This is a genomic window from Clostridiales bacterium, assembly GCA_015243575.1.
GTDB classification, from domain to species: domain Bacteria; phylum Bacillota; class Clostridia; order Peptostreptococcales; family Anaerovoracaceae; genus Anoxybacterium; species Anoxybacterium hadale.
Window position 1 is genome coordinate 1 of sequence record CP042469.1, and the last position, 57,671, is coordinate 57,671.

At 42.7% G+C, this 57,671-nt stretch carries 48 protein-coding genes and 5 pseudogenes; 41 read left to right on the forward strand and 12 right to left on the reverse strand.

Annotated elements, in window-relative coordinates:
* Nucleotides 1–6 precede the first annotated feature (6 nt).
* From FRZ06_00005 to FRZ06_00035, 7 genes are all read left to right on the forward strand, one after another.
* Nucleotides 7–534 (forward strand): SMI1/KNR4 family protein, encoded by a 528-nt coding sequence (locus FRZ06_00005; GenBank protein ID QOX66043.1) that lies wholly within the window; start codon nucleotides 7–9, stop codon nucleotides 532–534.
* Between the two features lie 141 nt (nucleotides 535–675).
* A complete protein-coding gene (locus tag FRZ06_00010) occupies nucleotides 676–1,014 on the forward strand; it encodes a hypothetical protein (GenBank protein QOX61854.1) in 339 nt (112 codons plus the stop codon).
* Nucleotides 1,015–1,501: 487 nt separating this feature from the next.
* On the forward strand, nucleotides 1,502–1,822 hold the full coding sequence (locus FRZ06_00015; GenBank protein QOX65769.1) for a MazG-like protein: 321 nt from the start codon (nucleotides 1,502–1,504) through the stop codon (nucleotides 1,820–1,822).
* 128 nt (nucleotides 1,823–1,950) lie between these two features.
* Nucleotides 1,951–2,586, forward strand: coding sequence for an N-acetyltransferase (locus FRZ06_00020; GenBank protein ID QOX61855.1), 636 nt, complete (start codon nucleotides 1,951–1,953; stop codon nucleotides 2,584–2,586).
* 11 nt (nucleotides 2,587–2,597) lie between these two features.
* Complete coding sequence (locus tag FRZ06_00025) at nucleotides 2,598–3,347, forward strand: GNAT family N-acetyltransferase (GenBank protein QOX61856.1); 750 nt, start codon at nucleotides 2,598–2,600, stop codon at nucleotides 3,345–3,347.
* 177 nt (nucleotides 3,348–3,524) lie between these two features.
* Nucleotides 3,525–3,872, forward strand: a complete 348-nt coding sequence (locus FRZ06_00030) for a DUF2200 domain-containing protein (GenBank protein ID QOX61857.1) — start codon at nucleotides 3,525–3,527, stop codon at nucleotides 3,870–3,872.
* 116 nt (nucleotides 3,873–3,988) lie between these two features.
* Complete coding sequence (locus FRZ06_00035; protein ID QOX61858.1) at nucleotides 3,989–4,855, forward strand: PRD domain-containing protein; 867 nt, start codon at nucleotides 3,989–3,991, stop codon at nucleotides 4,853–4,855.
* A 28-nt stretch (nucleotides 4,856–4,883) separates the two neighbouring features.
* Here the strand turns inward: FRZ06_00035 and FRZ06_00040 are convergent, their stop codons facing one another.
* Nucleotides 4,884–5,360 (reverse strand): PTS glucose transporter subunit IIA, encoded by a 477-nt coding sequence (locus FRZ06_00040; GenBank protein ID QOX61859.1) that lies wholly within the window; start codon nucleotides 5,358–5,360, stop codon nucleotides 4,884–4,886.
* Nucleotides 5,361–5,719: 359 nt separating this feature from the next.
* Between FRZ06_00040 and FRZ06_00045 the strand changes: the two genes are divergently transcribed.
* The 4 genes from FRZ06_00045 to FRZ06_00060 all read left to right on the forward strand — a co-directional run bounded on the left by FRZ06_00045 (nucleotide 5,720) and on the right by FRZ06_00060 (nucleotide 9,319).
* The gene (locus FRZ06_00045) at nucleotides 5,720–7,174 is read left to right on the forward strand and encodes a PTS glucose transporter subunit IIBC (protein ID QOX61860.1); all 1,455 of its coding nucleotides are present in this window, start codon (nucleotides 5,720–5,722) and stop codon (nucleotides 7,172–7,174) included.
* A 183-nt stretch (nucleotides 7,175–7,357) separates the two neighbouring features.
* Nucleotides 7,358–7,624, forward strand: a complete 267-nt coding sequence (locus tag FRZ06_00050) for an HPr family phosphocarrier protein (GenBank protein QOX61861.1) — start codon at nucleotides 7,358–7,360, stop codon at nucleotides 7,622–7,624.
* 10 nt (nucleotides 7,625–7,634) lie between these two features.
* The gene (locus tag FRZ06_00055) at nucleotides 7,635–8,408 is read left to right on the forward strand and encodes a Cof-type HAD-IIB family hydrolase (GenBank protein ID QOX61862.1); all 774 of its coding nucleotides are present in this window, start codon (nucleotides 7,635–7,637) and stop codon (nucleotides 8,406–8,408) included.
* A gap of 35 nt (nucleotides 8,409–8,443) precedes the next feature.
* Nucleotides 8,444–9,319, forward strand: a complete 876-nt coding sequence (locus tag FRZ06_00060) for a PIG-L family deacetylase (GenBank protein ID QOX61863.1) — start codon at nucleotides 8,444–8,446, stop codon at nucleotides 9,317–9,319.
* Nucleotides 9,320–9,417: 98 nt separating this feature from the next.
* Here the strand turns inward: FRZ06_00060 and FRZ06_00065 are convergent, their stop codons facing one another.
* Nucleotides 9,418–10,596 (reverse strand): peptidase S41, encoded by a 1,179-nt coding sequence (locus tag FRZ06_00065; protein ID QOX61864.1) that lies wholly within the window; start codon nucleotides 10,594–10,596, stop codon nucleotides 9,418–9,420.
* A gap of 31 nt (nucleotides 10,597–10,627) precedes the next feature.
* Nucleotides 10,628–11,674, reverse strand: a complete 1,047-nt coding sequence (rsmH, locus tag FRZ06_00070; GenBank protein QOX61865.1) for a 16S rRNA (cytosine(1402)-N(4))-methyltransferase RsmH — start codon at nucleotides 11,672–11,674, stop codon at nucleotides 10,628–10,630.
* Between the two features lie 444 nt (nucleotides 11,675–12,118).
* Between rsmH and FRZ06_00075 the strand changes: the two genes are divergently transcribed.
* The 11 genes and pseudogenes from FRZ06_00075 to FRZ06_00125 all read left to right on the forward strand — a co-directional run bounded on the left by FRZ06_00075 (nucleotide 12,119) and on the right by FRZ06_00125 (nucleotide 24,757).
* A complete protein-coding gene (locus tag FRZ06_00075) occupies nucleotides 12,119–12,667 on the forward strand; it encodes a hypothetical protein (GenBank protein QOX61866.1) in 549 nt (182 codons plus the stop codon).
* 136 nt (nucleotides 12,668–12,803) lie between these two features.
* Nucleotides 12,804–13,262, forward strand: a complete 459-nt coding sequence (locus FRZ06_00080) for a hypothetical protein (protein QOX61867.1) — start codon at nucleotides 12,804–12,806, stop codon at nucleotides 13,260–13,262.
* A gap of 148 nt (nucleotides 13,263–13,410) precedes the next feature.
* Nucleotides 13,411–17,781: a carbohydrate-binding domain-containing protein gene (locus FRZ06_00085; GenBank protein ID QOX61868.1), complete on the forward strand. Its 4,371-nt coding sequence runs from the start codon at nucleotides 13,411–13,413 to the stop codon at nucleotides 17,779–17,781.
* 189 nt (nucleotides 17,782–17,970) lie between these two features.
* A complete protein-coding gene (locus tag FRZ06_00090) occupies nucleotides 17,971–18,804 on the forward strand; it encodes an AraC family transcriptional regulator (GenBank protein QOX61869.1) in 834 nt (277 codons plus the stop codon).
* Nucleotides 18,805–18,930: 126 nt separating this feature from the next.
* Nucleotides 18,931–19,587 carry an epoxyqueuosine reductase gene (locus FRZ06_00095; GenBank protein ID QOX61870.1) on the forward strand — a complete coding sequence of 219 codons (657 nt, stop codon included), beginning with the start codon at nucleotides 18,931–18,933 and terminating at the stop codon, nucleotides 19,585–19,587.
* A gap of 129 nt (nucleotides 19,588–19,716) precedes the next feature.
* A complete protein-coding gene (locus FRZ06_00100) occupies nucleotides 19,717–20,541 on the forward strand; it encodes an alpha/beta hydrolase (protein ID QOX65770.1) in 825 nt (274 codons plus the stop codon).
* Between the two features lie 211 nt (nucleotides 20,542–20,752).
* The gene (locus FRZ06_00105; protein QOX61871.1) at nucleotides 20,753–21,859 is read left to right on the forward strand and encodes a DUF1624 domain-containing protein; all 1,107 of its coding nucleotides are present in this window, start codon (nucleotides 20,753–20,755) and stop codon (nucleotides 21,857–21,859) included.
* 17 nt (nucleotides 21,860–21,876) lie between these two features.
* A complete protein-coding gene (locus FRZ06_00110; GenBank protein QOX61872.1) occupies nucleotides 21,877–22,218 on the forward strand; it encodes an ArsC family transcriptional regulator in 342 nt (113 codons plus the stop codon).
* Nucleotides 22,219–22,220: 2 nt separating this feature from the next.
* Nucleotides 22,221–23,183, forward strand: a pseudogene (locus FRZ06_00115) (WYL domain-containing protein).
* 159 nt (nucleotides 23,184–23,342) lie between these two features.
* Nucleotides 23,343–23,974, forward strand: a pseudogene (locus tag FRZ06_00120) (glutamine amidotransferase).
* Between the two features lie 282 nt (nucleotides 23,975–24,256).
* Nucleotides 24,257–24,757, forward strand: coding sequence for a pyridoxamine 5'-phosphate oxidase family protein (locus tag FRZ06_00125; protein ID QOX61873.1), 501 nt, complete (start codon nucleotides 24,257–24,259; stop codon nucleotides 24,755–24,757).
* Between the two features lie 57 nt (nucleotides 24,758–24,814).
* On the opposite strand, the gene FRZ06_00130 is transcribed toward FRZ06_00125, so the two are convergent.
* Complete coding sequence (locus tag FRZ06_00130) at nucleotides 24,815–26,128, reverse strand: MATE family efflux transporter (GenBank protein QOX61874.1); 1,314 nt, start codon at nucleotides 26,126–26,128, stop codon at nucleotides 24,815–24,817.
* An 81-nt stretch (nucleotides 26,129–26,209) separates the two neighbouring features.
* Nucleotides 26,210–27,043 (reverse strand): AraC family transcriptional regulator, encoded by an 834-nt coding sequence (locus FRZ06_00135; protein QOX61875.1) that lies wholly within the window; start codon nucleotides 27,041–27,043, stop codon nucleotides 26,210–26,212.
* 257 nt (nucleotides 27,044–27,300) lie between these two features.
* Here FRZ06_00135 and FRZ06_00140 point away from each other — a divergent pair.
* The 5 genes and pseudogenes from FRZ06_00140 to FRZ06_00160 all read left to right on the forward strand — a co-directional run bounded on the left by FRZ06_00140 (nucleotide 27,301) and on the right by FRZ06_00160 (nucleotide 31,118).
* Nucleotides 27,301–27,956 (forward strand): annotated as a pseudogene (locus FRZ06_00140) (response regulator transcription factor).
* 3 nt (nucleotides 27,957–27,959) lie between these two features.
* Entirely contained in the window at nucleotides 27,960–29,402 is a 1,443-nt protein-coding gene (locus FRZ06_00145) for a HAMP domain-containing histidine kinase (protein QOX61876.1), read from the forward strand.
* Complete coding sequence (locus FRZ06_00150; protein ID QOX61877.1) at nucleotides 29,399–29,773, forward strand: hypothetical protein; 375 nt, start codon at nucleotides 29,399–29,401, stop codon at nucleotides 29,771–29,773. The genes FRZ06_00145 and FRZ06_00150 overlap by 4 nt, the downstream gene beginning before the upstream one ends.
* An 84-nt stretch (nucleotides 29,774–29,857) precedes the next feature.
* Nucleotides 29,858–30,106: a hypothetical protein gene (locus FRZ06_00155; protein QOX61878.1), complete on the forward strand. Its 249-nt coding sequence runs from the start codon at nucleotides 29,858–29,860 to the stop codon at nucleotides 30,104–30,106.
* Nucleotides 30,107–30,284: 178 nt separating this feature from the next.
* Nucleotides 30,285–31,118, forward strand: a complete 834-nt coding sequence (locus tag FRZ06_00160) for a M15 family metallopeptidase (GenBank protein QOX61879.1) — start codon at nucleotides 30,285–30,287, stop codon at nucleotides 31,116–31,118.
* Nucleotides 31,119–31,250: 132 nt separating this feature from the next.
* Here FRZ06_00160 and FRZ06_00165 read toward each other — a convergent pair.
* A pseudogene (locus FRZ06_00165) lies at nucleotides 31,251–31,886 on the reverse strand (hypothetical protein).
* 225 nt (nucleotides 31,887–32,111) lie between these two features.
* Between FRZ06_00165 and FRZ06_00170 the strand changes: the two are divergent.
* Nucleotides 32,112–33,491, forward strand: coding sequence for a PLP-dependent aminotransferase family protein (locus FRZ06_00170; protein QOX61880.1), 1,380 nt, complete (start codon nucleotides 32,112–32,114; stop codon nucleotides 33,489–33,491).
* 33 nt (nucleotides 33,492–33,524) lie between these two features.
* The gene (locus tag FRZ06_00175; protein QOX61881.1) at nucleotides 33,525–34,295 is read left to right on the forward strand and encodes a DUF1275 domain-containing protein; all 771 of its coding nucleotides are present in this window, start codon (nucleotides 33,525–33,527) and stop codon (nucleotides 34,293–34,295) included.
* A 20-nt stretch (nucleotides 34,296–34,315) separates the two neighbouring features.
* On the opposite strand, the gene FRZ06_00180 is transcribed toward FRZ06_00175, so the two are convergent.
* Together FRZ06_00180 and FRZ06_00185 are read right to left on the reverse strand one after the other, a co-directional pair.
* A complete protein-coding gene (locus FRZ06_00180; GenBank protein ID QOX61882.1) occupies nucleotides 34,316–36,934 on the reverse strand; it encodes a glycosyl hydrolase in 2,619 nt (872 codons plus the stop codon).
* A 98-nt stretch (nucleotides 36,935–37,032) separates the two neighbouring features.
* Nucleotides 37,033–38,505 carry an MFS transporter gene (locus FRZ06_00185; protein ID QOX61883.1) on the reverse strand — a complete coding sequence of 491 codons (1,473 nt, stop codon included), beginning with the start codon at nucleotides 38,503–38,505 and terminating at the stop codon, nucleotides 37,033–37,035.
* A 215-nt stretch (nucleotides 38,506–38,720) separates the two neighbouring features.
* Here FRZ06_00185 and FRZ06_00190 point away from each other — a divergent pair, with 215 nt between their 5' ends.
* Nucleotides 38,721–39,935, forward strand: a complete 1,215-nt coding sequence (locus FRZ06_00190; GenBank protein ID QOX61884.1) for a helix-turn-helix domain-containing protein — start codon at nucleotides 38,721–38,723, stop codon at nucleotides 39,933–39,935.
* A gap of 218 nt (nucleotides 39,936–40,153) precedes the next feature.
* On the opposite strand, the pseudogene FRZ06_00195 reads toward FRZ06_00190, so the two are convergent.
* The 4 genes and pseudogenes from FRZ06_00195 to FRZ06_00210 all read right to left on the reverse strand — a co-directional run bounded on the left by FRZ06_00195 (nucleotide 40,154) and on the right by FRZ06_00210 (nucleotide 47,536).
* Nucleotides 40,154–40,333, reverse strand: a pseudogene (locus FRZ06_00195) (class I fructose-bisphosphate aldolase).
* A 64-nt stretch (nucleotides 40,334–40,397) separates the two neighbouring features.
* Nucleotides 40,398–43,928 (reverse strand): pyruvate:ferredoxin (flavodoxin) oxidoreductase, encoded by a 3,531-nt coding sequence (gene nifJ, locus FRZ06_00200; protein QOX61885.1) that lies wholly within the window; start codon nucleotides 43,926–43,928, stop codon nucleotides 40,398–40,400.
* A 250-nt stretch (nucleotides 43,929–44,178) separates the two neighbouring features.
* Nucleotides 44,179–46,002, reverse strand: a complete 1,824-nt coding sequence (locus FRZ06_00205; protein ID QOX61886.1) for a PAS domain-containing protein — start codon at nucleotides 46,000–46,002, stop codon at nucleotides 44,179–44,181.
* A gap of 196 nt (nucleotides 46,003–46,198) precedes the next feature.
* Nucleotides 46,199–47,536: an MFS transporter gene (locus FRZ06_00210; GenBank protein QOX61887.1), complete on the reverse strand. Its 1,338-nt coding sequence runs from the start codon at nucleotides 47,534–47,536 to the stop codon at nucleotides 46,199–46,201.
* A gap of 609 nt (nucleotides 47,537–48,145) precedes the next feature.
* Between FRZ06_00210 and FRZ06_00215 the strand changes: the two genes are divergently transcribed.
* The 11 genes from FRZ06_00215 to FRZ06_00265 all read left to right on the forward strand — a co-directional run bounded on the left by FRZ06_00215 (nucleotide 48,146) and on the right by FRZ06_00265 (nucleotide 57,652).
* A complete protein-coding gene (locus FRZ06_00215; protein ID QOX61888.1) occupies nucleotides 48,146–49,873 on the forward strand; it encodes a Fis family transcriptional regulator in 1,728 nt (575 codons plus the stop codon).
* Nucleotides 49,874–50,237: 364 nt separating this feature from the next.
* On the forward strand, nucleotides 50,238–51,488 hold the full coding sequence (locus FRZ06_00220; protein ID QOX61889.1) for an NAD/NADP octopine/nopaline dehydrogenase: 1,251 nt from the start codon (nucleotides 50,238–50,240) through the stop codon (nucleotides 51,486–51,488).
* 113 nt (nucleotides 51,489–51,601) lie between these two features.
* A complete protein-coding gene (locus FRZ06_00225; protein ID QOX61890.1) occupies nucleotides 51,602–52,774 on the forward strand; it encodes an iron-containing alcohol dehydrogenase in 1,173 nt (390 codons plus the stop codon).
* 20 nt (nucleotides 52,775–52,794) lie between these two features.
* Nucleotides 52,795–53,109, forward strand: coding sequence for a (2Fe-2S)-binding protein (locus FRZ06_00230; protein ID QOX61891.1), 315 nt, complete (start codon nucleotides 52,795–52,797; stop codon nucleotides 53,107–53,109).
* Nucleotides 53,106–54,176 carry an FAD-dependent oxidoreductase gene (locus tag FRZ06_00235; protein ID QOX61892.1) on the forward strand — a complete coding sequence of 357 codons (1,071 nt, stop codon included), beginning with the start codon at nucleotides 53,106–53,108 and terminating at the stop codon, nucleotides 54,174–54,176. Before FRZ06_00230 ends, FRZ06_00235 begins: the two co-directional genes overlap by 4 nt.
* Before the next feature lie 14 nt (nucleotides 54,177–54,190).
* Nucleotides 54,191–54,673 (forward strand): 4Fe-4S ferredoxin, encoded by a 483-nt coding sequence (locus FRZ06_00240; GenBank protein QOX61893.1) that lies wholly within the window; start codon nucleotides 54,191–54,193, stop codon nucleotides 54,671–54,673.
* 11 nt (nucleotides 54,674–54,684) lie between these two features.
* Nucleotides 54,685–54,960 carry a (2Fe-2S)-binding protein gene (locus FRZ06_00245; protein QOX61894.1) on the forward strand — a complete coding sequence of 92 codons (276 nt, stop codon included), beginning with the start codon at nucleotides 54,685–54,687 and terminating at the stop codon, nucleotides 54,958–54,960.
* Nucleotides 54,957–56,117 carry an FAD-binding oxidoreductase gene (locus FRZ06_00250; GenBank protein QOX61895.1) on the forward strand — a complete coding sequence of 387 codons (1,161 nt, stop codon included), beginning with the start codon at nucleotides 54,957–54,959 and terminating at the stop codon, nucleotides 56,115–56,117. The genes FRZ06_00245 and FRZ06_00250 overlap by 4 nt, the downstream gene beginning before the upstream one ends.
* Nucleotides 56,118–56,157: 40 nt before the next feature.
* Complete coding sequence (locus FRZ06_00255) at nucleotides 56,158–56,934, forward strand: aspartate/glutamate racemase family protein (protein QOX61896.1); 777 nt, start codon at nucleotides 56,158–56,160, stop codon at nucleotides 56,932–56,934.
* Between the two features lie 183 nt (nucleotides 56,935–57,117).
* Nucleotides 57,118–57,429 carry a hypothetical protein gene (locus FRZ06_00260; protein QOX61897.1) on the forward strand — a complete coding sequence of 104 codons (312 nt, stop codon included), beginning with the start codon at nucleotides 57,118–57,120 and terminating at the stop codon, nucleotides 57,427–57,429.
* Nucleotides 57,404–57,652, forward strand: coding sequence for a hypothetical protein (locus FRZ06_00265; protein QOX61898.1), 249 nt, complete (start codon nucleotides 57,404–57,406; stop codon nucleotides 57,650–57,652). Before FRZ06_00260 ends, FRZ06_00265 begins: the two co-directional genes overlap by 26 nt.
* Nucleotides 57,653–57,671 lie beyond the last annotated feature (19 nt).

Consider the following 57,671-nt stretch of genomic DNA (forward strand, 5'->3'; position numbering starts at 1 on the left):
ATGTCACTGGACAGATTGCAAAGTGTATTGAAACCTCCGGTGAATCCATCAAATACCGGTAACGGATGGTCGGAATTGGAGGATGCTCTTGGAGTATCCTTGCCGCAGGACTATAAAGATTTCATCAACATTTATGGCACCGGGGGGATCGATCAGTTTATTTGGATTCTAACGCCTTTTGATCTTGATGAAAACGTCAATTTTCTAGCCCGAGCAGAAGTGATTCGAGAGGCTTATCTGGAATCGAAACAGCAGTTTCCGGAATATTATAAACATTGCATCTTTCCCGAAGCCGGAGGAATTCTTCCGTGGGGATATACAGATAATGGGGATGAGCTTTATTGGAAAACAAATGAAGATGCGAGAATGTGGTCCATTATCGTCTATGAAAGCAGGTCATGGGAATATCATGAATATCCGATGTCTATGACGGAGTTCTTATTCGGAATCGTTTCGAGAAATCTGGTGTGCGATGCCTTTCCTGAAGATTTTCCAAGTGAAGATTTTGAATTTATATCAGGGGATGCAGAATAGATTCGCCTGTCCATAGTCACGAAATTCCTGAATTGTTTGGGATTCCAGAGGATGAAGAGGATGTTCAGTTTTTACAAGAATACTTATTGAATTGAGGCAAAGAATCAATAGCAAAGCAGAAAACACAGAAAGGATATTCGTATGGAAATAGCGGATTTGACGCAGATGCTGGTTCGAAGCCGGTTGCTCCAAAATGAAAAACAAGTGCAAGAATTTGAACAGTCCATTGAGAGAATGAAATCGATGAATTCCGATGATTGCATGAAAAATTTATGTTTGGGATTTGATGATGAAACTGAAAATGATGAAGTGATGTTCGGCTTGGTACATTCCATCGAATCTATGCGGATCAAATGGATTTCTTCAAAAGTGATAAAGAGAAATTTCGGGCGATATGGGATCTTGCAAAGGCTGATGTTTACGCCAATCAGTGGGAATTTCCCGGGTATTGGGTCTATACCGTTGAGTTTGCTAAAATAAGTCTTGCTTATGGTTATTTTGATATCTGTGATGACCTGCTTGAAAACATAAAGAAGCATAAGTTGCCGATTCCCCAAACGATAAAAGAACATTATGGATTGTAGACGATAGCTCTTGTTATACAGAAGGTTTACTGAATTAATCAGCGTATGAGGGAGTTACCGTAGCATTTAAAACGGGTGCCACCGTTTTATGGTTTGGGTAGCATTGATATTAAAAAGTAGCATTGATAAATATGACGGGATGTTGTCATATTATAAATGCTACTATTGTTTTGTAGCAAACCTAGCTGTGGTGTACAACGAAATTGGACCGTTGACTGTTTGGTCAAGTCCTTGCTTTACAGCAAGTAGTGAAGGCCGAAGGAAGACGCGCTATTGGATGTAACGCTAGGACGAGAAGCCGCCGGCACTCCAATTTCAGCGCTTCAGACGTGTTGTACCTTGTCAAAGGAGGGTAGCCAAAAATGAAAGGAACAGTGGAAAATATGGATGATATGAAATTTAATAAGATTATTGAACGTTCAATTGCCATAAGGCAGAGTTATCATAAGCTTGAAAAGCAGTTTCACAAAAGTGAGTGGACTGTAGAAGAAGATGCGCTCGCTTTTCTGACAGATGCCGGTTTGGTTGGACGGTTGGCGATGTCACAACAGGGGCGTTGGCCGAAAGGCGACAATACCGTACCAGAATTGGAGCATAAGCTCAGTGAGTGCATCTGGTGGATTATTGTATTGGCAGAGCGTATGGATATCGATATCGAAAAGTCATTAGCAGAATTTTTGACGAAGCTTGAGAGGCAGCTGTAATGCTGATGTGAAAAAATTAAATTTCCAGATTCCGGTATTCTGATGCTATAATAAATGCAGATATATGAAGCAAAATCTTGAATTTTGCAAGAGAGGCATTGTAATAATAGATATCGGGAGGGATAAAAATGATCAGGATTAGAAACGAAGAAGAAAAAGATTATGAAAGAGTCGAGGAAATCACCAGGAAAGCCTTTTGGAATTTATATATTCCGGGGTGTAATGAACACTATTTAGTTCATATCATGCGATCTCATGAAGACTTTCTGACGGAACTCGATCTGGTGATTGAAGAAGATGATCAGGTCATCGGAACTATCATGTATACGAAGGCAACGCTAATTGATGAATCTGGCGATACAAAAGACATTCTTACCTTTGGTCCTGTTTGTATGCTGCCGGAATATCAGCGAAAGGGATATGGAAAAAAACTCATGGAGTATTCCTTTGAACGTGCAATTGCCCTTGGTTATGATACCATCGTAATCTTCGGTAATCCGAATAATTATGTCAGCCGTGGTTTTAAAAGCTGTAAAAAGTACAATGTCTGTCTTGAGAATGGAACCTATCCATCAGCAATGATGGTGAAAGAACTCAAACCGCATGTTTTGGACGGAAGAAAATGGGTTTATCAACAAAGCTCAGTCTATGAGTTTGATATAAAGGATGCAGAACAATATGATGAGACTTTACCGAGCATGGAGAAACAATATCAGCCAAGCCAGGAAGAGTTTTATATTCACGTTCATTCTGTCATCCAGTGAGTGGGGTACGAATGGATACTGGTTTTATAAACTTAACAACGGAAAATGTATTTGATGAGCACTTATGCTGCATTATCCGCAGCAAAAAGGCGCATCCGGGGATTGATGCGAAGCGTCAGTGGCTTTCAGACCGGCTAAAGGAAGGACATGTCTTTCGAAAGTTAAATGAAAAGGGTACGGTTTTTATTGAATATGCTCCGCTTGAAACCGCTTGGGTTCCTGTAACAGGCGACAACTATTTTTATCTGTATTGTCTATGGGTCACCGGAAGTCATAAAGGAAAAGGGTATGGGAATTCGCTGATGGAATATTGTATCAATGATGCTAAAGAAAAGGGAAAGTCCGGTATTTGCATGCTGGGAGCAAAAAAACAAAAAGCTTGGCTTTCTGACCAGGCGTTTGTGAAGAAGTATGGATTTGAGGTCGTCGATACCACTGATAACGGATATGAATTGCTTGCGCTGTCTTTTGACGGAACAACGCCAAAGTTCGGACAGAATGTTAAAAAGCAAGAAATAGGGAGGGAAGAATTGACGATTTATTATGACATGCAATGTCCCTTTATCCTTCAAAATATCGAGGTGATAAAACAGTATTGTGAAATGCATGACGTTTCTGCTTCTCTCATTCAAGTGGATACGTTACAAAAAGCAAAGGAATTGCCTTGCGTTTTCAATAACTATGGTGTATTTTATCAAGGAAATTTCGAGACGGTGAATTTGTTGGATGTAAATTATTTAAAGAGAATCCTTAAAAAGTAGAGGCGGCGGCGACTATAAAACTCCAAAGGCATGAATAAATTGATACAGCAATTTACTCGTGCTTTTTTGTTAATACTAGATTATATCTAGGAGAGACACTTACATTGACAAGTATTTTCCATTGTGGTTTAATTTACTTGCTTTCATCTTGGAGAACCTTGGGAGGTTGAATGAATTATGGACAAACATAAAATCTATACGATGAGTTTCGCAAGAGTATATCCCCTGCTGGTTGCAAAGGCAGAAAAAAAAGGCCGCACTCAATCGGAAGTTGATGAAATCATACGCTGGTTGACTGGATATACACAGGAGGAACTGGAGGAACAACTAGAAAAACAATGCGACAATGAAACATTTTATAAAGAAGCTCCCCGTCTAAACCCATCAAGAGCGCTTATAACAGGAGTTGTTTGCGGTATCAGGGTAGAAGATATTGAGGAGCCCATCATGCAGGAAATCAGATATCTGGATAAGCTCATTGATGAATTGGCAAAAGGAAAATCTATGGATAAAATCCTTCGATAAAAAAAAGTGTAAAATTTGAAATATATCCATAAAATTAAAACTCTGTAACTTATTACTTGTCAAGAATTTTAATACGTAGTATTCTTAGCTTAAACAAAGTCGGCGGAGGTATGGTGATGATATTTTCAAATGAAAAATACAAAGTGGTTAAGGTTTTTAACAATAATGTACTTCTAGCAACCTTGAACGGGAAAGAAAAAATCCTGTACGGCAAGGGGCTCGGCTTTGGAAAGACTGCGAATGAATTCATTCCAGCAAACATGCTAATCGAAAAAGTCTATACGATCGAGAACGAAGCGAGTTCGAATCAGTTCTCACAGTTAATTAACTATGTCGACAGTAAGATTGTAGGTCTCTGTGAGGAGGTCATTTACATGATCGGACAGGAATTAAATGAGGAATTAAATGAAAATATACATATATCCTTAACCGATCATATTGCGTTTACTTTGAAAAGACTGAAAGAGAATGATGAAATCATGAATCCGTTTTTAGTAGAAACGGAGACTTTATATAAGCACGAGTTTGGGATTGCAAGAAAAGCGACTCGTCTTTTGGAAAGCAGATTAAACATCGTGATTCCAGATGGGGAAATTGGATTTATTACGCTTCACATCCATTCGGCGAGAAACAATGGAAAGCTATCAAACACTATTAAATATACTCGTTTGGTAAGCAGTATGGCGGATTGCATGGAAGCTTCCCTTGGTCTTTCAATTGATCGAAAGTCCATTGATTATGCAAGGTTTGTCATACATATGCGCTTTGCAATTGAACGATTACAAAAAGGCAATCCCATCAAAAACGAGTTGCTTAGCATCATTAAAAAACAATTTGCCAATTCCTATAAGGTTTCCGAGAAGCTGGCTAAGCTGATTGAGGAGAGCCTGAACGTTAATGTGGTTGAAGATGAGATTGCATATCTTACGGTGCATGTCGAAAAGCTGAAAAACCAATCGCTAGTGGTAGATTTATTTTCATAGTGCAGAGGGCCCAAAACTATTTGGAGCGTCATTTCTTGTAGCGAATAACCGCATCTTTCCCAGCTGTTACAGTACAATCAATGAGCAAATTCATGGAGCTTGTCTCGTCAGGGTTTGTTATGAGAACGGGTGTCATAAGGGAAAAGCCACTTTCTGTTATAAACTTGCGGTCGATTTTCATTATCGGTTCTCCTGCTTTAACTGAGCTTCCCTCTTCGGCTATCCGCTCAAAACCTTGCCCGTTTAATTTGACCGTATCAATTCCAATATGCACAAGAACCTCAGTTCCATTCTCAAGTTTCATACCAAATGCGTGATTTGTTTTGAATATAACAGACAAAATTCCGTCGGCGGGAGCTACGACCATACCATCTGAGGGGTTAATTAAAACACCATCGCCAGCCAGTCTTTGTGAAAATACAGGATCTGGCGCATGGGACAGGTCCAAGACATCTCCAGAGATTGGAGCAATGATTTTGGATTCTTTTTTAAATAAGCTAAACATGAGGAATTACTCCTTTACAAAAAATAAAGACATAAGCTTAAACTTATGCCTGATTAAACAGTTGCACGTTCATTTGTGTATATACTAAACTTTTTAAATTTCTAAGTCAATAGATAGATTTGAAAAGTATTTTACAAATTTTGAAAATATATGTTGCTTTTGAATTGGAAATTAGATATGATTACCTTAATTAAAGAATGGTGTAAAGCGTGTCACCAATTTATTTGGGCATTAGCTGAAAAGAAAAACCGATGGTTTTTCTTTTCAGCTTTTTTATTTTAATAATCAAATGAAGATCCCAGATTTTAAAGGGTTATAACCCTTTAAATAGATTTTATTAAAAAAAGGAGGGACTTATCATGATGAAAATTCTACAAAAATTAGGAAAATCATTAATGCTGCCAGTAGCCGTACTTCCAGTAGCTAGTATTATGATGGGCATTGGTTATTGGATCGATCCTACTGGTTGGGGCGCCAACAGCATTGTTTCAGCTTTCTTATTGAAAGCAGGCGGTTCATTAATTGACAACATGGGGATTCTGTTTGCAATTGGTGTTGCCATTGGTATGTCAGATGACAATGATGGGGCGGCGGGACTTGCTGGGCTAGTTTCCTGGCTTACTCTTACAACGTTATTAGCCCCTGGTTCTGTATCGATGTTTCTACATATGGATGTTGCAGAAGTGCCGGCAGCATTTAGTCATGTTCAGACACAGTTCATGGGCTTGCTGGCAGGCTTGATTGCAGCAAATTGCTACAATAGATTCAAGAATACGAAGCTGCCGGATTTTCTGGGATTTTTCGGCGGCAGAAGAAGTGTTGCCATCGTTACAGCAGGAATATCCAGTTTAGCCGCACTTATCTTATTATTTGCTTGGCCTGCTGTCTATGGTGCACTGGTACTGTTTGGTGAATCAATGATCTCTACCGGTCCTGTTGGTGCTGGTATCTACGCGTTCTTTAACCGATTACTAATACCGACCGGACTTCACCATGCACTTAACTCTGTTTTTTGGTTTGACGTAGCAGGAGTCAACGATCTGGGCAATTTCTGGAGCGGTAAGGGTGTTTTGGGTCAAACTGGTATGTATATGACGGGATTCTTCCCAGTGATGATGTTTGGTTTACCGGCAGGAGCGTTAGCTATGTACCATACGGCAAAAGACAAAAACAAAAAAGTTGTGTATGGCTTATTGATGGCCGCAGCCTTATCATCATTTTTCACAGGCGTTACAGAACCAATCGAATTTGCATTCATGTTCCTTGCTCCTCCTTTATTTTTGATCCATGCAGGATTGACGGGATTGTCAGCATTTATCTGTGCAACGCTTCCTGTTAGAGCCGGATTCAATTTCAGCGCGGGATTTGTAGACTGGTTCCTGAGCTTTAAGGCTCCAATGGCACAGAACCCATTGCTTCTCATTCCGATCGGATTAGTCTTTGCCGTAGTTTATTATATTGTATTCCGCTTTGCAATTACAAAGTGGAACCTGATGACTCCAGGCAGAGAAGAGGATTCTGAGGCAGAGTTAAAAGTGACCCTTGATAACAACAATTACACTGAAGTCGCAGCAATCATTTTAAAAGGCGTTGGCGGAAAAGAAAACGTTCAATCAATCGACTACTGCATCACAAGATTGCGGCTGACGGTTAAGGATCAGGTAGCTGTAAATGAAAAAATTATCAAGTCCTCGGGCGTTTCCGGTATTATAAGGCCGAGTAAGTTCAGCGTTCAAGTTGTTGTCGGAACACAAGTTCAATTTGTGGCAGATGAATTTAAAAAGCTTTGTGAAAAGGACACGGTGACCAATTAATCCCATGCCCGAAGGTCTGTGACAAATTCATCCCATGCCCAGACAGGATCTAAGCTTTCAATTAATCATGGGATTGAAAGAACTATGAAATTCTAAAGCGTGGATAAATTGATAATAAAATCTATTCACGCTTTTTCGTTAAAATAAACGGAATTACTGATTAACATGGAGGGGGAACTAAAATTGATATCAAAAGATATTTTAATTATGAACGAGACAGGAATCCACGCAAGACCGGCAGCGGTATTTGTGAGCATGGCTACAAAATTTAAATCAAAAATCGATGTGATTAAAGATAAGAAAAAGGCGAATGCTAAATCAATTCTTCATATCATGTCACTGGGAATTGACAAAGGGTCCACCATAACAATTTCTGCAGACGGGGAAGACGAGGCAGAGGCAGTAGATCGACTGGTCAAATTGGTCGAATCAAAATTTGGCGAAGAATAGGAAAGGTCTTATGCGTACAGGGATTTTTTTTGATATTGACGGAACATTACGCGATGCAAATACCTTTTACTTGCCGGAAACAACCGCCGGCGCCTTGCAAAAACTGCGTGAACAAGGATATTTTTTAGCAATTGCCACTGGACGGATTATGTATGAAATCTCCAATGACATCAGAGATCTAATCGATTGGGATGCATTCGTCTGCTCCAACGGCCAGGCGATTTATACGAAGAAACGTGAGCTCTTAAACGCACATTATTTTTCTAAAGATTTGGTCAATCATTGTATTGAAGTATCTCATAAAGCCGGTATGCCGCTATATTTAACTACGGAAGGCGGTCCGCCATTTATTACAGAAGCCTCCAATGAAACCATAAAGGAGGTCTGCAGTTATTTTAAGATGAAAGTGCCGCCAACCAAGCCCTATGAAAACGAAACTATTTTATCTATGATGGCCTTTGGTAAATCGGACGAGGATTTTGCTGATTTTGAGAATATGGATGAAATAGAACTTCTGCACGGGCATCACCATTTTGCAGACGTTGTTTTGAGCGGATTTTCCAAGCATAAAGGGATCGAAGCGGTAATGCAGAACTTTGACATAAAAGAATATATCGCTTTTGGAGATTCGCTAAATGATTATGAAATGTTGAAAAATGCTAATATATCTGTTGCTATGGGTGATTCCCATCCTGACTTGATTACAATTGTAGATTTTCATACAAACAAAGTAAGTGAAGACGGTGTCATGAGGGCATGTAAATACTTAAAGCTAATTGGCTGAATTCAGCCGGTTCTATGAAAAATGGGGTGGAATCCATGAAACTAAATCAACCGGAAGCTGTTTTGTTTATTCCGGACGGACAGGTACAAGACCATGCACTTTGCCGCACAACAGAACTGTGCATCGCGGCACATCAGGATGATATTGAGATTATGGCATACGGACCCATCGTTAGCTGTTACGGCAGGGAAGATAGGTGGTTTACAGGTGTTGTTGTGACAGACGGGGCCGGTTCTCCAAGAAGTGGGGTCTATGCAAATTATACCGACGAAGAAATGAAAAAGATCAGAGTGCAGGAGCAAATGGAAGCTGCGACAATTGGTAAATATGCCGCACAGTTTTTATTGGCTTATCCAAGCAGCTTTGTGAAGGATGCAAAAAACGATCTAGTAATAAAGGAACTTGCTGAATTGATTGAAATCTGTAATCCAGAAGTAGTTTATACACACAATTTTGCAGATAAACACGATACACATGTGGCTGTTGCCCTAAGAGTAATTGCGGCAATAAGGATGTTATCGAAAGAAAAGCGTCCTAAAAAGGTGTACTCTCTGGAAGTCTGGAGAGGGCTTGATTGGTTGTGTGATGAGGACAAAACCGTTTTTGACACATCTTCGCATCGAAACCTTGCCGCCGCCTTGCTTGGTGTTTATGACAGCCAAATTGCCGGAGGCAAGCGATATGATCTTGCTGTATTAGGTAGAAGAGCTGCAAATGCAACGTTTAGTGCGGATCATGCCACCGATGATAGTGATAGCATGTCATACGGATTAGACATTACTCCGCTGATAGAAAATGATTCTCTTGATATAACTGATTTTACCGTAAATTTCATATTGAAATTTAAAAGTGATGTTATAAATCGAATTGCTTCCTTTACAACTCCAAATCGGTTGGATGGGATTTTCTGAGCCAGTTATACTGAAGTACAGAAAAATCCCTCAGATGAGTCACTGAGGGATTTGATTTCTACAGATTGATAGGCATGGATAAGGCTGACTGACTTTGATTAACTGGACAACAAGATATACTCCATACAGGGATCTGAAAGCCCGATATAATCTTGAATGGACTCTTCTCGTTGCACATCAGGGTTTAATGAAAGCATGTGATCATCCTCAATCAAATGATAATATTTGGTAGAATAACTGATGCGCAAGCCGGACTGTTCAAGCTTGACGCGCAGAACCTCACCATAGCAGTTGGGTTTGCCGCCGGTGGGCTCTCCGACGAGTAGCGCATTGGTTTTGTTTTTCAGCGAGAAAACATTTAATAATGCAGAGGAAAACGTATCTCTTCCGATGATTACAAATAGTCTGCCCTGCTGGTTGATCTGATCACATTTTGATAATGCGTCAATGAATGGGTCAAGCAGGGTGGAGTTTCCACCGGTATTGTTTCTCATATCAATCACAAGTTTTTCGAGCTTATTCTCCCTGACCGCATCCAGGAGTCTTTCGCCGAAAGATTGAACAGATTCTTCCGACATCTCCTTACAGATATTATATTTGAAATACAGCGTCCTTGATTTTTTCAGAAATTCCATCCAATAGTAACGGTCTGGATTTTTTCTGAAGAGGGGAAGCTTGTCGGCAGGGAAAGCGGCGCGATTTTCGTTTAGCTGTGACTGATATTGGGACAATGGGCAGGAAGGCACAAACCAATCACCACCTTCCCCACTTTCGTTTTCATAAGTCAAAGTAAACCCATTCACTGAGCGGGCAAGCTTTAAGCCATACAGGTATTCTATAGCAGGCAGATATTTTGGAAGCATAGCCTTCCGATAGGAATGGTTTTCGTGAGAAATCATTGTGCTCATGATTGCAATGACGGTCTCTATCTCTACTCCGTCGATATGTGTAATCCTCTTATATCGCAGTATTTCATCTGTTTTTGCTGTATTGATCACACAAATACCATCTGAAAACCAATAAAACTCAAGAGGGCACAGATAGTAAACAGGGATATCGATGGAGGTATGGGCATCTCCTATAGAAGCAACAATCTTTGCGATTTCAGCGGTAATCATAGGAGGCTCTAAACGATTCAGCTCATTTCTTAGGGACTGAATCTTTTTCAAATAGTTTGATTCGTTCATCTGGAAATATAGATTTTTATGACGCTTGGGAAGTTCATATTGCAGGAAGTCCAACACTTCGAGCCATTTCTGATCTGCCTTTTTCTTCACGCTATTCTCCTACTAAATCAATTGAAAGCAACTATGCTTTGATCGCCCAACGCAACTTGGCAGAACGGGCTCGGCCATTGGTACTGCGCTCTTCTGCTGATGCCCGGATCGGTTCCTCTGCAATTTCACGATAAACTCCGTCGCGATAAAGACGCTGAAATGATTTTTTAACGAGGCGATCTTCCCCCGAGTGAAAGGAGAGGATGGCAACCCGTCCTCCTTCGGCAAGGGCGGAAGGCAGTTTTTCTAAAAACTCATAAAGCACTTTAAATTCATCGTTGACATCAATACGCAGTGCTTGGAAACATCTCTGACAAGCTTTCTTTATTTCTTCACTGCTGTTGCTGCCTGGTATGGTCTTCAAAGTGTTCTTGATGATCTGCTGAAGCTGGGTTGTAGTCGCGACAGCGGTTCCCTTTCTGATTTCAGAAACGATAGCCCGGGCGATTGCTTTTGCGTTTGGTTCATCTGAGTTCTCTCTTAGCAACCCTTCTAATTCATCCTGAGAAATGGTTTTTAAACGTTCTGCAGCGGATGTCCCTTTTTTTGGATTTAGTCTTAAATCCAAAGGACCTTCTGCCTTGAACGTGAAGCCTCGTTCCGGATTGTCTATTTGCATTGATGAGACACCCAAATCAGCCATGATGAAATTCAATGGTCCTGATTCAGCGATAATCTGATTGATGCTGGAGAAATTCATCTGCCGGATCGTCAGAATTTCCGCACCATAGCCTAAACTTTCTAAACGTGCCCTGGTACGCGGCAGTTCGATAGGGTCCACATCAATGGCATAAAGATGCCCTTTGAAATCCAGGCACTTGAGCATTTCCAGTGTATGGCCGCCATAACCAAGGGTTGCGTCCAGTCCCTTTTGTCCGGGGGTAATTTGCAGGAATTCCAATATTTCATCAACGCAGATGGAACGGTGCATGCCCGCAGGGGTGCTTCCCTTTTGAATGACCTTTTCCACTGTATCGGTGTATTTTTCGGGCTGCAGCTCTTTATATTTTTCCTGATATTTTTTGGGGTGCGTCCCCTTATATCGAATTCGCCGCTGATGTTTTTCCTCGTGATCCATTGCTTCCTCCAGCCTTTTTCTATTATTATAGCAAAAATATTATGAATACAGAGAAATTTTCTTCTATAATGGTAGGCAAAATCATAAGAGGGATGGTACTGGAATCCCCATCATATTTTTCTCCTTGACCTTTTCATGTCAATTATGAAGCGAGCTGGCCGAACGAGTGCGATTAGATTGACACAAAAGAGGTAAAATACTACAACTTCATATATTAAATATTACATTTGGAAAATTAAGGGTGAAAGTATATAGTATCATATAAAGAGAATATTCTTGTTGAGGTAAGCATCATTCATTAAAAGCTGAAACCGATCTTCAGCTATGTGGAATATTTACTAATTAACCAAGGGGGAATACATATGCGCAGATGATGCAAACATCACTAAATTACTTATTTCTAAGGTTACTTAATTGTATCGATTAACTACGGAGGAAAATAGAATGAAGGAGTACACCAGCGTACTCTACTGTTATTACAAGGAAATCGCGAAAGAAACAATAGAAGAACATATAAACAACTCAGAGATATTGTGGGATGAATCTTTTGTAGATCAATATGGTGCCGAGAACATTGCACAACTCAAACTACAAAATGAGCAATTTCTTTTGCAGCATATGAATAGTTTTGATGGCAATATGCTTCTGGCAGTTTCCGAAAAATCATTTACTACAACCTCTACGGTATTTGGCACGGCCAACCAAAAGCTATTCGATTTCAAGGTTACAACTCGGTTTGGTTATAATGGTACAGACGTACAATATTTATTACCGAGCTCTACAGGTACGATTTATAGCGGAGATTGGACTTACCAGGGTGTTGATTCTAGTTACAGCGGTCAAGTACTTTTTACGATACCCAATGTTGGTATTGCGGGTGATGTTGATAAAAAGGGTTTATTCAAGCGTGCCATTTTCCAGACTACTAGCTATACAATTATTCATCAGAGATGTCTCGGAGATGGAACTTATGTAGGGAATGTTATCTATTAAAAATCAGATATAAAATCAGATAAGAATCGACGAGGTTGAGGCTTCCAATGACTGAAAGTACCTGAGGAAGCCTCACGTTTATTCATTTCACATAATAAGTTTATAAGGTTAAAAAGACTAAGAGGAGGTTATGCAGGTGGACAAAAGAAAACTATTTTTTAGCATGATCACTTTTGCAATTATAATTGGAGTGAGTTTTTTGTACATTAATGCCAGCCAACTAACTTCTATCGATTACAATAGTATGGTTCAAGTAATTAATTCTATTGAGAATGATAGAGCAAAAGAGGTTGTGCTGGATTTATATTATGCTCCTGTTTATAGTACATCTACAACAAGCGAAGTAAAAGATGGAGATCAGCCAGAGACAGAGAAAGAGCAAGAAGACGCAAATGACAATGAGGAATTCAAAGAGGAAATTAAAAAGTTATCAGTAGTGTCAGGTGCGGAGCTAGAGGGAGAAGTGAAAAAAATCGTTGAAAAAATAGTGAGCGAGAATATAAAAAGAGATAATATCAGCTGGAATCCTGAATTTGTGGATAAATACATAAAAAAATATTGCCCCGAATATTTGCCCCTGATAGAAGAAAAATGATGGTGTAGAAATCCAAGAAAAATAAGAATGCAAGAGACCTGTAATATGGTCTCTTTGTTTATTTTTTGTTGATTTGAATTTTGTAGAATAATGTAGAATAAGCAATGTTAAATACAACTTTTATTTCTAACCATACGCTATAACCATTATGAAAAGAGGAGAAATGATTATGAAAAGAAGACTTAAACGCGGTTTGGCCATCCTGATCGCTTTGAGCATGATGCTGACGTTAGTGCCTGGCAGCGGCATGCAGAATGTATATGCGTCTGGCACAGATGTGCGCACTGATATGCTCGATCTGACCGAAGAATCTGTTACATATCGTACAAGCGGCGGTTTGGACAGCAGTGCAGATCCCCGAAATACCGATATTACAGACACGGCAGAGGGATGGTCCTGGCACTATCAGTCGAAAACGCTCACATTGGAAGGAATTAACCTAATCACCGTCGAAACGACAGCCCTCAGGCTGCCGGAGAATTCTACAATCGTGCTTGCCGAAGACAGCGACAACACAGTGACCAGTACATATGACAGCGACGTTGTTGGGGAGGCAGACTGCTTAGGAATTTCCTGTGAAGGGAATCTGACCATTGAGGGATCGGGTACGTTAAGTGTACAAAGCGGCAATACTGCAAATAATTATAGTTTGGCAATATACACGCCAAATGACCTTACCATTTCAGGAGGAACCATCAATGCGTCAGGAGGGGCTGCGTCTAGTTCGAGTACGGGCTTATACAGCCTCGGAACGATTAGTATCACTGGTGGAACCATAACTGCTGAAGGATCTTCTGAAGCGGGATATAGTTACGGTATATGCAGCTTAGCCAATCTCTCTATCACTGGAGGCACAATTGATGTGTCGGGAGGAGCTTCATCCTTGTCGAGCGTTGGATTGTATTGCGATGGCAACATGAGCATCACAGATGGAACCATAACTGCTGACGGAGCTTCTGATACAGGATATAGTTATGGCATATACAGTGTAGGGAACCTCTCTATTTCAGATGGTATAATCAACACGTCAGGAGGCGACGACACGCAATATAGCATGGGTATTTGTACAACAGGAGATTTCTCTGTTACTGGCGGAACTGTAACGGCTGTTGGCGGCGTCAATGCAGATGAAGTTAGTTATGGGATCTTAGTCAGTGCAGATTTAAAGAAAGCAATCACTACCTTTTCCGGCGGTACTGTATCTGCGTCGGGAGGTGACAACACACCGTATAGTATTGGAATATGTGGTGCTGGAGATACCACATTTACAGCAGGAACCATTGCTGCAACAGGAAATCTTGCTGCGGAAGAGAGCCATGGAATTGCGGTAACAGCTGGTTCGGCAATCTTTTCCGGCAGCGCTGTTTATGCAAAATCTAACGCAGACGCTCCTCTCGCTTACGCTGTATTTGCAACGCTTGGCATAACAGATGAGGATATGACAGTATTGCAGAAAGATTTAGAATCAGCTTACACCCAGCAGGTAACGAAAGAGAATGTGGAGAGCTTCTATACATACCTAACGGATAAGGGCACGATTGCGAATGATATCAGGATTACAGAGGGCAGTGCTGCTGTGTCAAGCAAGATAGTGGCAGGAATGATGGGGGCAGTTCTTCCTGGTACAGACACGATTACCGTTACACTGGCGGGCAGTACGTTCGCAAATCTCGCGCAAGGTGAGGATGTATCAGTCTGGTTCCATAATCTGCCTGAGGGTCTTTCTGTTACGGTTGGCAATGTTACGTCAGGCACCATAGAACTTGTTTTTTCAGGGACACCAGGTACCGTATCGAACGAAACGATTTCGATTACCATTCCAAAAGGAAAATTAAATACTGATAGTGATATTGAAGTTACAAAGAACAGCGATACAAAATTTGATATTACTCAGGAGGAGCCGAGGAAGACGATCCTCGATCTGACCGCCAACAATGTTACCTATCAGAAAGAAGGCGGAGGCACGGGAAGCGGAACACCAACCAGTTCTAGTATTACCAACACGGCAGAAGGCTGGCGGTGGTATAAAAACGCAGAGGAAAGCTATTCCGAAAATACACTGGTTTTAGACGGGATCAGCCTGATTACAGCCAATCAAATTGCGGTCAAGCTTCCTGCCGGCTCCACGATTGTACTTGCCGATGACAGTGAAAATTTCATCGAGAGCATCTTTGATGGAACCATCGCGACAAGCGGCATTACCTGCATGGGTGATTTGAAGATAATGGGAAGTACTGGTTCGCTGCGTGTTACAAGCGGCAGTTCTGAAAACTCCTATAGCGCAGCCTTTGACGTAACCGGCGGCCTTTCTGTTTTGGGCGGTAACCTTTCTGCCGACAGCGGGAACGCATACGGAAGCAGTATGGGATTTTATGTAGGAGGACCGATTAACATCAGTGGGGGAACGATAACCGCAACAGGAGATAACGCAACGAGCTCATATGGCATACGCAGTCTTAGCACCATAACGGTCACAGGCGGTACTGTAAGGGCAACGGGCAGCACTGCATCAGGCGGAAGCTATGGTATCTTTGCTATGAATACAGCTACCTTTTCCGATGGTGTAGTATATGCAAAATCTGGTGCTGCTCCGTTGTCGCATGCAGTGTATGCGGTATCAGGTATTACAGATGCCGGTATGACAGCACTTCAGAAGGACAGCAATGAGGACTACGCGCTAGCGCTAACGAAGATTGCAACGAACTATACCCATGATGCTGCTGTAGCAACAGACATCAAGATCGTTGAGACCCCGGTCAGCTATCTGCTTCAGGTTGAAGGTGGAGGTGATGGGTCGACAGAAAGTGGAAATTATATGCCTGGCACCGATATTTCCATCAGCGCAGGCACCAAAATCGGATACACCTTCAGTGGCTGGACTACCTCAGGCGGGGGCGTCTTTGACAATAGCACCCTTCCAAACACCACATTCACAATGCCTGATTCGGCTGTTACAATCACAGCAACCTGGACAGAAGTTCAGACCCCGGTCAGCTATCTGCTTCAGGTTGAAGGTGGAGGTGATGGGTCGACAGAAAGCGGAGATTATGCAGCAGGCACTGTTGTTTCCATCAGCGCAGGCACCAAAAACGGATACACCTTCAGTGGCTGGACCACCTCAGGCGGGGGCGTCTTTGACAATAGAACCCTTTCAAACACCACGTTCACAATGCCTGATTCGGCTGTTACAATCACGGCAGCATGGATCGCAATCACACAACCCGGTGGTGGCTCTGGTAGGGGAGGCAGCTCGAGTTCATCTCAGGAAAAATCGGATGCTACTGTAAACGGTAAAGCTATATCAGCGGGAACCGTCAAGACAGAAATCAATTCTGAAGGTCGTACAACTACAACCTTCATCGTAGACGCTGAAAAACTAAACGGCATTCTAGCCTCGGAAAAAAGTGGTGTAAAGATAGTCCTTCCTTTTAAAGACGTTGATAAAGGAGCTGTGGGCAGACTCACTGGTGAAATGGTGCAAGCTATGGAGGGAAAGGATGCAACCTTGATCATCAAGACTGATTCGTCCAGCTATACTCTGCCCGCATCGCAAATTAATATGAAAGCCGTATCAAAGCAACTGGGTGCAAATGGTTCTTTGGCTGATATCATAGTATCAATAAATATCTCAGCACCTTCCAATACGATGGCAAGGGTCGTGGAGAATGTAAGTAAAGAAGGCGGCTTCACCCTTGTGGCACCTCAATTGGACTATTTAGTTACCTGTACTTACGGCGGGAAGACGGTCAATGTTACAAACTTCAGCGATTATGTGGAAAGGACCATCGCAATTCCGGACGGTGTTAATCCTTCCAAGATTACCACAGGTATTGTAGTCAGTCTGGACGGAACGGTACATCATGTGCCCACAAGGGTTACAGTGATTGATGGCAAATATTATGCGGTAATCAACAGCCTTACAAACAGTACCTACTCCGTAATCTGGAATCCAATTGAATTTGCTGACATGAGTAATCATTGGGCCAAGGCGGCGGGTAATAACATGGGTTCCAGAATGGTTGTCAACGGGGTTGGAAACGGAAATTATGAGCCTGACAGAAACATGACCCGTGCAGAATTTGCTGCCGTCATGGTTCGTGCGTTGGGGCTTGCTCCAGAGAAAGGGAATAGCAGCTTTGGTGATGTTGCTTCCAGCCAGTGGTACTGCGGATATATTAAAACAGCCGCTGCCTTTGGTATTGTTAAAGGATATTCTGATTCAGCGTTCGGACCCAGCGACACGATTACCCGGGAGCAGGCTATGACGATGATTGCGCGTGCAATGAAGACTACTGGGCTGAATGCTGAGCTGGCAAATGGTGAAGGCAGCAAGCTGCTGGAAGCTTACAGCGACAGAGCAGGCGTGTCTGCATATGCAAAGGACAGTATTGCACAGTGCATTAAAACAGGTGTTGTCTCTGGCAGAGAAAACAATACTCTGGCACCAAAAGCTTTAGTGACTCGTGCGGAGGTAGCCGCAATGGCAGAGCGTCTGCTTCAAAAATCTGAGTTGATTTAGCCATTGAAAAAAAACATGATGTGAACAAATCAAAATCAGCTGTTTCTAGGCGGTAATATTCAATTGAATGGGAACCATAACTTTTCCAAAAGAAATGTTATGGTTCTTTTGATCTTTAATATATTGATTAGTGTTAAGTGTTGACGTATTATGTAAATAGTTGGAATTTAGAGACTAAATGGGGGGAATATGCTTAATAAGGAACTGATCAACAAAAGCATTGATTTTATCCTACAGCATCTTGAGGATGATATTTCTGTGGATGATGTTGCAAACCATTTTTACTTTTCGAAATTTTATTTTTGCAGGTCTTTTAAGGCCATGACGGGTGAAAGTGTATATGAGTTTATAAAGCGCATGAAGCTGGATCAAAGTGCTGTTGAAATAAAGCTGGAAAAGGAGAAACCCATTACCAATATCGGGATAAACTACGGTTACAGTTCATCAAATTATAGCACAGCATTTCAAAAGCATCACAATATTTCTCCAGCTAAATTTCGCAAATCCGTAGATGTAACTGGTATGACAAGCCCCTTCTACCCCGAAGGGCTTTCCGGGTTTGATACATTTGAAGGGTATAACAGTAAAATCAAAATGCAAGAGCTTCCAGACTTTTTTGTGATCTACGAGAGAATCATCGGAAACTATATTGAGTTGAAGGACAATTGGTTTCAATTTTTGGATCAATACAGTGATCATATCAAAGTCGATACTCTTATGATAGAGCGGTTTTATGACGACCCCGCAATCACCAGTCTGAACCGCTGTCTATGTGATATTTGCATGACAACAGATGAATCTTGCACGCTCAAGAATGTGACGTTGGTTAAGGGAGGCAAATTTGCGGTATATTGCTTTGATGGCAAAATTGAGGATATTTTTTGCACCATTCAGGGGATCTTTAGTGTCTGGCTTCCCAAAAGCGATTATGAAATGGACGGAAGATGCGGTTTGAACATATACCGAGAAATTAACAAAGAAAGTGGATGCGTAATTATGGATATATGTATTCCAATACGATAGGGCAAGAATTCAGAAGTTTAAAAGCAGACTTTTTTCTATAATAAGAATCAACCGGGACTGGTGATTCTTTCAGAAAAAAGTCTGTTTTATTTTTTAAAAGACAGGAGGCATTACAAGAAATGACTGATGTTAAATGAGTTGAGCTTGGAATTGAAAAGCCGTGGCGCCAATGTTGTTATCGGTGTTGATATATCTACGCTGCAGGCAAAGGAAAATCGAGGCTATTATGCGGCGATTTTAATCGGAATCGCGTTAAAACCCAGCTATATTTATCGGCTGTCAAAAGAAAACAATTTAGACTGTTTTGAGTTTTTACAAAAGGAGGCTGCAGCAGATAAACTTGCAGAATGGGCGGCTGATTTTATCCGGTTGAAAGGATACAAAGCATATGCTCAGTCAGAAAGCAATCTCATCAATGGATTCTATGATGCAGTGACGAAAGCTACGCCATTGCCGCATAAAAAAATTGCAGTGTTGGCTGGATTAGGATGGATCGGAAAAAGTAATCTTCTGGTTACACAAGAGTATGGAAGTGCATTGTGTATGTGCAGTGTACTGACAAATGCACCATTGCCGATACAGTATCGGCCCATCATGCGGCCGTTCTGTGGCAAATGTAATGTTTGCAAGGATATTTGTCCAGCAAAGGTGATCCATGGTATGAACTGGGAAGAAGGTACTCCCAGGGATCTGATTGTTGATGTATATCATTGTGAGACCTGCCTGAAATGCCTAGTTCATTGTGTCTGGACACAGAAGTATGTGAAAACACATGGTTTGTAAGTAGAAGGGAGTAAAAAAATGCAAAAAGGGAAAATAAACTCGATGCAGGAGGAAAGAGGCGGAAGAGAGTATTTTGTAGGTTATTGTGAAGCTGATCTTGAGGATTCTCATTGTGGCATTGCGTTTCCTATGTCAGTGATGTATCCTGCAGATAAGGAAAGCAAAATTGAAATGATTGGGCCGTTTCCATTAGACGTATCAATCAATGCACAACCTACGGAGGGTAGCTTTCCGTTGGCACTGATATCTCATGGAAGTGGGGGAGGAAACTTACTCTACAGAACGCTTGCCCACTATCTGGCATGCAATGGTTTTATCGTTGGAATGCCAGAGCATCCTTTCAATAATTTCAGCAATAATACGTTGGAGGGCACCGTAGAAAATTTAGAAAACAGGCCAAGACACATTAACATTGCTATCGACTGGTTCTTTGAAAGCGAGAACTTCTCGAGGGTTATAAAATCAGATGCTATCTCTATCATCGGTCATTCTACCGGTGGGTGTACTGCATTATCAATGGCGGGAGGTATACCGACTTCATTGCCAAATGAATCTTTGGACGGCAAACCGAAAGAGATAATCGTAGCCTGTAAGAGAAAAATCAGTACGCTTGTTCTGCTAGCGCCAGGAATGGTTTGGTTTCAGGCAGAAAAAGCTCTAAGCGGAGTAGATATTCCAATACTAATGATTATGGCCGAAAAAGATCAATTCATCCAGTCTTCCCAGGCGCAAACTCTCTTGGATGGGGTTGCAGATCGCAGAAAGGTAACGTATAAAATTGTTGAGAACGCCGGTCATTTCTCATTCTTGAGTCCATTTCCGGAATTCATGATTACACCAGATTTTTTCCCGGCACAGGATCCGCCTGGTTTTGACAGGCAGAAGTATCATGATGAACTTAATTTTGAGGTATTAAAATTTTTACTGGCAGAAAACAGCACACTGGCGCTTTAAGAGAGAAAATTACCAATAGATTGTCAGAACCATAGCTTTTTCAAACAAAAGTTATGGTTCTTTTGATATTTAATATATTGATTAACGGCAAGCATTCACGTACTATGTAAATAGTTGAAATAAAATCTAATACTGATTTGCCAAACAATTTAAAACAGAAAACCGAGTTCAAATTGTGGATTAAGAATCTAACCCAAAGGGGAGCTTTGCTATGGAAGAAAGAATCAATGGAGGCAGGCAAAAGGAGCTGGACTATGCAAAAGGTTTGGCTATCCTTTTCATGATCGCAGTGCATTGTCTTGAAACGTTCGCAAACAGCAGTGTTGCCGAAGAGGCCGCTTACGGGATCATGGTCGAATTCCTTGGAAGCTTCACCTCTGCAACAGTATTTATGATTCTGCTTGGAGTGGGGATCATTTATTCAAGAAAATCTGAACCGCGTCTTCTCGTCATGCGTGGATTGCTGCTGGTGGGCGCGGGGTACTTGTTGAATTTGATGAGAGGATTCTTGCCAATGCTGGTTTCGTGGCAACTGACAGGAGATGACGAATGGCTTTCCGATATGATGGTTGAACTGTTTCGTATCGATATCTTGCAGTTTGCAGGACTTACATTCCTATTCTTTGGATTAACAAAAAAAATGAAATTCAAATCTGCTGCTTATGTTGCAGTGCTTAGTGCATTTGCGTTAGTGAATTTCTTCTTGGTCAATTATGGATTTTATTACTCCAATATCATGAACTACCATAATTCAAAATTTTTTCTTGCAGCATTATCCGGCCTGCTGTGGGGAACCAGCGAGTTATCGAGTTTCCCATTCCTAACTTGGATTTTTTATCCCGTTGCGGGATACCTGTTCGGCCATTACCTGATTAAACAGGATGTAGAAGGCAAGAAACGGCTTTTTACCGTTACTGTTCTGGTCTCAACAGTGGCTTTTTCCGCGATCGTTTTGCTGTGTTGGTATTTTGAAATTGATTATGGATGGGAAACCGATGCGTCATTTTATCATCATTTGCTTCTTGGAAATATCGTCTTTGGCTCCTGTGCCTTTCTTCTGATTGGAATCGTATTTTTCCTAAACAGATCCATACCGGAATTATTACAAACAATTCTGTCCCGGTGGAGTGTAAATGTCACAGAAATCTACTTCATTCAATGGATTCTGATTGGATGGATCGCCATTGGAACGGACTATAATCAATTTGGAATTATAAAAACAGTAACTGTTACAATCGTAGTCATGATTGCAAGTGACTGGATCGCAGCTCTTTACAGGAAGACGAAACTTCACAGCCGGAAGCTTGAACGTGTATAGGTATGGAGGAATTACTGATGAATATACAAATATTTGGAAAGTCGAAATGCTTCGACACAAAGAAGGCGGAACGATATTTCAAAGAACGGGGGGTCAAATATCAACTCTTTGACCTTCTTCAAAAAGGCATGAGCAGAGGGGAACTCAATAGTGTGAAACAAGCGGTGGGGGGATATGACAATCTCATTGATCCTGGCTGTAAAGATAAGCAGCTGTTGGGGCTGATTAAGTATCTCAGGGAAGAAGATCAGGGTGAAAAAATTCTTGATAATCCAAAAGTAATCAGAACGCCGGTTGTTCGGAATGGTAATAAAGCGACGGTTGGTTATGAAGCTGAGATCTGGAAAACCTGGGAATAGCAATGGCAAAAAACGATAACATGCTGGCAATTTTATGGATGCTTCATTCTGGCAGCAAAATTACCGCGAAGCAAATTGCAGAAAAACTAGAGATCAATATACGAACAGTTTACCGTTATATTGATTCGCTCTGCGCGAGCGGAGTTCCAATTGTTTCCGATACCGGACAGAACGGCGGATATCATTTGTTGAACAATTTCATTCAGGCACCTTTGGTTTTTGATCTTGAAGAACAAAAGGCACTGCTTCATGCGGCGGTATTTGCAAGTGAGGCAGGATACCCTTTCAGTGAATCGTTAAACAGTGCAGCACAAAAGCTGAAGCTTTATACAAATAGGGAGCAGGAAAGCATCCTCAATCGTCACTTAGCCGGCTTCGAGGTGTTAAACCGTGATATTCCCCAGGCTGTAAAACAGGTGGTGAAAGAACTGGAGCATGCTGTGGCAAATGAGCATTCCGTCGAAATCGAGTATCGCACAGGCCGAGAGGAACAGCCCAGGTTAAGATTGATTGACCCATACGGAATGTTCTATTGGAACAACAAATGGTATACCGTTGGATATTGCCATCTTCGAAGGGAAATCAGGAGCTTCCGGGCTGAACGGATCCTTCGCATTCAGCCGACAAAAATGGTGTTTCAAAGGCCCAAGGATTTTTCTGCCAAAGAGTTTTTATTACAAAATCTTCTGCCGGGCTTTGAACGTAAGGCGGAGGTGGTTTCTTTGACCATCGGTGGCCGATCGGAGACTTTGGATGATTTGTGTATTCATTGGTTCTTAGGCCATCATCTGAAAGAACGCGCGCCAAATCAAGCGATCTTCTTACTTGATGAGAAAGTGCTTCATGCATATGTGCCATATTTTCTTTTCGCTTAAGGAAAGGCTGTTCAAGTGATTGAGCCGCAGAGTTTCAAGGAAAGACTCCGTTCTGTGGCCGCCGAATTAATGGAATATTATCAAATATAATAGCTTCCCTGACAGTAGTTGTCAGGGAAGCTATTATATTATGATGATAAACATCGTTATTACTGTTTTCAAGTGAAAGAACAAGACTTATTTGTGCTAAAACGATATCAGATCAAATTGGAGAGATCTTACTTGAAGTATGAAAAAGGAGGATTCGGTATGAGTCAAAATAATGTATATCTATATGTATTCGATACTATGGCAGATTGGGAGATCGGTTATTTGACCGCAGAACTAAATTCGGGAAGGTTCTATAGAAAAGGCTTAGAACCAACTAAAATCGTTACAGTAGGAATACAAAAGAAACCTGTCACAACAATGGAGGCCTGAAAATATTGCCGGATGCTGCACTGGATGAGTGCGGTTTTGAGAACGCAGATGCCTTGATTTTACCCGGAGGTGACACGTGGACTGAAACCGTTCATGATCCTGTCTTGTCAAGAATAGAACAGTGTCTGGAGAAGGGAACTCTTGTAGCCGCCATTTGCGGTGCAACGTTCGGTCTTGCACGGAAAGGATTACTGGATTCAAGGCCTCATACAAGCAATGACCTGGAATATCTTAAGATGATCTGCCCGAATTATGGAGGAGAGCAGTACTACGAGCAGGTCCCTGCCGTAACGGATGGAAAGCTGATCACAGCATCCGTAACAGCCTCGCTGGAATTTTCTGCTCATGTCTTAAAGGCACTGGATGTGTTTTCTGAAAAGACATTAGACGCTTGGTACAACCTTTATCATACACAACAACCCAATTATTTTAATGAACTGTTGAATTCGATCCAGTATTAAGGGATCATTCTGTCCAGAATTGAGGACTTATCAGAAGAAGAGACTGCTCAAAGAGTCAGAGAATGGGATTTTGACATTTGAGTTTAGAGGAAAGTACTCCTAAAGGGTTTACTTTCCTCTTTTTCCACGTATAATGTAGTTGTTGCCAATCATTGGAAACGAAATGGAGATGAGGTCTAAATGGTAATTGTTTATGAATCCAAAACGGGTTTGACGGTGTTAAGGAAGAGAATCTCATGCCTGTTTTGGAATGGATGAGTAAAATCTGAGAGGGGTGATTTTATGGATTATCAGAAAGCGGCTACCTACTGGATCGAAAAGGATGAAAAGGGGGTCCATATGGACCCTGAAATGATCTTGTCCAAGATGGAAACATTCATTTTGGCACATAATACCTGTGCCTTGGCCACGGGCTGCGGCGATTTTGTTCGCTGTACCCCCATCGAATATAATTATAAGGATCGGAAATTTTGGCTGCTTTCCGAGGGAGGATTAAAGTTTCATGCACTGGAGAACAACAAAAATGTGTGCCTTGCCATCTTTGACAGCTTTGCTGGTTTTGGTCAATTAGGCGGGATGCAAGTCTCCGGAATCGCGGAGATTGTAGAACCATGGACGGATGAATACCTGGATTTGCTCGCGTTTCGAAAAATTCCTGTTGAGAATATGAAACGGCTGCCGACCACCATGTACATGATTAAAATTACGCCTGTTCGCATTGATTTTCTTTGTTCGGAATTTCAAAAGTCAGGATTTGATATTCGCCAGCATTTGTACTTTTAATTATTCCTGTATTACCATACTGAGAACGCGCGCCAGGATAGGTATTCAGGGCAAACTTCAGTTTCGACTTTCTGTATTTATAAAATACAAACTCAAAAGTAAGGTTATTGCTTCTGTAAGGGGTGCAACAAGCCATACTCCTGCCATGCCAAAAAGTGATGGTAACGTAAAAATACAAATTAACAAAATGACGAAACCACGTGCGGAAGATATGATTGCTGATTCTTTCGCCTTTCCGATCGATGTAAAATAAAAAGATGAGATAATATTCATTCCTGAAAACAGGAATGAAACTGAATAGATTATTACGCCAGAGCGCACCATCTGAATCACTAGATCGCTTTTAACAAACAGATTGCTGTACCACTCAGATCCAAACAATACTAGAAAAAGCACGACTGCTCCCACAAGCAGCACCATGAGGTTAGTTGCCTTACGCAGGCTAGCAGCAAGTAAATGTTCTTTCGCACCATATGAAAAACTGATGAGCGGGCTTGCACCTTGGCCAAAGCCGATCATCACCATGCTGAAGATATAGGCAATATAACCCACGATGGTAAATGCAGTTACACCGTCAACACCGACAACTCTTAAAATTACGTAGTTATAAGCAAACATAGAAATGCTCATTGACATTTCGCCAACAAATTCCGAGCTGCCATTGAGGAGTGTGCTGGAAAGCACCTGACTCGAAAACGTGAATTTATGAAATTTGTAAATACTTGACTTTCTGGTGAAAAAGTAGAGAATGCATAATAGCGCAACAAATGCTGAAAGCAATGATGCAATAGCAATACCCTTTATCCCAAAGCCAAACCAGCGGATAAAGATATAATCTAGCAAAATATTAAGCAGAACATTTATAATGTTGACCTGCATAAAGTACTGTGGTTTTCCCTCACCCCGGATAAACATACCGAAGGACGTATTGATTACCATAATCGGAAGCTCCAGCAGCATAATACCATAATAGCCTTTAAAATATCCTGCCACCTGTGTGTTCACATTCAAGATAGAAAGCATTGAATTAAGAAGGGGCAGCATGACGATGCTCAGCAGTATGGTTGAAACCATTGCGGTACACATCGTCTGATTAAAAACACGGTTGCACTTTTCGATATCCTTACTGCCAAGAGCCATTCCGGCAATTGCTACGCCGCCTACCGACACCATGAGACCCGTTGCTAGGTATAAATAGATGATGGGCAGTCCGAGATTAATCGCCGCAAGGCCTTCTTTTCCAACATAATTGCCGATAAAATAACCATCAGCAACCGTAATCAGTGAAGTCAGTACCATCGCGATAATTGATGGTATGGAAAACTGCAAAATTGTTTTGATTTTATTGTTTTGAATCCTCTCTAAGTTCATTTTCATTTCCTCCCCATAATCTAATGTCTATACCATTACAGAATAAAGGGATGATAAGGAAAAAACTTCTGCTTTTGTGCTCTATTTGATTGGAATATAAAGATCAATTTCCATGTACATTGAGTCGCAGTTTATTTTTCTGTAAATTTCGAATCCGTACCGATCGTCGATTTGACAGTTACTCTGAGGTAGCCACACATTGAAAATACTTTGATAAGATGTATATATCTGCGTTACGAAACCTTTAAAATGATAAACAGCAAATTTTCCACCCTTCAGCACATAGGTGTTTTCCATTGGATAACCTTTTGGGGCACTCAAACAGATATCATAGAGGCATTCGTTTATATTGGTAATGGAAGGGTCATCATATGTACGTTCAACCAGTAACGTTTCCTCAGTGATGTATTCCTTGTATTTTTCTTGAAAAGCCCCCCAGTGAAATGATAAATCTCCGTAATTTCCTTTAAACCGTTCATAGATAACAGGAAAATCCTGAAGCACTGTTAGTGAGATTTTTTTATTACAGACCTCAAATGACTCCAAACCGATGTTCCCTGTCTTATAGATTGGGTTGACTAAAGAGTTTTGCTTGATACTGCGACGAAATTCCATTGGTGATAGCTTATGGTGCTGTCTAAAAGCAGAGCTGTAGTTTGATGAGCTGTAACCATAATCACAGCTGATATCGGTAATGCTTCTGCGTCTTTCAACCTTCAGCCGAAATGCACTTTGTTCCATTCTCACCCGCGTGATAAATTCATAAATGCTTTCTCCAGTTTCCATTTTGAACATTCTGGAAAAGTAAAATCTCGAAAAATTGCAATGAGAGGCAATCTCATCAACAGACATATTTTCATTGATATGATTTAAGATATAGTCAATTGCACGATTGATCGATTCGTTGGTTATCATTTTTACACCCTTTGCTTTATCTGGTATGTGGATCGTCATATTCCGGCTATACAATGATCCAATTTGGATATTCAGCTGAGTTACCTTTTTAAAAGTATTATAACAAATACTTGAATTAAATAGATATATTGTTTGTCAAATAGATAATTGTGAAAGAAAGATGCAACTTTGAAACATATTTGATGTAGGATAGGAGATGGGGCAGCTTTGCCTGCTGCATACACGATATGAGATAAAAAATCAAAGGGGGCATTTTAATGAACAAAATACTGATTGTAGAAGATGATGCGGCCATATCAAATCTGATCAGGATCAATCTGAATGATGCGGGATATCGCTGCATATGCGCATATGATGGTCTTCAAGCATCTGATCTCATCGAGAAAGAGCGCTTTGATCTGATCCTGCTGGATATTATGCTTCCAAAGATGGATGGCTATGAACTGCTTGAATATATTAAGACAATGGAGATTCCAGTGATTTTTCTGACGGCGAAGTCAACCGTGGAGGATATTGTAAAAGGACTTAGGCTGGGAGCTGAGGATTATTTGACAAAACCCTTCGAGATCATAGAGCTGCTGGCAAGAGTTGAAACCGTACTCAGGCGCTATAACAAAAATGCAAAATATTTGAACCTCCATGATATCTCCATTGACACGCTTTCCCGGATCGTGAAAAAGAATGAAGAGATCATAAACCTTACCAATAAAGAGTACGAACTTTTGCTTTTATTTGTACGAAATAAAAATATCGCTTTATTCAGAGATCGGATCTACGAACGAATTTGGGGTGATGAAGATATGGGCGACAGCAGAACGGTTGATCTGCATGTACAGCGTCTTCGTAAAAAAATTAAATGGGAGAAGATAAGCTGGTTGCTGTTTATAAAATTGGCTACAGGCTGGAAGGGTAGCATATGAATTTTTTCTGGAAAATTTTCTTCAGCACTATTATAATTTCCTCAGTAACATTCAGTATTGGCAGTTACTTCATGATCGATTCTCAATTTCGTTCTTCGCTAAGCCGTGAAATCAGTGCTTCGTTTGAAGAAAATGATATCCTGTGTTATGCCTTGAAACAGGAATTCAAAACGGAGTATACAATGCCGTATCATTCAGAAAAGTACTATGAACTGGTTGTGGCTGAAAAACAAATCATTGAGAAGATTGCGCAATCCGTAACCATCAATACTTCAAAAGGAAACATCCCTTTTCGATTAAATGATGATTCTTTTCGCTCAATTTTCAGCAGCAGCACACTTGATATTGATAATCAAATGTTAAGTCGATTATCTTCTGATAAAAAAGGATATGAAATTGTGAAGTTGGGTCATGATTATTTCCTGCATACTGCAAGTCCGCTGATCTTCCAAAAGGAAACCTTGTATCTTGAAAACTTTCGGAACATCACGTTCTTATTTGAAAACCGTTCAGAACAGTACAGGCGCTTTAACTATCTTGTACTGACAATGATCATGACATGCGGAGCTGTTGTCTTTCTGGTGACTCGCTGGCTGACAAAACCATTGAAATACCTTTCCCGGGCAACGAGACAGATTGCAAACGGTCATTTTGATCAGCGGGTCAAGCTTCTAAGCAGGGATGAAATTGGCAAGCTTTCAAAAGATTTTAATAAAATGGCTGTCAAATTGGAACAAACAGTGGAGGAATTAAAAGATGCCACACGGAGGCAGGAGGATTTCATTGGCAGCTTTGCCCATGAATTGAAAACACCGCTCACTTCGATGATCGGATATGCGGATATGCTGCGATCCAAAAAAATGGATCAGGAGCAGATTATTTTATCGGCAGACTATATTTTTAAAGAGGGAAAGAGGCTTGAGTCTCTTTCCATGAAGCTGCTGGAAATGATCGTACTGCAAAAGCAGGACTTTACGATGAAGAGGGTCTATGCAACGGACTATTTTGATGAAATCGGTGGGATTATGTATCCTGCCCTGAAGGAGGAAAACATAGAATTGATCAGCTTTGCAGAGGATGCTGTTTTGCAGATCGAACCGGATTTGATGAAAACGGTCTGCATGAATCTGGTGGATAACGCAAGAAAATCTATGGATCATGGCGGTAAAATTGTATTTTCCGGCAAATGGTGCAAAGATGAATATCGGATTTCAGTGGAGGACACCGGAAAAGGGATGGAGGAATCCGAGCTTTCGAAAATCACCGAAGCTTTTTACATGGTGGACAAGTCAAGGGCCAGAGCTCAGGGTGGAGCAGGACTTGGACTTGCCATCTGCGCCGATATTGTTAGAATGCATCATGCAAAGATGGAGTTTGCAAGCAGTCCGGGAAAAGGTACTTGCGTAACCATAATGCTGAGGGAGGCAAAGAAGATATGATACGGATTCAGACATTCTCCATCTCTCTGCTGCTATTTGTTTTCCTCTTAATTGTAGTTTTTGCGCCTCCGGCTGTCTCCAAAGCAAAGGATCAAATGATTTTTGGAAAAGTAGTAACGCTTCAATTGACCGATACAAAAGATATTGCCAGATCAGAGCTGAGCATGGCAGACAAAATTGCTTTGATTTCCAACTACAAAGCAGGAAGTGATAATATCATCATGGTGGAACAGGATCTAAAGATCTATGAAAAGGAAGATCGCCAGAATTTCGCAGAGCCTGCCATAATTGAGCTGGAAAAGCTCAAGGAAATGAATCTGTTTCCCCCTGTTGAAATCAACCAGGTGCAGAGCGTTGCATTCGCTGCCTAATCCTATACCGATATTGATGATCCAAGCAGGAACACGGAAATTTGGAATATCGGGTTATCCTTTGATGATCAGTGGATGAACATCATGATGGATAGCGAAACGAAGCGGATTCTTGAGTATCAGATCTTGGCAAAAGAGGATTTTAAATTTACTCCGAATAAGGATTACGCGGAACTGTTCGCAAACTATCTAGAAATCGAGGACGCCTTAACACAGAAAAAAAAATTGGATTCCAATCAACACTATATTACGACCAGGCCAATGGGTTACTACTTTGTTCAAGTTAATGATAAAAATCAATATGGAATCCAGATCGCACCTTCCATGGATTAAATAATTTCATATGATGCAAATAAGATGGGATTTTGTACAATCTCTGATACAACCCTTTAGTAACATGAAGTTACAAAAGGGTTGTTTTTTATGGAGGAAACGATCGGTTTCTCTCATGAAAAATGATCGTGGAGAGCAGAGGGAGAACTCTTTGCCGTACAAAGGAGGACATCGTAAAATGAGACAAACGAAACCAGGACAACAAGGCAGATCCAGCAGTATCAGAAAGAACAAGAACTGGAGAAAAACCCCGTTGGGCATCATACTTATTGTAATGTGTGTTACAGCATTTCTGAGTGGAAGGGCATTGGCAGAATCAAATGACAGTCAGTATATCACCGTGAAAACCAACCAGACTGCGATAACGACCGGGCAAACCAGTTCTGGCCCGATTCAGTCGGCAAAGACACCGAAAACTGAAAATACAGACGCTTGGAATCTAGTATTGGTGAATAAGACACATCCGATCAAGGAGAACAATCCTATTCAATTGGTTCAACTGAAAAACGGACAGGCAATCGACGAAAGGGCGTATCCGGAGCTGCAAGCGATGATGGATGATGCCCGTGCCGCGGGACTATCTCCCTATATCTGCTCCTCCTATCGAACCAATGAAAAGCAGACAACGCTTTATAACAATCAGGTGAATCAGTACAGGAAACGGGGATATTCAGAAGCAGATGCTGCAGCGGAAGCGGGAAAATGGGTTGCAATACCGGGTACTAGCGAACATCAAATCGGGTTGGCAGTTGATATTGTCGCAAAGAGTTATCAGGTGCTGGATAAAAAACAGGAGAGCACTGCGGAACAGCGCTGGCTCATGGAGAATTGTCACAAATATGGTTTCATTCTGAGATACCCGTCGGAAAAATCCGAGATTACAGGCATTGGCTATGAGCCATGGCATTACCGGTATGTGGGAAAAGATGCAGCTGCGGCAATCATGAAAGAGGGAAAATGCCTCGAGGAATATCTGGATGGACTTAGCAGCAGCATAGCAGGAGCAATTTGAGCAACAAAATAGAGGATGGCTCTTTTTGCTTGACCTTGGATCGTCAGCTCATTGTTTTGCTTGGTCACAAATGGTTGGCTCATTGTTCCCCTCGGCATCAGATAATTGGCACTCTTTACTCTTGGTAAATTGTTTATATGTCTGGACAAAGGTCTCATGTTGTATTTCTGCTGCATCGAATTTTAGAAGCTTAAACGTTGTCTGGACACAAAAACCAATGGCAAAAGCGGATAGTATGGTTCCAAAACCAACCATGCCGCCAAGCATCCAACCTGCTAATACCGCAAGAAGTTCGATGGTTCCTCGGCAGACTCCTACGGACAGCTTTGTCTTACGGGTCAGAGCAACCATCAGACTGTCCCTGGGGCCTGCTCCAAAGGCTGATCCTATATAAAAATAGGATGCAAGAGCTATGATAAATAATCCTATGATCAACATGATGGTTCCTAGTACAAAGTTGCTGGCCTGCGGTATGATAGAAAGGCGGAGAATCAGGTCGAGAAAAACCCCAATCAGCACCATATTCAAAATAGTTCCAAGTCCAAGTTTCTCTCCAAGCAGTACTGCCACAATACCTATGACTGCTCCTGCTATAATGGAAGCGGTACCGATGCTGATTCCTGTGGTTTTTGCGAATCCTACATGGAAGACATCCCAGGGAGCGTATCCGATGCGGGCGTTCAATGTGACCACGATTCCAACTGCATATAGGAGAAGCCCAAGGAGCAGCCGAAGAAGACGTATAAAAAATTGTTTCCATTGTATCATAATAAAATTCCCCTTTGAAATATAAAAAGTATCTAAAACATTAAAATATATTGTATGACTTATAGTGATGATGTATAGTAATTGTATGACTTGATCAGTTGAGCTAATCATTGGATTACATTGATACGTTAATCAAAATTACTGTATTTACCTAATTATAGCGATAATGATGGGGAAGTCAATAGAACATTGTTTGTCATACATTTCGTACAGAGGGGTTGGCTCATGTGGAATCCGAAAATAATTGATACTGACAAAATTCTCTATATAGCAATCGCAGATGCAATAGAACGAGACATTCATCTTGGAATTCTTAAGCCAGATGAAAAAATGCCTCCGCAGAGATCCCTTGCCAAGACAATCGGAGTGAATCTTACTACGATTTCGAGAGCATATCATGAAGCACAGAAGAGAGGGCTCATTTCAGGTGCCATCGGAAGCGGAACCTTTGTGCTGCATCAAAATAAAAACAACAGTGCCTTACCGGAAATTCTGCAAAATGATGAGGAAATCATCGAGCTTGGTCTGGTGGGTTCCATAAAAGTGAATGGTTATGAACCGTCAAAGCTGCTAAAAGCCGTTGCGGATGATCCAACGCTGGATTCTCTGCTTGACTATGTACCGAGCCAGGGTCTTCCAAGACATAGAGCGGCGGCGGCGGGTTGGATTCGGCAATATGGGATTGATGCTGATCCCGATCGAATTGTAATCTGTGCGGGAGCCATGCATGCGATGAACTGCTGCCTTCTTGGACTTTTCGAACCGGGGGATAGAATTGCAGTGGATGCACTAACCTTCACCGGATTTAAGAATGCAGCCCAGCTGAGTCACATGAAGCTGGAGCCCATCGCTATGGATTCAGAAGGGATGATTCCAGATAGTCTCGAAAGCATGTGCAAAAAGCACCACATAAAAGGGATCTATCTGATGCCGAATATGCAAAACCCCACTGCGACGGTGATGTCAGCACAGAGAAAGCGGGCCATTGCGGAAATAATACTGAAATATGGATTGATATCGATTGAAGATGACATCTATAATTTTACAAACCTGAAAGACCGGACAGCACTGAGCGCCCTTGTACCGGATCATGGAATCTTTATCTGCGGCATTTCAAAAGTCTTCTTCCCGGGCCTCAGGATTGCTTATGCTGTTGTTCCAAAGCGATTTTTGCACAAATTTACGCAGACTGTTACCAATACAGTATGGATGGCTCCAACCATAAGTGCTGAGCTTGTTACGAGGATCATTGAGAGCGGGACAGCCGAAGAAATGATCAGAAAGAAAAGGCAAGTAATCGCCCGCAGACTTCAGCTTGCAAAAGATGCACTGGATGGCTTTTCTTTTCAGGCTGCTGAAAACAGTGTGTTTTTATGGCTTAACCTTCCGGAAGGCTGGTCTTGTGCAGACTTTGAGAATACAGCTTTGATGAATCGTGTCAGAGTGATATCCGCATATAAGTTTTATGTTGGCAGCCAGCTGCCTCCAAACGCTGTGAGAGTTTCGCTGGGCTCGGTAAAGGATGATGCGCAGCTGATAAAAGGACTCAATGTTTTGGTACAAATTTTGAATCAAAATCCGCTGCTTACTTCACCGATCATGTAGTAGGGGAAATCAACAATAGAGAAAGCATAAGAAATGAAGATAGAAAAACGCAGAGCGAATAAAAAACAAAATCGGGACAGGCATATCTCAGAGTCGTTCCATGTGGCAGCGATATTGGCAATTTCAGGCGGTTATATGGATGCTTATACCTATCTTGTCAGGGGTGAGGTCTTTGCAAATGCCCAGACGGGAAATATCGTTCTGCTCGGGATCAAAATAATGGATGGCAAAATTGCAGAGGCTGCAAATTATCTGATCCCAATTATGGCATTTGCTGTGGGAATTTTAATGGCAGAGCTGATTCGGAATAAAGACAGCCTATTTCAGAGAGCCGACTGGAGGCAGATTGTACTTATCATTGAAATTTCAGCCCTGATCATTGCAGCATTTCTTCCTGTCGGTTCCATGGACACTCCCGCAAACACATTGATCTCCTTTGTCAGCGCGCTGCAAATGGGGAGCTTTCGGTATGTAAACGGAAATGCTTTTGTGTCAACAATGTGCACCGGCAACCTGAGGAGCGGTACACAATGCTTGTATCATCATGTGTTCAAAGGGGATAAAGCCATGAGAACCAGATGGATGCATTATTACGGAATCATATTCTTTTTCATTGCCGGAGCTGCAATGGGGGCATGGGCTACGCATCAACTCTCTGACGGAATTTCCATTGGCAATTGGTACGCAGCGCAATTCTCAGGACAGGTGATCTTGGGAAGTTGTCTGTTGCTTGCAGTGGCCGTTTGGCGGGTGAGGGAGAGGAAGGGACAAAACCAAAGAATGAAAAATAGAAAACGGATGTAAAAGAAACAAGGAATGAGCGGTCATTCCTTGTTCAGCAGTTTCCAAAGCCCTCTGATGTTATGCCCGTTGAGCAAATCAAGAATGCCTTCCATCATGCGCTCAGAGATGATCTTTTCATCTGAGGCAACGATAGAAAAGAAAGGCATTTCCTTAAAGGTGGCAGCCATCATACCTTCCTGACCTTCTTCTGCTCTTGCCGCCTCTCGGGCAAGCCGGTCTGCATACCAATTCATAATCTTGCCGATTGCAGTATGGCGGATGTCTTCTATGGTATGCTCCATGGTATATGGTCTTGATACCCGGTTATCCCCGATGGGGAGGGTCCTTCCATACAATGCTTCGAACTCCTGGGTTGGAATGATCATTTCATTCTTGGGCAATCGATAGTAAGAAGGTGCTCTTTGGCGGAGATCTGGCTGTGGCAGATTGGGGCTCCTCATATGTATTTCTGCTGTAAGTGGGCAGCCCTTTGAAGATGGACCAATCAAAATCTGATAGGTACCGCTGGGGGCATACCAATCCTTGATGAGAGTGTTGTAATATCCGAAAACAGCAGTATCAAGCGCGATGGAAATCTGTTTTGTTTCTCCGGGATTGAGATGGATTTTAACGAATTCCTTCAATTCCTTCTTTGGTAAAAAAACCACTTCATTTTCGTGCACAGCAAAGATAAGGACAGTTTCCCGTGCAGCTCGGTTGCCTTGATTTGTAACGGAAAATGTCAGGTTCAGCATTTCTCCAAAACGGCAGGTCTTCCGGTCTGTTTCCAGATTGGAATAGGTGAAATCCACATAGGAAAGACCATGGCCAAAGGGAAATAATACCGGCCTTTCAGCCTTTTCATAGTAACGGTATCCTACATAGATGCTTTCTCTATGCTCCACAGTAAGTCTTCCGCCGGGAAAATAATGGTAGGAAGGGCAATCCTCCAGCTTGAGGGGCCAGGTTTCCGCAAGCTTTCCACAGGGAACCTCGATGCCAAGGAGCAGATTCACTACTGCCTTGCCCACACCCTCCCCTCCAAGATAAGCAAGAAGCACCGACTTGACCTTTCCAATCCAGGGCAGCTCCATGGGAGCGCCGCCCATAAGGATCACAACAACATTGGGGTTACAGGCACTGACTGCTTCAATTAATCGGTTCTGTTCCTCAGGCAGGTGCATATCCGTCCTGTCGAAGCCCTCTGATTCATAACCCTCAGGTAATCCGGCAAACAGATACACAATGTCCTTTCCTGCGGCTGCCGCGCAGGCATTCTGGATAAACGCGTCCTGTTCGCTTTGTCTGAAGGTGTTCTCTTTGCTTCGTTTGTTAGCGCCTTCTTTGATTTGCGTCTGCTTCAAAAAAGAACCTTTTGATTTGTTCCATAGCAAAGAGTACCCCGGAGAATATTCAGCATTCAGGCCGGATTCCATAAAAGCATCCCAGGGAGTTTCAATCTTGATCGGATTAATCTTTGAGCTTCCTGCCCCTTGATATCGCGGTGTTTTTGCAAAGGCGCCAATAACAGCAGCCTTTTGGTTCTTATTTCCCGGAAGTAAATTCTCATCATTTTTTAGCAAGACAGAGGATTGCTCCGCCGCACGAATTGCCAGTTGATGGTGCTTCTCCAGATCACAACCCCCGTCTGTTTTCTTCTCGGACATACTTCTCAGGATCAGCTCGCTCACTCTTTCTGCTGCCCTGTTCAGGTCTTCTAGAGACAGTTTCTGATTTTCAGTTGTCGGACTCAGGCCTTCCAGAGACGGTTTCTGATTTTCAGTTGTCTGACTCAGATGCCCTTTTGAAGGCCCCGTTTTCACAATAGCAGCTACGAGCTTCCGGTCATTAAAACCTTGGTTCCCAGGCATTTCAATATCGAGTCCTGCCTTGATCCCAAGAACCCTGTCATGTACAGCGCCCCAATCAGAGACAACGACGCCGTCAAAACCCCATTCTTCTCTCAGGATATCTGTCATAAGATATTTGTTTTCACTGCAATACGTTCCGTTCAGCCGGTTATAGGAGCACATAACCGTATATGGTTTCCCCTTTTTTACGGCAATTTCAAAGGCTCTCAGATAGGTCTCCCTTAGGGTTCGTTCATCAACCACCGCATTGACAGACATCCTTCTTTTTTCCTGATTGTTGACTGCAAAGTGTTTTAAAGAGGCACCGGTTCCGGTGCTCTGGATTCCCTGTATCATACTAGCTGCAAGTTCACCCGAAAGAATAGGATCTTCGCTGAAGTATTCAAAATTTCGTCCGCAGAGGGGACTTCTTTTCTGATTGACGCCGGGACCGAGAATAACGGCTACCTCTTCCTGAACACACTCCTCACCCATGGCTCTCCCCACGCTGCAGGCGAGCTCGCGGTCAAAGCTGCAGGCAAGGGCACTGGCTGTGGGAAAGCAAACAGAAGGAACGCTGTCTCCGATTCCTAAATTATCCGTAACGCCGATTTGCTTTCTGAGGCCATGGGGGCCATCCATCATTGTTATGGATGGGAGTCCTAAACGTTCCAGCTCCTTTAGATTCCAGCAGTCACTGCCGGAGCACAGGCCTGCTTTTTCCGATAGTGTCATCTGCGCAACCAGCTCTTTCGCTTTTTGTCTGTATAAGTTCTTGTCTGTAATCATTGATTTCATAATAGCCTCCATCCTGGGTCAAAGCCGAACGAAAGAGCAGAATGATGCACTTCGTTTGTTCTCCTTCTGCTCAAAACAGCGTATTTTCATCCATGAATTTCTCAAAGATTCTACTCATTTTTCTGATCCACGTTCATTGTCTTTTTCATGTCGTTAAAGCGGTCTTTACCTAAGGAGAGTTTTCTAATAAATAATACGGACACAATCAGACAAAGTGCGGGTATAAAGCTCATGAGGAACCGTATTCCGAAGATCGCCGCAGTAGATTGCTGGACAACGATATTGCCGGAGCTTTCCGCATAGCCAAACCATCCCAGTGCTGCAGTGACAAACGCAACGATTACGGCAGAGCTGATTTTATAGAGAAGCATGGTAGAACCATAGATGATTCCCTCTCTTCGTACACCGGTTTTATGTTCATCCACCTCCACCACATCAGGGAGAATGGAGAAGATCAATACTTGAGAAGCAGACATGCCAATTCCGATTAGAATCGTGACTGCCACTGTAACCGGAATATTCTCTGCCGGAATGAGCATGCAGGATGCCAGTGGGATCAGGTAGTAGAGAACCGATATGATGTATGTTTTTTGCTTGCCAAGCCGATTACTGATGGTTACCCACAAGGGTGTCACGAGTACGGCGGCCACAAGAGGAATGGCCATAAAGATATAGCTCATGCTATCGGAGATCTTCAGTACATATTTCATGAAATAAATATAAAGTGCCATGGTGATGTCGAAGGATACCATGTTAAAGATGAAAACACCGAGCACCAGCCTGAATTCTTTTAGTCTCAGGAGAGACGTTAAATTGCCCCGGATGCTTGCCTGCCGTTCCGAAGGCTTTAACAAAGCCCGCTCCCTCGTGCCGGCAAAGGCCAGAAGGATACAGATTGCAATGAATAAGGCAAGGATTCTCCCCATTACCGGAAAGCTTTCTGAATACATGCTTTTCCCTGGATAAAACGTATCAACAATTAACGTCACTCCCATAGCAGACAATAAGGAACCGACAAAGGAAAACGCCATTTTATATCCAGAGATACTGGTTCTTTCGTCATAGTCCTGTGACAGCTCCGGTAACAGTGCATTGTAGGGGATTGAGACAAGGGAATACAAGGTGTTGAATAAGAAGCCTGCTATCGTGTAGTAGATGACCAACCTGGTGTTCGTTTGAAAGGGAACAATCCAGAGGAGCGCAAAGCAGAAGCCAAGCGGAATGGCGCCACCCAGCAGAAACGGTCTTCTCCTACCAAAGCGAGTCCGCGCATGGTCGGATATGATGCCTATAATCAGATCACTGAAAGCATTCCAAATACGGACAATCATAAAGATGTAGCCTGCCCAAAGGGGTGAAACGCCGGCCACATCGGTAAGAAAGAACACAAAATAAAAGCCTACCGCACCATAGGCAATGTTGTTGCCCATGTCGCCGACGCCATATGCTAGTTTCTCTCGTTTGGATAAGCGATTCTTTGGAATCGTACCCTTTCTGTTTGAACTGTTCTTTTGTATATCACACGTTCGGTCTGGACTGTTCTTTCCCATATTACATTCCCCCTGTAAACTGTCTTTTGGCATAATGCTCGCCTCCTATGCATCCTATCAGCTTCATTATAGACTCGAACAAGAAAGCGAAATATTATAATTTCCCTATTTATATTATAATTTCTTGACATTATCGCAATTTTATTTTTAATATAAACAGAGGATTCACTGATTTCTATAAAATTAGCCAATCGGAAGTGGGCGCAGAATGAATCAGCGTTTCTTAATACAGATCTGGAGGTTTTGCGATGTTATCTTCATATGAACGTGCCATGCTAGAGGCACTCTATGATAGCAACAGAATTCCTTTGTGGATTTTTGACAGTGAGAGGAACCTGATCAATTGCTTCGTTTCGGGGTTTTCAGCTGATCACAAGGAACTGCTTGCGTCCTATGTTGGCAGCTTGCTGGGTTATGTCAAACGTCCGCAGCTTGATATTATGTGTTATGGGCAGGAACTGTATTATGTATTCGCCTTGGAACGCCAGCACAAGACCTTTTATCTATTTGGAGGCCCCATGCTGCTATCCGGTTTTTATCATGTGATGGAAATGAGGACCCTATCTTTTGCTGAAAAGCTCAGCGCCAAGGACTTGGAATCCATTGTGGATCATCTGCCGGTGGTATCTCTGGCCTTCTTCCGAGCTTCCCTTCGTATTCTGATGCTTTTGCTGAACGGTCAGGTATCTGATGTGGATGAAATCAGCAGCTTCCCATTTTCAACTCTACAAGTTGATGGTACTTTTTTTCATGAGCTTAGTGAAAATTTACAGGATCTACAATTACATACCCCGTATCGTCACGAACTTGCAGTCTTAGACTGTGTGAAAGAGGGCAATGTGAAAAAACTGGAATTCATCTATAGAACGCTGCCTCAAATCAAATACGGAAATATGTCCAATTATCATAGTCCCATGAAACAGCTTTTTTACGGAAGTATCGCAAATACCACCCTGATTACCCGGTACGCCATCGAAGGGGGACTGGAAGAGGAGGCTGCATTTACACTGAGTGATGTCTATATCAAACAGATGGAGAAGTGCAGAACCCTCTATGAACTGAATCGTTTAAATGAGAAAATGGCGGTGGACTTTACGGAACGGGTTGCAAAGCTCCAGACGCTGAAAAAACCGGAATATCCGAACGTGATTGCAAGATGCATTGATTTTATCAGTAAAAATATCCATCGTAAAATTACGCTGGAGATGCTGGCCAGGGAGATTCATCTTACACCCAAATACATCTCCAGCTTGTTTCGCGCGGAAACCGGACAGACCATCACGTCTTTTATCGCACAGCAGAAAATCGAAACCGCCCAGAATCTTCTGGTCTATTCCAAAGATTCTTTTACTGAAATCAGCAATTCCCTGTCTTATTACTCTCAAAGTCACTTCATCTCCGTATTTAAAAGAAATGTCGGAATGACGCCGAAGGAATACAGACGCAGATATTCCAAGGGCTAACCAGGTTGGAATACCTCAGCAATATAGGGGATTGCATCAGACCATTGGATGATTTTTGCAGCAATATAAATAGCGCATCTGACTTTTTCTCAAAAGAGGGCCAGATGCGCTACTGTATGGATGACCAATCTGTAATTAGACTCGCTTAATTTGCAGGCGCTCCCCGATTAGACGGGGAGGGGGGAAGCCATTATGAGATGGATGCTTCGAAGTCTGCGAATATCCACCCCGGGTTCTATGATTGGAACCAGTCCGGCTTCAATGATCTGCTTGCCAATCTCGAATTGCTGCGCAACCACATTCTTGGTTCCTTCGCTGTTGGCATCTTTGATCACAGAGCGCATTTTGGTTCCGAATATGTTCTTTTGAGCAACACGCTTCAGAAGATTGTCTTTATTGCTTCTAAAACAATTACATTCCTAAATCAATCGTTCCAAGTTTAAGAAAAATATAACATCCATATCAGATTTGTGCCAGATTTTTGTAGCTTTCATATCTTTCCTTCGCATCAAGAACAGCCTTATCCATGAGTTCCTTTGCTTTTTCCGGGAAAGCCAGTTCCAGTGATGCGTAGCGATTCTCGCCTCTGAGAAACTCCTTGATATCACCGGTGGGTTCTTTTGAGTCTAAGACAAATGGATTCTTTCCTTGCTCTTTCAATGCAGGATTGTAACGATATAAGTGCCAGTATCCTGCCGCTACTGCTTTTTTCATTTCGTCTTGACTCTTGTTCATACCCGATTTCAAGCCATGTTCAATGCAAGGAGAGTAAGCGATGATGAGAGATGGGCCAGGAAATGCTTCGGCTTCTCTCATTGCCTTGAGGGTCTGGGCCTGGTCACATCCCATTGCAACCTGGGCTACATAGATATAGCCGTAGCTGATTGCCATCATTCCCAGATCTTTCTTCTTAATTTTCTTGCCTGCTGCAGCAAACTTGGCAATTGCACCGGTAGCAGTTGACTTAGATGACTGTCCGCCTGTATTTGAGTAAACTTCCGTATCAAGAACCAACATGTTGATATTCCGTCCTGATGCAAGTACGTGGTCCAGACCGCCGAAACCGATATCGTAAGCCCATCCGTCCCCGCCGAAAGCCCAGAATGATTTCTTAGTTAGGAATTCCTGGTTCTGGATAACGAATTCTTTCATTTCCTTCTCATCTTCGTTTTGAGGTACAAACTGGCTCAAGGAGGCAATTAATGCAGCAGCGGCGTCCTTTGACGTAGAGGAATGATCAAATTCCTGGAGGTAGCAAGCTGCCTGGGATTGAATGGTTTCTACGTTCAGGAGCTGTTCAATTTTCTCGATGAGCTCCTTTTGGATTGCTTCATGACCAAGAAGGAAACCATAGGCATATTCGGCGTTATCTTCAAAAAGGGACATCGCCCATGCAGGCCCGCAGCCGTTAGCTTTGTTGATTGTATATGGGGTGGCGGGTGTCGATCCACCGTAAGCCGAGGAACAGCCAGATGCATTTGTGATAAACATTCTTTCACCAAACAGCTGGGTCGCCAGTTTGATGTACGGCGTTTCTCCGCAGCCTGCACAGGCACCGGAAAATTCAAAGAGCGGCAGAGCAAACTGGGAAGCTTTTACTGTTTGATCACTGAAAGCATCCTTTTTAATCGTGACTTCATTCACTGCAAAGAGCCAGTGTTCTGCTTGTTCCAATTGTGATGCCAGCGGTTTCATTTCCAGAGCCTTTTCTTTTGCTGGGCAAACCTGAGCGCAGCTTCCGCATCCGGTACAGTCATATGGAGATACCTGAAGTCTGTATTGATATGCTTCAAGTCCCTTTCCTATGGCTTTTTTCGTCACGAATCCGGACGGTGCGCTGCCGCTTTCTTTTTCTGTGAGAAGAACCGGCCTGATGGAAGCATGGGGGCAGACGTAGGAGCACTGGTTACACTGGATGCACTGATCGATCTTCCATTCTGGAACGTCAACAGCGGCGCCTCTTTTTTCATACTTCGTGGTTCCTGCATGCCATGTACCGTCATTGAGATTGTACTTTCTAATGGTTGAAACCGGAATGCTGTCGCCTTCCTGGCGATTCATCGGAATGACGACTTCTCTAATGAAGTCTGGTACATCTGTCCTTTCATTTTCGGTCACATTCAGATTTGCCCACTCTGCTGGAATATTGACTTTACTGAGGGAATCAATGCCCCGGTCGATGGAAGCATAGTTCATATCAACAACCTTCTGCCCTTTTTTTGTATAGTAGGTCTTGTATATTGCCTGTTTCATTTCGCTGACCGCAAGCTCAAGGGGTATGACATCTATCAGCTTGAAAAATGATGCCTGCAGGATTGTGTTGATTCTTCCGCCCAAGCCTAGATCCTTAGCAATGGAGATCGCGTCAATAACATAAAACTGTGCATTCTTATGTGCGAGCGCTTTCTTCATGGACGAGGGGAGCGCAGCTTCCAGTTCTCTAATTCCTCCGGCAAAATTCAGGAGGAAGATCCCTCCCGGCTTTAGATCCTTAACCAGATCATATTTATCCACATAAGAAGGATTATGAACCGCCACAAAATTTGCATCACTGACCAAATACGGAGCACGGATCGGATTTTTTCCAAAGCGCAGGTGGGATTGTGTTAAGCCCCCGGATTTTTTTGAATCATATACAAAATAAGTCTGGATATATTTGTCTGTTGTTTCCCCGATGATCTTTGTGGAATTTTTATTGGCGCCGACAGTACCGTCTGAACCAAGCCCCCAGATTTTACAGCTGATCAAGTCGTCAGGAAGAATGTTGATCTCATCCTGAACTGTGAGTGATGAATCAAATACATCGTCGTTAATACCAATTGTGAAATTGTTTTTCGATATCTCAGATTCCAGGTTTTCAAACACAGCGACGATCTGTGAGGGAGTCGTATCTTTGGAAGACAAACCATAACGCCCGCCGACAACGCTCATTGGAATATTCTCCTTATAATAAACGGTGCATACATCCTGATATAAGGGCTCTCCAAGTCCTCCGGGCTCTTTTGTCCGATCGAGGACAGCAATCTTTTTTACTGTCTTCGGAACTGCAGCAAGGAAATGGGAGCTTGAGAACGGTCTATACAAGTGAACATTGATGGCACCGACTTTTTTTCCCTTTTTATTCAGGTAGTCGACGGTATCCTTAATGGTATCACTTACTGAACCCATGGCTATGATGATATGTTCTGCATCGGGAACTCCATAATAGTCGAAAAGTTGATAATTTCTTCCGGTCAGCTTATTAATTTCTCCCATGTAATCTTCTACAACTGCAGGAAGCCGTTCTATGTAGTCGTTGCTGGATTCTCTTGATTGGAAGAAGATATCGGGGCTTACAGTGGTGCCACGTGTAGCTGGATGCTCCGGATTCAAAGAATTTTTTCTGAAAGCTTTGATAGCCTCATAATCGACCAAAGGTCTCAGATCCTGATAATCCAGTGCATCGATTTTCTGAACCTCATGTGAAGTTCTGAAACCATCGAAGAAATGCAGGAATGGAACCCGTCCCCTGATGGCTGCCAGATGAGCTACTGCTCCCATATCCATAACCTCTTGCGGGGAGGAGGAGGCAAGCATTGCGAAACCTGTCATTCGACATCCCATAACATCGGAATGATCTCCGAAAATGGATAATGCATGGACGGATAGTGTTCTGGCTGAAACGTGAAACACACCAGGCAGAAGTTCTCCTGCGATTTTGTACATGTTGGGGATCATAAGAAGAAGTCCTTGAGATGCAGTATATGTAGTAGTGAGGGCTCCTGACTGCAGCGAGCCGTGGACAGTACCTGCTGCTCCACCCTCAGACTGCATTTCCACAACATCTACTGTTCTGCCGAAAATGTTCTTTTTCCCTTTGGCAGCCCATTCGTCCACCAGCTCTGCCATCTGGGAGGATGGGGTGATTGGATAAATTCCGGCTACTTCGGTAAAGGCATAAGAAATGTAAGCTGCCGCCGTATTTCCATCCATAATATCAATTTTCTTTGGCATAATTTTTCCTCCTGAATACTCATTCCTAAGATCATTTACGTTACAAACTAACAAAGCAAGATTTATGCCAGTACTGAAGGTAGGAATTGACATGTTTAAAAAGTGAGAATTCTAGGGTTCGGGCTATTGGTAATACAATTTTTCAATTGAGAGACCATGCAGATTCGGTTCATTTTTTGCAATAACGGTTCGACACCTTATAGGAAGCACCGCTTTCATGGAATGTGGCATGGAATGAATCGACGATTCCTTAGATACACTTTGAACCCAAGTCATATTCCTTCAATTTGCGCAATACGGTAGTCTGACTAACGCCAAGCAATTCTGCAGCTTTCCTTGTACTTCCGCAGGATTTCATTGCCTTCATTACCAGTGACTCTTCAACTGCGGATACGGCATCTTTGAGAGGAATAAGATCATTGATTTGTATTGCTTCAATTGTTGTTTTCGCTGATTCAGCAAGCTTATATTTGTTATACAGGTGTTCGGGTATGAGTATATCCTCGATACACAGTATTAAAAGCCTCTCGACTAGATTCTTAAGCTCTCTGATATTGCCCGGCCAATTATAATTTTCTAAGACTTGAAGCAATTCTGCTGAAAACTGTTTGTTCAAATTATATTTGTTATTATAGTGGTAACAAAAATGAAGCAGCAGGGGTTTGATATCGGCTTTTCTATGCTGCAGAGGAGGAATCTCGATGGAAATCACATTTAATCGATAGAAAAGATCCTCTCTGAATTCACCTATTTTAATCATCTTTTGCAGATTCTTGTTTGTAGATGCGATAATACGAACGTTCGAGCGAATCGGTTCGACTCCCCCGATCCTGTAATATTCTTGATTTTGGATCACGCGCAATAATTTCGCTTGTAATTCAATTGGCATATCTCCAATTTCATCAAGAAGAAGTGTTCCCTGATGTGCGATTTCGAATAACCCTTGCTTGCCCTTCGCCAATGCGCCAGTAAAAGCGCCTGCCTCATAACCGAAGAGTTCGGATTCCAGAAGAGATGGAGTGATTGCACTGCAGTTAATCTTTACAAATTTCTCCTTATTTCTTAGACTTGAGGCATGGATCACCGATGCAATTACTTCCTTTCCCACACCAGAATCGCCAAGAAGTAACACGGTAACATCATATCTGGCGATATGAATGGCTTCTTGGAGGATCGTCTTCATAATCCGACTCTCTGCAATCATATCAATGGAATATTCTTTTTTTCTTTGATCCGAATTTAATTTTAGTTTTGCAGGCTCGTAGCTTTGATCAGGAAAATCCGCCTTGATAATTTTCGTTACTACATTAACACAGGTAATAATGAGAACGGGATCACCATTGCTGCCATAGATCGGCGAACCGGATATGATTGCATGTTTCCCTGTTGCGAGTTTTTGAAGTACTGTGAGATTTTGCCGGGTTTCAAGAATCGCAGGCGTGATCAACGGATTGAAAAATCCCATGGTTCCAAGGTCAGCAATATTCTTTCCAATGATATTTGTTAAAGATAGGCCGGTGGCGCTTTCATATACTGCATTGGCAAAAATGACAATCCCCTTTGAATTTGTTATAAAGATGCCCACCCTGGAGGAGTCGAAGATGCGATTTAATTGGATTTCTGTCGGATCATCTGCATTTACGTCCAGATGGTTGTTTGACTTTGCGTGTTTGAGCCTCTGAAAAATATATGAAAATAAAGATTGATCCTGCAACACGATTAGGTACTCAATATCTTCCACACTACGGGAATTAAGATCATCAGTCTCGGATTGAAGGTCGGTTGGGACCATCCTAAGATTATAACTTTTCCCACCCAGAATAATGGTGGTATTTGTAATTGCTGAATTAATCTTGAACGACTCCAATTGTAAATAAAATATTTCTAAATCTATGGTTTTTAGAAACTTATATCCAACCTCGTCGCAAACCAGAATTTCACCATCCTTGCTCATGAAAAATGCATATTGAAGGATGAAGGAATCCTCTGTTTTTCCCCGAAATCCGCAAGAGGAGACCGCTTCATTGGTACTTAGTTTTGTCACTTTTTTCATCAAAATAACCTCATCTAACATAGAAATTGCAAATAGTTACGGTTTGAATATGCCTACTAAAAACATACGATTCAATCTAAGACATAGGCCGGTTATTCGTTACAGAGAAAGAGAGGACCTGAAACTAAAAGCTTAGTCTCAGGTCAAAATGAGGTGTGAAAATCAATTATTTACGGTTCATCATTCTAAAAACGAAACGGCAGGAGGCTGGTCAAGTTTAATTCTTTGAAATGGATCCAGCTTCAGCAAGGGTCAGACCTTTTGTTTCAGGCGCCAAGAAGAGACAAATAAGAAATCCTACAAAAGTGACAGCAGCTAAAATCCACATTGTTTGCGAAAGTCCAAGCGTTGCCAGCCAAGTCGGCAGCATGTAAGTTCCTGTCGCAGCACCAATTCGACTGATGCCTGTTCCGAGACCTACCGCTGTTGCACGGATTTCTGTGGGGAATAACTCATTGGGAGCAACCCATTCCTGGATATTCGGACCGCCGGATGCAAAAGCGTAAAGTGCAAAACCCAATGAAATAATAATAGGATTGGCGTTTGAAAACACTGCTAACATAATCATGCCGAGGGACATAAACGCGAAACTCCAAATCATAAGTGGTCGTCTTCCAAAACGGTCCAGCCATTTCAGTGCGGCAACAACGCCGACTAAAAATACTAAGCTGATCAATATATCTCCAAGAAGCGCTTGCTTGCCTTCTGCAAGACCAAACATTTGAAGAATCTGCGGGCCAAACGTATAGATTCCAAACAGAGGAACAATCTGACACAGCCAGAATCCCCCAACATATATGAGTCTTTTAAGATAACCTGGTTCGAGTAATTTGCTGATTTTAGTTTCTACGATTTCTTGCTGCAAATCTTCAAGCTCTGCATCAGGGCCATAGACCCGCTTTACAACCTTAAGCGCTTCTTCCGTACGGTTCTTACTGAGGAGCCAGCGAGGTGATTCAGGGGTGTCCCACCGCCCGATAACAAGTATGATGGCGGGTATTGCTGCGCTCCCCAGCATCCATCTCCAGGCACCAGGAATGTCAATTAATAAATAACCAACAATATTCGCCGTCATAGCGCCTATATACCACATTGCCATTAAGATACCGAGCATGAAGCCTCTATGCTTTTTCGGAGAAAATTCCGCCAAGAGCGCTGTGGCAATTGGATAGTCGGCTCCAACCGCAATGCCTACAAGAAATCTTAGAATGACGAGTTGCAAAGGCGTTTGAACAAACATAGATAAAATTGATAGCACAACAAATGCCATCAGATCAAGGGTAAACATGAATCGGCGGCCGATGATATCTGTCAGATAGCCAAAAAATACGCCGCCTACAAAAAGACCTACAAGAGAAGCTGCTCCAATCAAACCAGTCCAATGCGAGTCCAGATTAAGCACCGGTCCAAGCTGAACCAGCGCTGAAGAAATTACGACTAGCACAAAGCCATCTAAAAAGGGTCCGCCGGTACAGAAAAGTGTCACTTTGCGCAGATATGGTGTAAGTGCTGCGTCTTCGACCTTTGATATAGATTGTCTGTCATCAATATCCATAAATGTCCTCCTAAACAATATTTCTTACGGTGGTTCTGAGAAGGATACTCCTCTTAAGATTTGTAAGAGTAGATCTGCATGATGCAGAGATAGTCACCTGAAATGCCTTGGATTTCTCTTCCTTAACTGCATTTCAAATCGTAAAAGAAAGAGGACAAAGCTATTCTACCTTTTTTGGCAGAATTATTCAAATTCCACAATGAAGAATCATAACGCGATCAATAGACAAGCTGATTCCATCAATTTAGGTGACCGTTGTTCTATGGTGATGGCGCACTCATGGAAATGTATGAAATACAGTTCCTAAATTCTTTAATAAGCAAGTCACATGCCAATTATATTTAGATATTCAAATGATTCGCGTTGAAGGGCTTGGATTATTCTGCTGATGATTCTTTATGTATTAGAATTTCAATCAACTGCAAAACATGCAAAATTTATTTGCATGTTTTGCAGTTCAAATTTTGCGTATTTTGCATGCAAAAAAACTTTGCTTTGGTTTAGGACAAGTTATATAATTCACCGTGGAATCAATTCTTTAATGAAGGCGCTTAAATTTCTCTTATAAATTGTTATGGCATACGATTAGTGATAATGGAGGAAATGGATATGAATTATCTGGATTCTTTTGAGGTTCTCTCGCAGTGTGGACTTGGTGCTATGCTGGTTACGGAGAACAATCAAATCCTTTCTGTCAATGAAATGGGGAAGAATTTACTTCACTGCGATGAAAATCAGCTAGGAGCCAATACCCTTGAAGCGGTCACACTTCTATGTGAAGAGACTGATGAGATACGATATGCCAACATTGCTTTTGGGGAGTATTTGTGCCGATGCGCAACGCTGAATCTTCCCGGCCAGCCGCCCCGTACGAAAATCATTGTCTTTCGGGTGGCTACGAATGATGCCTGCCATGACATGTTGATCAGTATCTTAAATGGGATCAGCGAGTCCGTTACTTTGTTTGACGCAGCGGGGCGGCTCTATCTTCTGAATGATTCCGCAGTAAACATGGACTCTCTTGTGACCTCAGATGTTTTGGGACAGCATGTAACAGAGGTTTATCGTATGCAAGACGGTCAGTTCCATGCTATCCCGCAGGTGATTCAGGAAAAGCGTGCCAAAGTGAACCTGCGGCAATACTATACTACTTGTTTTGGTAAAAACGTAGATATTGTAGCGAATGTTTTTCCGATTGTGCAAAATAGCCAAACCTTAGGTGCGTTTAGTGTAATGCAAGACTGGTCTACAACAAGTGAATTGCATAAGCAGATCATAGATTTGCAAGGAAAGTTATTAGAACAGTCAACCGTTACCGGAGCAAAGGAAAAGAGCGCTCTCACCGCCAAGTATCAATTTCGTGATATTATTCATATCAGTCCGGCAATGAATCGGGTCGTCGCCAGAAGTCAGCAAATTGCCTGTTCAGACTCTTCTGTGATGATATATGGGGAAACGGGAACCGGTAAGGAGCTTCTGGCGCAGAGTATTCATAATGGCAGCCGAAGAGCGAATGGCCCGTTTTTAGCAATCAATTGCACTGCTATTCCAGACAACCTGTTAGAAGGGCTGCTTTTTGGTACGGAAAGAGGAGCATATACAGGGGCCGAAAGCAGAGCGGGTTTGTTTGAGCAAGCCAATGGCGGAACGTTATTACTTGATGAAATAAATTCAATGAATATACTTCTTCAGGCGAAGCTGCTTCGTGTGCTGCAAGATGGTATGATTCGACGAGTCGGAGGAGTAAAGGAGGTTCATGTGGATGTCAGGGTATTATCAAACACAAACTGCCCACCTTATCAAGCAATAGAAGAAAATAAACTTCGCCGCGATTTGTTTTATCGCTTGGGAGTAATTAATATCAATATTCCACCACTTCGAGACCACAAAGAAGACATCCCGCTATTAGTGAAGAGTTTTATTCAACATTTTAACAAGAAGCTTTTAAAGAATGTGCGAAACATCGATCATGCAACATCGGAACTCTTTAACTCCTATCATTGGCCGGGAAATATACGGGAATTAGATCATGCCATAGAACATGCAATGAATCTTATTCCAAACGACCAGTCGATTATCACACCAGACTATATCCCTGAGCACATCCTGTATTTGGCAGCCGAATTTGTATTTGAAGGCCGTGAGACCAAAGGCGATCTCATAAATCTTAGAGGTGCGAAACAAAACACAGAGCGTCACGAACTCTGTAAAGCGCTTTTAGAGAATGGTGGAAATATATCGAAGACAGCGCGATTCTTTGGAATCAGCAGACAAAATCTTCAGTATAAAATGAAACGAAATGGCATTGATGTCCAACTTCTGTTAGACAAAAGATGATAGAATTAACCCTTAGTAAGCATCACTGAAAATAGAAAACGCAAAAAATCCTTGCAGTCTGCAAGGATTTTTTGCGTTTTTTGCATTTTTGCACTTGCAGGTAGAAGTTGTGTGAATTGAGAATTTCTCCGATATAGTTTGAGACTCCATAAATTTACACGTTTCATCCGTCCAAATATTTTTTTTCAATCAGTTAGCAAATCATGGCCTGATAATTGCGTAATACCTATAATCGGCGTACTCAATTCACTTCATAAAGGAGGCGAGACTTAGTAATAATGCGGTAGCAAGCAAACAAGAACACCAGGAAAACCGTGTTTTAAATGAACCTTAAAATTGTACTGTTTATGCATGAAAGGAGTTAATGATGATGTATTTGAAGAATGCTCAGGAAAAACCTATTGCAATTCTTGGTGCAGGAGGTGTTGGAAAGCCATGTGCAGCAGACTGTAAGCTGGCAGGCAGAGAAGTAAGACTTTGGGACGATCCTATATTTGCACCGAAATCACTTAAAAATGTTGAAAAGACAGGTATTAAACTTAGCGGGCCAGAAACCAACGGAGTGATGTTCAGCCGACTTGGTGTAGCACATATGGATATGGTGACCACCGATTTGGCCCAGGCAGTAAAGGGTGCTGGACTTGTAGTTGTTGCAACAGTTGCACTTGGACACAAGGCGCTATTTGATAAGCTGATTCCTCTGCTTGAAGATGGACAGATTATTTCCATCATTCCTGACAATTACGGATCATTATTACTCCGTAAGATGATGCATGAAGTGAAATGCACCACAAACGTTATCGTAGGCGGATGGGGAACTTCCCCCTATGGCGCGCGTGTTCTGGTTAAGGGTGGTCTTGCCACGAATGAGGTTAATATTGGCGACAGGGTACTCTTAATGAGAGGTGCTGCGATACCGGCTACTGACAATGAGGTGTTTGTTGAGTCAGCAAAATATTTCCCGCCCTTTGACCCATGCACATTTGCTTCTGATCTTGAGGATTTCGGATACCAAACAGGTGATACCGTGCTAGATGTTTCTCTTTCCAATATCAATCCTGTTATTCATGTTCCAGGAGCAATTCTGGGTGCAGCTGTAATGCAGAACTTTACGCTGTTCGGCCAAAAAATGCAGAATTACTCTCTCTATGCGCATGGACTGTGCCCTGCTACCGCTGAAGTCCAGGTGGATTTCTGGAAGGAGTGTGTTGCTGTCGCGAAAGCCTGCGGAACAGACATTGCACCTGTTGATACAGACTATTTCTTCTGCCGCAGCTCCATCTATGGTCCGGAGTACATGGGCAAGGGTTATAAAATTCCGTTTGACTATGATATGCGTTATAGACAAGAGCCATACGGAGACGGGCCGTTCTCCCTTGACAACCGATACATTACGGAAGATATCCCTGTTGGCTGCTATTTAATGAGTCAGTTAGGTAAAAAGTTTGGCGCGAATACACCTATCATTGATTCAATGATTGCGCTGGGATGCTCTATGACAAAACGCGATTTAATGGCAGAGGCTGGCTATAGTCTTGAATACCTTGGTATCGGCCATATGAATTTCGAACAACTGAACCTTTGGCTGCGTGAGGGTATCTACACAGAGGCATAGGATTTTTTTCGTTAATGCTACTGCAACAGAGGATATGCTTAGAAATCGTAAACATATCCTCTGTGCAGGCTTGTTTCGAGAATAACAATCGATCGTTTATTTAGGAGGATATTATGAATAATTTCACTTTCTACAGCCCGACCTACTTCGTTTTTGGAAGAGATACCGAGTCAACAGCCGGCCAGCAGGTTAAGCGTTTCGGCGGTCACAAAGTGCTGCTACACTATGGAGGCGGTTCGGTTGTGAAATCTGGACTTCTTGACAGGGTGAAAGCTTCTCTAGATGCAGAAGGTATCGAATATGTCGAATTGGGTGGAGTGCAACCAAATCCTAAGAGTGGACTTGTCTACCAAGGAATCGAACTTTGTAGAAAAGAGAAGATTGATTTCATACTCCCCGTGGGTGGAGGCAGTGCGATTGATTCAGGAAAAGCCATCGCGATGGGCGTTCTCTATGACGGAGATTTCTGGGATTTCTATACAGGCACACCCGTGACGGAGGCACTGCCTGTTGGTGTTGTACTAACCCTCGCAGCGACTGGCTCCGAAGGCTCCACTGACACAGTCGTAACACAGGAAAACGGAATGTACAAAAGATGTGCTGACGGAGATGTCCTTCGGCCCAAATTCGCTATTATGAATCCGGAGCTGACGACCACACTACCCCCCTATCAGACAGCCAGCGGTATCAGTGATATCATGTCTCATTGCATGGAACGTCTTTTCTCTCACACCAAGGATGTTGAGATTACAGATCGCTTGCTTGAAGCAGTATTGCTTACCATGGTGAAGGAAGGAAAAAGAGCCATAGCGGATCCTAGTAACTATGCAGCACGTGCCAATATTTTGTGGTCAGGTATGGTTGCCCATAACAACATCACCGGTGTTGGCCGTGACCAGGACTGGGGGACACATCACATGGAGAACGAATTGTCTACGACCTATGGATGCTCCCACGGTGCCGGCCTGGCGATCCTAACTCCTGCATGGATGACCTATGTATTGAAGCTTGGCATTGGTATCGAACGGTTTGTCGAATTCGCAGTAAGAATCTGGGGTTGCCAGATGAATTTTGAAGATCCTGAAGTAACAGCCAAAGAGGGAATTGTAGCGTTAAAAGATTTTTTGAGATCCATCGGAATGCCAACCTCTATTTCTGAAATCGGAGGAAAAGAAGAGGATATTCCGATGCTGGTTAAAAACATGTTCCATGGGGCCCCTAACCATGGCAGTTTCCTCAAGCTTACGGAAGAGCACGCAGCAGAAATTTACCGTTTGGCGCTCTAATGCAGGCAGGAGGTGCTAAAGTGAGGATTACCGATCATCCAGTACTCACATATGATCATGGTGAGAAAGTACAGTTCCGATTTGAAGATAAGACCTTTGAAGGATATGAAGGAGAACCCATTGCAGCCGCTTTACACGCAAATGGTGTGCGTGAGTTGCGGGAACATCATGGCCGTCCGCGTGGATTTTTCTGTGCGATTGGCAACTGTTCCTCTTGCCTGATGGAAGTAGACGGAGTACCAAATGTACGTGTCTGCGTTGAACCGCTGAAGAGTGGCATGGTTGTCAAATTGCAATCTGGCAGCGGTTCTCTGATGGGAGGTACTACGAAATGAAATTTAGCGATATCTTAATCGTTGGCGGAGGACCTGCCGGTATGAGTGCCGCGTTAGCAGCAGCGGATGAAGGTGTCCGTATCACAATTATGGACCGCTGGGATGAGCTGGGAGGACAGCTGATTAAGCAGACGCACAGGTTCTTTGGATCAGAAAAAGAACACGCCGGTACCAGGGGCATCGAGATCGTTAAGATTTTGAGAGAGGATATTGCAAAGAATCCACTGATTGAGGTCAAGTGCAATACCGATGTTCTGGGAATATATTCCGACCGTGTAATAGCCTATGAAGAAGACCGACTATATCACCGAATGACCGCAGACAAGATCATTATTTGTACGGGGGCAGCGGAAAAAATGCTTCAGTTTGAAAATAATGACTTGCCCGGCGTATACGGAGCCGGCGCAGTGCAGACATTGATGAACGTTTACGGCATTCAACCCGGCCAGAAAGTGCTCATGATCGGAGCAGGCAATATCGGTTTGATCGTTACATATCAGCTGCTTCAGGCCGGAGTAGACGTGGCTGCAATTGTGGAAGCGGCGCCGGTTATCGGCGGATACAAGGTCCATGCTTCCAAGGTACGCCGTCTTGGTGTGCCTATCTATACTAAGACTACCGTCAAGACCGCGCTGGGAGATAAATATGTTACCGGTGCAGTACTGGCTGATGTGGATGATAAATTTGAAATTATTCCCGGTACTGAGCGTGAGATCGAGGTGGATACCATCTGCCTGTCTGTTGGACTTGCACCGCTGGGCGAGCTGATTTCGCAAGCCGGCGCAGAAATAAGGTATATCCCTCAACTGGGCGGTTTCATTCCCAAGCGCAGTGAAAGTATGGAAACCTCGGCGCCTGGCATTTATGTTGCGGGAGACGTGTCCTGCATTGAAGAGGCTACTGCCGCCATGATCGAAGGCAGCATTGCAGGGCTTTCGGCTGCAATTGCCACCGGTATGAATCGCCCGGAAGCAATTGAAAAACGTGACGAATATATTGAAGAACTGCGCGTGCTTCGCTCCGGCAACACCGGCAAGAAGATCCGCGATGGTCTTGCGATGCTGTAAAGGAGGGAATCACAGTGTTAGAAAAAACCGGTATTGCTACGAAAGAAATGTTTGAAAAAATGCTTCCTTCCGCTGAGAGGAGGAAGCGCGGGCCCTATGTGGTGATAGAGTGCTATGAGCAGATACCATGTAATCCCTGTGTCACCAGCTGCGCCGCTCATGCCGTTACCATGAAAGACATTAACGACCTTCCGAAATGTAATCATGATGTCTGCACCGGCTGTACACTTTGCGTCAGCATTTGCCCGGGTCTAGCCTGCTTCGTGATTGATGAAACTGTGGGCAACGGTAAAATCAAGATTACGTTACCTTATGAAATGTCTCCACTGCCTGAAAAAGGCAATGTTGTAGATGCGCTTGGACGGGACGGCAGCGTCGTTGGCAAAGCAGAGGTCGTTCGAGTAAACAGCGGTAAGAAGTTGGACCGTACGAGTGTGATCACCGTTTTGGTCGATGACGATTTGATCTATGACGTGCGCAGCATTGCTGTTCGCTAGGAGGTGAGGATATGGACGAAAATAAAATTATTTTATGCCGCTGTGAAAACTTTACACTAGCTGATCTGCACCGGCTATTAGACAGTGGGGTGACATCAATGCAGGAAATCAAAAAACATTCCCGATGTACCATGGGACCGTGTCAGGGCCGGACCTGCAAAGAGATGATCGCACGTGAAATTGCCAATTATCTCCACAAGAAGGTTGATGAGATTGACGTTCCAGTCAGCCGAATACCAATTAAACCGATTACGCTCGGCCAGATCGTAGGGGGTATAGAAAAATGAAAAAAACTGCAGACGTAGTAGTTATCGGCGGCGGCGCTGCCGGTACCTCCACCGCTTATTATCTGGCAAAGGCCGGCATTAAGAATGTTGTGCTGGTGGAACAACAGTATACACCCTTCGGCGGCACCGGTCGCTGTGCAGCGCAGTTCAGACTGCAATTTGGGAGCATTTCCAACTGTAAGATGGGACTGCTGTCAGTGAGAGAGTTTGATAAGTTGGGCGAAGAGAGCGGCTATGGAGATCTGGAGATTGATAAACACAGTTATCTGCTTCCCGCCTACACCGAGACCGAACTTGCAAACCTTCATACCAATGTCAGGCTGCAAAACTCGTTGGGCATTCCTACGAAGGTTTTGGATCAAGCAGGCTGCAAAGAGGTAGCACCCTTTTTGGAAGTGGATGAGATCCTGGGGGGATCCTACATTTATCCCGAGAACGGTATTGGCGATGGCACCATCAACCCTATGAAAATGGCCCTTGCGTTCAAAAAAGGTGCGCAGGATCTTGGGGTAGAGTTTAATAACTATACAAAGGTAACCGGCATCAAGGTTGAGTCCGGTAAGGTGAAAGGGGTTATCACAGATCAGGGAGAGATAGCGACTTCCTGTGTCGTCAATGCCGCAGGAGAATACGGAAAGTTTATCGGACGCATGGCCGGTGTTACAATTCCCGTGGAACCGGAGAAACATCAGATCGCAATTACGGAGCCTTTGGATTATATTGGCGGGCCGATGATCTATTCGTTCAAGTACCATACCTATATCTCTCAAGTAAAGCACGGTGGATTCCTTTTCGGATGGTCGGATCCCAACGTTAAAGCAGGAATTATCGACTTTGATCCGGAATGGAGGGTTTTGGAGGAAATCGCTCAGTTGGTAGTAAAACAAGTCCCTGCGCTTAAGAATGTCCGCATCGTTCGTCACTGGGCAGGCCAGTACGGGACCGGACCGGATCATTCGGTGATCGTGGGGCCGGTGCCGGAGGTGGAAGGCTTTATCTGTGCGCTTGGCCTTACCAAGGCGACGATGTTTGCACCAGCCATCGGAATTCTGGCCGCAGAAGCTGCCATCGGAGCGCAGCCTACACTTCCTATGGCACCGTATCAGATCGATCGATTTGCCAGAGGCGAATTAATTATTGACCCTGCATTGTTATAACAGCCGGAATATCACTTTGAATGATGGAGAGGAAAAGAAGATGAATGAAACGAAACATTATGGTTATCTCGACCAAAATAACGACGATTTTGTAATACATACTGCGAAAGAGCAGATTATGTCCGGAATTCCGATTGGGATTATCTTGTTAAATGTCGGTTATCCGATTGTTCCCGGAAATGTTGCAAATGCTACTACATTTAATTTTCCGGTAAGATATGCAAAGCTTCCACGTGTGGACTCCCCTCGGCTACATACAGTTGATCCGACGATCATCGAGGATTTGGTTGAAGCGGGCTTAGAACTGGAGCGTGATGGTGTACGTGCCATCATCTGCAGCTGTGGATATTTTGGATATTGGCAGAAGGAACTGGTAGAACGTCTGCATGTTCCAGTCTACGCCTCCAGCCTGATTCAAATTCCGTTTATTAAAGCTGGCTTGAAGAAGGATCAGAAAATCGGTGTTCTCTGTGCAGTTGAACGTACCTTTGGTCCAAAGCTGCTGGAAGCCTGCAGTGTATATGAATCTGATGCCATAATCGTAAAGTGCATGGAATTCGAGCCGGAGTTTTCAGCAATTCCAAGAGACAGACCGTATATGAACAATGCAGTGGCCAGAAAAGAACTGGTTGAGGGCGCAAAATCACTTGTGAAGGAGCATCCTGAGATAGGTGCAATACTCCTTGAGTGCAGTGATATGCCGCCTTATGCAGCAGCAATACAGAATGAACTCAATTTACCGGTCTATGACTTTACGACCATGATTAATATGGTATGCTCATCAGTACTTAAGAAGCCGGTCGGCGGTTATTATTAATCGCTCTGATTTTTCATTGTGATAAAATAACATAACCCTCTTAATTTTAAGGGGCTTAGTATTCGCCAAACACAATTCTTTGCATTGCCATCGGTTAACTTCCGGATGACTGTGCTCAAGAGAATGAGTTTAAGCCCCTTAAATCAAAGAAAAATTGATACTATAAATGTAGGAGAGTAAATTTTGAATAACAAAATCAATAAAATATTGTATCGGGATTGTGGCATTATTGCCGCGATTCTCGCAGTACTTTGGTGCATTCTAAGCTTTGTAATGGTGCAAGTCAGCGCAATGATTTCCAATCAGGCTATGAGGATAGGGATTTTGACTGCAGGAATTTTTGCCGGAGCATTTTCTACGGCAGCTGCAGCAGCTGTTTTCATGCATTTAAAGAAGAATCGGGAAGCAATCTATACAATTGAAATATGTGCGAAGAACCAAGCGCATGATAAAAATCAGGAGGTTTGTTATGAAAAAACGAAAAATAATTTTTGAAATATTTGATTCGCTGTTTATTATGATTCTATGTTTTGGGACGCTTTTAACAGCAATGTTGATGAAGGACAGCAGCATTCGATTGAGTTATACAATCCATATGAAGACTTTCTTGATCGTCTTAGTTGGATTGTTTGTCTACTTTGCTTTTGTTTTGAACAATTCAGAAAAGGGTCTGAAGAAGACCATTGAGCACCTGTATTATCAAGTAGTGAATGAATAAGGATGTGAGGATATGAGTG

Bases quoted from the DNA above. Each gene is read 5' to 3' on its own strand.
- FRZ06_00010 (QOX61854.1), top strand. From the start codon at position 676: ATGGAAATAGCGGATTTGACGCAGATGCTGGTTCGAAGCCGGTTGCTC.
- FRZ06_00015 (QOX65769.1), top strand. From the start codon at position 1,502: ATGGATGATATGAAATTTAATAAGATTATTGAACGTTCAATTGCCATA.
- FRZ06_00020 (QOX61855.1), top strand. From the start codon at position 1,951: ATGATCAGGATTAGAAACGAAGAAGAAAAAGATTATGAAAGAGTCGAG.
- FRZ06_00025 (QOX61856.1), top strand. From the start codon at position 2,598: ATGGATACTGGTTTTATAAACTTAACAACGGAAAATGTATTTGATGAG.
- FRZ06_00030 (QOX61857.1), top strand. From the start codon at position 3,525: ATGGACAAACATAAAATCTATACGATGAGTTTCGCAAGAGTATATCCC.
- FRZ06_00035 (QOX61858.1), top strand. From the start codon at position 3,989: ATGATATTTTCAAATGAAAAATACAAAGTGGTTAAGGTTTTTAACAAT.
- FRZ06_00040 (QOX61859.1), bottom strand. From the start codon at position 5,360: ATGTTTAGCTTATTTAAAAAAGAATCCAAAATCATTGCTCCAATCTCT.
- FRZ06_00045 (QOX61860.1), top strand. From the start codon at position 5,720: ATGATGAAAATTCTACAAAAATTAGGAAAATCATTAATGCTGCCAGTA.
- FRZ06_00055 (QOX61862.1), top strand. From the start codon at position 7,635: ATGCGTACAGGGATTTTTTTTGATATTGACGGAACATTACGCGATGCA.
- FRZ06_00060 (QOX61863.1), top strand. From the start codon at position 8,444: ATGAAACTAAATCAACCGGAAGCTGTTTTGTTTATTCCGGACGGACAG.
- rsmH (QOX61865.1), bottom strand. From the start codon at position 11,674: ATGGATCACGAGGAAAAACATCAGCGGCGAATTCGATATAAGGGGACG.
- FRZ06_00075 (QOX61866.1), top strand. From the start codon at position 12,119: ATGAAGGAGTACACCAGCGTACTCTACTGTTATTACAAGGAAATCGCG.
- FRZ06_00085 (QOX61868.1), top strand. From the start codon at position 13,411: ATGAAAAGAGGAGAAATGATTATGAAAAGAAGACTTAAACGCGGTTTG.
- FRZ06_00090 (QOX61869.1), top strand. From the start codon at position 17,971: ATGCTTAATAAGGAACTGATCAACAAAAGCATTGATTTTATCCTACAG.
- FRZ06_00095 (QOX61870.1), top strand. From the start codon at position 18,931: ATGTTAAATGAGTTGAGCTTGGAATTGAAAAGCCGTGGCGCCAATGTT.
- FRZ06_00100 (QOX65770.1), top strand. From the start codon at position 19,717: ATGTCAGTGATGTATCCTGCAGATAAGGAAAGCAAAATTGAAATGATT.
- FRZ06_00105 (QOX61871.1), top strand. From the start codon at position 20,753: ATGGAAGAAAGAATCAATGGAGGCAGGCAAAAGGAGCTGGACTATGCA.
- FRZ06_00110 (QOX61872.1), top strand. From the start codon at position 21,877: ATGAATATACAAATATTTGGAAAGTCGAAATGCTTCGACACAAAGAAG.
- FRZ06_00125 (QOX61873.1), top strand. From the start codon at position 24,257: ATGGATTATCAGAAAGCGGCTACCTACTGGATCGAAAAGGATGAAAAG.
- FRZ06_00130 (QOX61874.1), bottom strand. From the start codon at position 26,128: ATGAACTTAGAGAGGATTCAAAACAATAAAATCAAAACAATTTTGCAG.
- FRZ06_00135 (QOX61875.1), bottom strand. From the start codon at position 27,043: ATGATAACCAACGAATCGATCAATCGTGCAATTGACTATATCTTAAAT.
- FRZ06_00145 (QOX61876.1), top strand. From the start codon at position 27,960: ATGAATTTTTTCTGGAAAATTTTCTTCAGCACTATTATAATTTCCTCA.
- FRZ06_00150 (QOX61877.1), top strand. From the start codon at position 29,399: ATGATACGGATTCAGACATTCTCCATCTCTCTGCTGCTATTTGTTTTC.
- FRZ06_00155 (QOX61878.1), top strand. From the start codon at position 29,858: ATGATGGATAGCGAAACGAAGCGGATTCTTGAGTATCAGATCTTGGCA.
- FRZ06_00160 (QOX61879.1), top strand. From the start codon at position 30,285: ATGAGACAAACGAAACCAGGACAACAAGGCAGATCCAGCAGTATCAGA.
- FRZ06_00170 (QOX61880.1), top strand. From the start codon at position 32,112: ATGTGGAATCCGAAAATAATTGATACTGACAAAATTCTCTATATAGCA.
- FRZ06_00175 (QOX61881.1), top strand. From the start codon at position 33,525: ATGAAGATAGAAAAACGCAGAGCGAATAAAAAACAAAATCGGGACAGG.
- FRZ06_00180 (QOX61882.1), bottom strand. From the start codon at position 36,934: ATGGAGGCTATTATGAAATCAATGATTACAGACAAGAACTTATACAGA.
- FRZ06_00185 (QOX61883.1), bottom strand. From the start codon at position 38,505: ATGCCAAAAGACAGTTTACAGGGGGAATGTAATATGGGAAAGAACAGT.
- FRZ06_00190 (QOX61884.1), top strand. From the start codon at position 38,721: ATGTTATCTTCATATGAACGTGCCATGCTAGAGGCACTCTATGATAGC.
- nifJ (QOX61885.1), bottom strand. From the start codon at position 43,928: ATGCCAAAGAAAATTGATATTATGGATGGAAATACGGCGGCAGCTTAC.
- FRZ06_00205 (QOX61886.1), bottom strand. From the start codon at position 46,002: ATGTTAGATGAGGTTATTTTGATGAAAAAAGTGACAAAACTAAGTACC.
- FRZ06_00210 (QOX61887.1), bottom strand. From the start codon at position 47,536: ATGGATATTGATGACAGACAATCTATATCAAAGGTCGAAGACGCAGCA.
- FRZ06_00215 (QOX61888.1), top strand. From the start codon at position 48,146: ATGAATTATCTGGATTCTTTTGAGGTTCTCTCGCAGTGTGGACTTGGT.
- FRZ06_00220 (QOX61889.1), top strand. From the start codon at position 50,238: ATGATGATGTATTTGAAGAATGCTCAGGAAAAACCTATTGCAATTCTT.
- FRZ06_00225 (QOX61890.1), top strand. From the start codon at position 51,602: ATGAATAATTTCACTTTCTACAGCCCGACCTACTTCGTTTTTGGAAGA.
- FRZ06_00235 (QOX61892.1), top strand. From the start codon at position 53,106: ATGAAATTTAGCGATATCTTAATCGTTGGCGGAGGACCTGCCGGTATG.
- FRZ06_00245 (QOX61894.1), top strand. From the start codon at position 54,685: ATGGACGAAAATAAAATTATTTTATGCCGCTGTGAAAACTTTACACTA.
- FRZ06_00250 (QOX61895.1), top strand. From the start codon at position 54,957: ATGAAAAAAACTGCAGACGTAGTAGTTATCGGCGGCGGCGCTGCCGGT.
- FRZ06_00255 (QOX61896.1), top strand. From the start codon at position 56,158: ATGAATGAAACGAAACATTATGGTTATCTCGACCAAAATAACGACGAT.
- FRZ06_00265 (QOX61898.1), top strand. From the start codon at position 57,404: ATGAAAAAACGAAAAATAATTTTTGAAATATTTGATTCGCTGTTTATT.